General features: G+C 59.9%; 55 protein-coding genes (1 of these 55 cut by a window edge). 27 read left to right on the top strand and 28 right to left on the bottom strand.

Going from position 1 to position 56,299, the window contains the following annotated elements:
- Positions 1 to 801, bottom strand: the 5' portion of a protein-coding gene (locus R0J92_RS16425; protein ID WP_411052421.1) for a malonate--CoA ligase. Its footprint begins 714 nt before the window's first position; 801 of the gene's 1,515 nt are visible here — the first part of the coding sequence; its start codon is at positions 799 to 801; the stop codon falls past the left edge of the window.
- A 17-nt stretch (positions 802 to 818) separates the two neighbouring features.
- Positions 819 to 2,066 (bottom strand): malonyl-CoA decarboxylase, encoded by a 1,248-nt coding sequence (locus tag R0J92_RS16420; protein ID WP_411052420.1) that lies wholly within the window; start codon positions 2,064 to 2,066, stop codon positions 819 to 821.
- 177 nt (positions 2,067 to 2,243) lie between these two features.
- Between R0J92_RS16420 and R0J92_RS16415 the strand changes: the two genes are divergently transcribed.
- On the top strand, positions 2,244 to 2,897 hold the full coding sequence (locus R0J92_RS16415; protein WP_106164682.1) for a GntR family transcriptional regulator: 654 nt from the start codon (positions 2,244 to 2,246) through the stop codon (positions 2,895 to 2,897).
- Between the two features lie 115 nt (positions 2,898 to 3,012).
- Here R0J92_RS16415 and nqrF read toward each other — a convergent pair whose 3' ends face one another.
- The 6 genes from nqrF to R0J92_RS16385 are packed head-to-tail and all read right to left on the bottom strand — an operon-like array spanning position 3,013 to position 8,863.
- Positions 3,013 to 4,236, bottom strand: coding sequence for an NADH:ubiquinone reductase (Na(+)-transporting) subunit F (gene nqrF, locus R0J92_RS16410; RefSeq protein ID WP_411052419.1), 1,224 nt, complete (start codon positions 4,234 to 4,236; stop codon positions 3,013 to 3,015).
- Positions 4,237 to 4,249: 13 nt separating this feature from the next.
- The gene (nqrE, locus tag R0J92_RS16405) at positions 4,250 to 4,858 is read right to left on the bottom strand and encodes an NADH:ubiquinone reductase (Na(+)-transporting) subunit E (protein ID WP_106164684.1); all 609 of its coding nucleotides are present in this window, start codon (positions 4,856 to 4,858) and stop codon (positions 4,250 to 4,252) included.
- On the bottom strand, positions 4,858 to 5,511 hold the full coding sequence (locus tag R0J92_RS16400) for an NADH:ubiquinone reductase (Na(+)-transporting) subunit D (protein WP_106164685.1): 654 nt from the start codon (positions 5,509 to 5,511) through the stop codon (positions 4,858 to 4,860). The genes nqrE and R0J92_RS16400 overlap by 1 nt, the downstream gene beginning before the upstream one ends.
- Positions 5,511 to 6,323 carry a Na(+)-translocating NADH-quinone reductase subunit C gene (locus tag R0J92_RS16395; RefSeq protein WP_411052418.1) on the bottom strand — a complete coding sequence of 271 codons (813 nt, stop codon included), beginning with the start codon at positions 6,321 to 6,323 and terminating at the stop codon, positions 5,511 to 5,513. The genes R0J92_RS16400 and R0J92_RS16395 overlap by 1 nt, the downstream gene beginning before the upstream one ends.
- Positions 6,316 to 7,515, bottom strand: coding sequence for an NADH:ubiquinone reductase (Na(+)-transporting) subunit B (locus R0J92_RS16390; RefSeq protein WP_411052417.1), 1,200 nt, complete (start codon positions 7,513 to 7,515; stop codon positions 6,316 to 6,318). The genes R0J92_RS16395 and R0J92_RS16390 overlap by 8 nt, the downstream gene beginning before the upstream one ends.
- A gap of 4 nt (positions 7,516 to 7,519) precedes the next feature.
- Positions 7,520 to 8,863, bottom strand: coding sequence for a Na(+)-translocating NADH-quinone reductase subunit A (locus R0J92_RS16385; protein WP_106164688.1), 1,344 nt, complete (start codon positions 8,861 to 8,863; stop codon positions 7,520 to 7,522).
- 210 nt (positions 8,864 to 9,073) lie between these two features.
- Here R0J92_RS16385 and R0J92_RS16380 point away from each other — a divergent pair, with 210 nt between their 5' ends.
- From R0J92_RS16380 to R0J92_RS16350, 7 genes are all read left to right on the top strand, one after another.
- The gene (locus tag R0J92_RS16380) at positions 9,074 to 10,063 is read left to right on the top strand and encodes an FAD:protein FMN transferase (RefSeq protein ID WP_207796954.1); all 990 of its coding nucleotides are present in this window, start codon (positions 9,074 to 9,076) and stop codon (positions 10,061 to 10,063) included.
- A gap of 40 nt (positions 10,064 to 10,103) precedes the next feature.
- Positions 10,104 to 10,343 carry a (Na+)-NQR maturation NqrM gene (nqrM, locus tag R0J92_RS16375; protein WP_106164690.1) on the top strand — a complete coding sequence of 80 codons (240 nt, stop codon included), beginning with the start codon at positions 10,104 to 10,106 and terminating at the stop codon, positions 10,341 to 10,343.
- A gap of 364 nt (positions 10,344 to 10,707) precedes the next feature.
- Positions 10,708 to 10,866: a YqaE/Pmp3 family membrane protein gene (locus R0J92_RS16370; RefSeq protein WP_106164691.1), complete on the top strand. Its 159-nt coding sequence runs from the start codon at positions 10,708 to 10,710 to the stop codon at positions 10,864 to 10,866.
- A 4-nt stretch (positions 10,867 to 10,870) separates the two neighbouring features.
- Positions 10,871 to 11,317: a DUF4112 domain-containing protein gene (locus R0J92_RS16365; RefSeq protein ID WP_411052416.1), complete on the top strand. Its 447-nt coding sequence runs from the start codon at positions 10,871 to 10,873 to the stop codon at positions 11,315 to 11,317.
- 58 nt (positions 11,318 to 11,375) lie between these two features.
- On the top strand, positions 11,376 to 12,404 hold the full coding sequence (locus R0J92_RS16360) for a sodium:calcium antiporter (protein WP_106164692.1): 1,029 nt from the start codon (positions 11,376 to 11,378) through the stop codon (positions 12,402 to 12,404).
- 115 nt (positions 12,405 to 12,519) lie between these two features.
- A complete protein-coding gene (locus R0J92_RS16355) occupies positions 12,520 to 13,125 on the top strand; it encodes an exopolysaccharide biosynthesis protein (RefSeq protein ID WP_411052415.1) in 606 nt (201 codons plus the stop codon).
- Positions 13,126 to 13,236: 111 nt separating this feature from the next.
- The gene (locus tag R0J92_RS16350) at positions 13,237 to 13,437 is read left to right on the top strand and encodes a hypothetical protein (RefSeq protein ID WP_411052414.1); all 201 of its coding nucleotides are present in this window, start codon (positions 13,237 to 13,239) and stop codon (positions 13,435 to 13,437) included.
- Between the two features lie 159 nt (positions 13,438 to 13,596).
- Here R0J92_RS16350 and R0J92_RS16345 read toward each other — a convergent pair whose 3' ends face one another.
- Both R0J92_RS16345 and R0J92_RS16340 read right to left on the bottom strand, forming a co-directional pair.
- The gene (locus R0J92_RS16345; RefSeq protein WP_411052413.1) at positions 13,597 to 13,779 is read right to left on the bottom strand and encodes a DUF3008 family protein; all 183 of its coding nucleotides are present in this window, start codon (positions 13,777 to 13,779) and stop codon (positions 13,597 to 13,599) included.
- 189 nt (positions 13,780 to 13,968) lie between these two features.
- Positions 13,969 to 14,892: a PRC-barrel domain-containing protein gene (locus R0J92_RS16340; protein WP_411052412.1), complete on the bottom strand. Its 924-nt coding sequence runs from the start codon at positions 14,890 to 14,892 to the stop codon at positions 13,969 to 13,971.
- A gap of 524 nt (positions 14,893 to 15,416) precedes the next feature.
- On the opposite strand from R0J92_RS16340, the gene R0J92_RS16335 reads away from it, so the two are divergent.
- Complete coding sequence (locus R0J92_RS16335) at positions 15,417 to 16,982, top strand: phospholipase D-like domain-containing protein (RefSeq protein WP_411052411.1); 1,566 nt, start codon at positions 15,417 to 15,419, stop codon at positions 16,980 to 16,982.
- A 97-nt stretch (positions 16,983 to 17,079) separates the two neighbouring features.
- Here the strand turns inward: R0J92_RS16335 and R0J92_RS16330 are convergent, their stop codons facing one another.
- On the bottom strand, positions 17,080 to 17,985 hold the full coding sequence (locus R0J92_RS16330) for a formate/nitrite transporter family protein (RefSeq protein WP_411052410.1): 906 nt from the start codon (positions 17,983 to 17,985) through the stop codon (positions 17,080 to 17,082).
- A 421-nt stretch (positions 17,986 to 18,406) separates the two neighbouring features.
- Here R0J92_RS16330 and R0J92_RS16325 point away from each other — a divergent pair, with 421 nt between their 5' ends.
- Positions 18,407 to 20,116, top strand: a complete 1,710-nt coding sequence (locus R0J92_RS16325; protein ID WP_411052409.1) for a mechanosensitive ion channel family protein — start codon at positions 18,407 to 18,409, stop codon at positions 20,114 to 20,116.
- 109 nt (positions 20,117 to 20,225) lie between these two features.
- Here R0J92_RS16325 and R0J92_RS16320 read toward each other — a convergent pair whose 3' ends face one another.
- Positions 20,226 to 20,981, bottom strand: coding sequence for a sulfite exporter TauE/SafE family protein (locus R0J92_RS16320; RefSeq protein WP_411052408.1), 756 nt, complete (start codon positions 20,979 to 20,981; stop codon positions 20,226 to 20,228).
- A gap of 77 nt (positions 20,982 to 21,058) precedes the next feature.
- Between R0J92_RS16320 and R0J92_RS16315 the strand changes: the two genes are divergently transcribed.
- Positions 21,059 to 21,748 carry a FadR/GntR family transcriptional regulator gene (locus R0J92_RS16315; protein ID WP_411052407.1) on the top strand — a complete coding sequence of 230 codons (690 nt, stop codon included), beginning with the start codon at positions 21,059 to 21,061 and terminating at the stop codon, positions 21,746 to 21,748.
- 16 nt (positions 21,749 to 21,764) lie between these two features.
- Here the strand turns inward: R0J92_RS16315 and R0J92_RS16310 are convergent, their stop codons facing one another.
- The 4 genes from R0J92_RS16310 to R0J92_RS16295 all read right to left on the bottom strand — a co-directional run bounded on the left by R0J92_RS16310 (position 21,765) and on the right by R0J92_RS16295 (position 25,752).
- Positions 21,765 to 22,292, bottom strand: coding sequence for a membrane integrity-associated transporter subunit PqiC (locus R0J92_RS16310; RefSeq protein WP_411052406.1), 528 nt, complete (start codon positions 22,290 to 22,292; stop codon positions 21,765 to 21,767).
- A gap of 31 nt (positions 22,293 to 22,323) precedes the next feature.
- On the bottom strand, positions 22,324 to 24,408 hold the full coding sequence (locus tag R0J92_RS16305) for an MlaD family protein (protein ID WP_411052405.1): 2,085 nt from the start codon (positions 24,406 to 24,408) through the stop codon (positions 22,324 to 22,326).
- Positions 24,405 to 25,040, bottom strand: coding sequence for a paraquat-inducible protein A (locus R0J92_RS16300; RefSeq protein ID WP_411052404.1), 636 nt, complete (start codon positions 25,038 to 25,040; stop codon positions 24,405 to 24,407). Before R0J92_RS16300 ends, R0J92_RS16305 begins: the two co-directional genes overlap by 4 nt.
- A 79-nt stretch (positions 25,041 to 25,119) precedes the next feature.
- Positions 25,120 to 25,752, bottom strand: coding sequence for a paraquat-inducible protein A (locus R0J92_RS16295; protein WP_411052403.1), 633 nt, complete (start codon positions 25,750 to 25,752; stop codon positions 25,120 to 25,122).
- Between the two features lie 601 nt (positions 25,753 to 26,353).
- On the opposite strand from R0J92_RS16295, the gene R0J92_RS16290 reads away from it, so the two are divergent.
- Both R0J92_RS16290 and R0J92_RS16285 read left to right on the top strand, forming a co-directional pair.
- Positions 26,354 to 27,304: a diacylglycerol/lipid kinase family protein gene (locus R0J92_RS16290; RefSeq protein WP_411052402.1), complete on the top strand. Its 951-nt coding sequence runs from the start codon at positions 26,354 to 26,356 to the stop codon at positions 27,302 to 27,304.
- Complete coding sequence (locus R0J92_RS16285; RefSeq protein ID WP_411052401.1) at positions 27,301 to 28,104, top strand: metallophosphoesterase family protein; 804 nt, start codon at positions 27,301 to 27,303, stop codon at positions 28,102 to 28,104. The genes R0J92_RS16290 and R0J92_RS16285 overlap by 4 nt, the downstream gene beginning before the upstream one ends.
- 64 nt (positions 28,105 to 28,168) lie before the next feature.
- On the opposite strand, the gene R0J92_RS16280 is transcribed toward R0J92_RS16285, so the two are convergent.
- A complete protein-coding gene (locus R0J92_RS16280; protein WP_411052400.1) occupies positions 28,169 to 28,507 on the bottom strand; it encodes a type II toxin-antitoxin system RelE/ParE family toxin in 339 nt (112 codons plus the stop codon).
- On the bottom strand, positions 28,504 to 28,764 hold the full coding sequence (locus tag R0J92_RS16275; RefSeq protein ID WP_317384012.1) for a type II toxin-antitoxin system ParD family antitoxin: 261 nt from the start codon (positions 28,762 to 28,764) through the stop codon (positions 28,504 to 28,506). The genes R0J92_RS16280 and R0J92_RS16275 overlap by 4 nt, the downstream gene beginning before the upstream one ends.
- A 175-nt stretch (positions 28,765 to 28,939) precedes the next feature.
- On the opposite strand from R0J92_RS16275, the gene R0J92_RS16270 reads away from it, so the two are divergent.
- The 3 genes from R0J92_RS16270 (at position 28,940) to R0J92_RS16260 (ending at position 30,936) form a co-directional block, all read left to right on the top strand.
- A complete protein-coding gene (locus R0J92_RS16270) occupies positions 28,940 to 29,494 on the top strand; it encodes a fasciclin domain-containing protein (RefSeq protein WP_106164708.1) in 555 nt (184 codons plus the stop codon).
- Positions 29,495 to 29,698: 204 nt separating this feature from the next.
- Positions 29,699 to 30,244, top strand: coding sequence for a sigma-70 family RNA polymerase sigma factor (locus tag R0J92_RS16265; protein WP_411052399.1), 546 nt, complete (start codon positions 29,699 to 29,701; stop codon positions 30,242 to 30,244).
- The gene (locus R0J92_RS16260) at positions 30,241 to 30,936 is read left to right on the top strand and encodes an anti-sigma factor domain-containing protein (RefSeq protein WP_411052398.1); all 696 of its coding nucleotides are present in this window, start codon (positions 30,241 to 30,243) and stop codon (positions 30,934 to 30,936) included. The genes R0J92_RS16265 and R0J92_RS16260 overlap by 4 nt, the downstream gene beginning before the upstream one ends.
- 89 nt (positions 30,937 to 31,025) lie before the next feature.
- Here the strand turns inward: R0J92_RS16260 and R0J92_RS16255 are convergent, their stop codons facing one another.
- From R0J92_RS16255 to R0J92_RS16245, 3 genes are all read right to left on the bottom strand, one after another.
- Positions 31,026 to 34,142: an efflux RND transporter permease subunit gene (locus tag R0J92_RS16255; RefSeq protein ID WP_411052397.1), complete on the bottom strand. Its 3,117-nt coding sequence runs from the start codon at positions 34,140 to 34,142 to the stop codon at positions 31,026 to 31,028.
- Positions 34,142 to 35,134 (bottom strand): efflux RND transporter periplasmic adaptor subunit, encoded by a 993-nt coding sequence (locus tag R0J92_RS16250; RefSeq protein WP_411052396.1) that lies wholly within the window; start codon positions 35,132 to 35,134, stop codon positions 34,142 to 34,144. Before R0J92_RS16250 ends, R0J92_RS16255 begins: the two co-directional genes overlap by 1 nt.
- A gap of 246 nt (positions 35,135 to 35,380) precedes the next feature.
- Positions 35,381 to 36,358: an alpha/beta hydrolase family protein gene (locus tag R0J92_RS16245; RefSeq protein WP_411052395.1), complete on the bottom strand. Its 978-nt coding sequence runs from the start codon at positions 36,356 to 36,358 to the stop codon at positions 35,381 to 35,383.
- A gap of 296 nt (positions 36,359 to 36,654) precedes the next feature.
- Between R0J92_RS16245 and R0J92_RS16240 the strand changes: the two genes are divergently transcribed.
- Entirely contained in the window at positions 36,655 to 37,350 is a 696-nt protein-coding gene (locus R0J92_RS16240; protein ID WP_106164714.1) for a response regulator, read from the top strand.
- Entirely contained in the window at positions 37,350 to 38,531 is a 1,182-nt protein-coding gene (locus R0J92_RS16235) for a sensor histidine kinase (protein ID WP_411052394.1), read from the top strand. The genes R0J92_RS16240 and R0J92_RS16235 overlap by 1 nt, the downstream gene beginning before the upstream one ends.
- A gap of 48 nt (positions 38,532 to 38,579) precedes the next feature.
- On the opposite strand, the gene R0J92_RS16230 is transcribed toward R0J92_RS16235, so the two are convergent.
- From R0J92_RS16230 to R0J92_RS16210, 5 genes are all read right to left on the bottom strand, one after another.
- Positions 38,580 to 39,677 (bottom strand): ABC transporter ATP-binding protein, encoded by a 1,098-nt coding sequence (locus tag R0J92_RS16230; RefSeq protein WP_411052393.1) that lies wholly within the window; start codon positions 39,675 to 39,677, stop codon positions 38,580 to 38,582.
- Between the two features lie 22 nt (positions 39,678 to 39,699).
- Positions 39,700 to 41,358: an alpha-amylase family glycosyl hydrolase gene (locus tag R0J92_RS16225; protein WP_411052392.1), complete on the bottom strand. Its 1,659-nt coding sequence runs from the start codon at positions 41,356 to 41,358 to the stop codon at positions 39,700 to 39,702.
- A 45-nt stretch (positions 41,359 to 41,403) separates the two neighbouring features.
- On the bottom strand, positions 41,404 to 42,552 hold the full coding sequence (locus tag R0J92_RS16220) for a carbohydrate ABC transporter permease (protein WP_411052391.1): 1,149 nt from the start codon (positions 42,550 to 42,552) through the stop codon (positions 41,404 to 41,406).
- 14 nt (positions 42,553 to 42,566) lie between these two features.
- Entirely contained in the window at positions 42,567 to 43,574 is a 1,008-nt protein-coding gene (locus R0J92_RS16215) for a carbohydrate ABC transporter permease (RefSeq protein WP_106164719.1), read from the bottom strand.
- A gap of 115 nt (positions 43,575 to 43,689) precedes the next feature.
- Positions 43,690 to 45,039: an ABC transporter substrate-binding protein gene (locus R0J92_RS16210; RefSeq protein ID WP_411052390.1), complete on the bottom strand. Its 1,350-nt coding sequence runs from the start codon at positions 45,037 to 45,039 to the stop codon at positions 43,690 to 43,692.
- Positions 45,040 to 45,304: 265 nt separating this feature from the next.
- Between R0J92_RS16210 and R0J92_RS16205 the strand changes: the two genes are divergently transcribed.
- Together R0J92_RS16205 and R0J92_RS16200 are read left to right on the top strand one after the other, a co-directional pair.
- On the top strand, positions 45,305 to 46,336 hold the full coding sequence (locus R0J92_RS16205; protein ID WP_106164721.1) for a substrate-binding domain-containing protein: 1,032 nt from the start codon (positions 45,305 to 45,307) through the stop codon (positions 46,334 to 46,336).
- A gap of 4 nt (positions 46,337 to 46,340) precedes the next feature.
- The gene (locus tag R0J92_RS16200) at positions 46,341 to 47,672 is read left to right on the top strand and encodes a GH1 family beta-glucosidase (protein ID WP_411052389.1); all 1,332 of its coding nucleotides are present in this window, start codon (positions 46,341 to 46,343) and stop codon (positions 47,670 to 47,672) included.
- Between the two features lie 1,078 nt (positions 47,673 to 48,750).
- On the opposite strand, the gene R0J92_RS16195 is transcribed toward R0J92_RS16200, so the two are convergent.
- Positions 48,751 to 49,311, bottom strand: coding sequence for a chemotaxis protein CheD (locus R0J92_RS16195; RefSeq protein ID WP_106164724.1), 561 nt, complete (start codon positions 49,309 to 49,311; stop codon positions 48,751 to 48,753).
- 26 nt (positions 49,312 to 49,337) lie between these two features.
- Positions 49,338 to 50,273, bottom strand: a complete 936-nt coding sequence (locus tag R0J92_RS16190) for a CheB methylesterase domain-containing protein (protein ID WP_106164725.1) — start codon at positions 50,271 to 50,273, stop codon at positions 49,338 to 49,340.
- A gap of 919 nt (positions 50,274 to 51,192) precedes the next feature.
- On the opposite strand from R0J92_RS16190, the gene R0J92_RS16185 reads away from it, so the two are divergent.
- From R0J92_RS16185 to R0J92_RS16155, 7 genes are read left to right on the top strand one after another with little or no spacing between them, the layout of a single operon-like run.
- On the top strand, positions 51,193 to 51,480 hold the full coding sequence (locus R0J92_RS16185; protein WP_106164726.1) for an STAS domain-containing protein: 288 nt from the start codon (positions 51,193 to 51,195) through the stop codon (positions 51,478 to 51,480).
- Positions 51,477 to 51,851 carry a response regulator gene (locus tag R0J92_RS16180; RefSeq protein ID WP_106164727.1) on the top strand — a complete coding sequence of 125 codons (375 nt, stop codon included), beginning with the start codon at positions 51,477 to 51,479 and terminating at the stop codon, positions 51,849 to 51,851. Before R0J92_RS16185 ends, R0J92_RS16180 begins: the two co-directional genes overlap by 4 nt.
- Before the next feature lies 1 nt (position 51,852).
- Positions 51,853 to 53,985 carry a chemotaxis protein CheA gene (locus tag R0J92_RS16175; protein WP_106164728.1) on the top strand — a complete coding sequence of 711 codons (2,133 nt, stop codon included), beginning with the start codon at positions 51,853 to 51,855 and terminating at the stop codon, positions 53,983 to 53,985.
- Entirely contained in the window at positions 53,969 to 54,457 is a 489-nt protein-coding gene (locus tag R0J92_RS16170) for a chemotaxis protein CheW (RefSeq protein ID WP_106164729.1), read from the top strand. Before R0J92_RS16175 ends, R0J92_RS16170 begins: the two co-directional genes overlap by 17 nt.
- Positions 54,454 to 55,314: a CheR family methyltransferase gene (locus R0J92_RS16165; protein ID WP_411052388.1), complete on the top strand. Its 861-nt coding sequence runs from the start codon at positions 54,454 to 54,456 to the stop codon at positions 55,312 to 55,314. The genes R0J92_RS16170 and R0J92_RS16165 overlap by 4 nt, the downstream gene beginning before the upstream one ends.
- 46 nt (positions 55,315 to 55,360) lie before the next feature.
- Complete coding sequence (locus R0J92_RS16160) at positions 55,361 to 55,747, top strand: response regulator (protein WP_011536823.1); 387 nt, start codon at positions 55,361 to 55,363, stop codon at positions 55,745 to 55,747.
- 1 nt (position 55,748) lies between these two features.
- On the top strand, positions 55,749 to 56,078 hold the full coding sequence (locus R0J92_RS16155; protein ID WP_106164731.1) for a hypothetical protein: 330 nt from the start codon (positions 55,749 to 55,751) through the stop codon (positions 56,076 to 56,078).
- The last annotated feature ends 221 nt before the right edge of the window (positions 56,079 to 56,299 follow it).

The raw sequence follows: 56,299 nt of genomic DNA, 5'->3' as shown, positions 1-56,299 counted from the left end.
GGTCAGCGCGCCCGTAAAGCGATCATCACTCAGCAAGCGGGTGTAGAAGGTCGGAACCCCCATCAGCGTGGTAGCCTGCGGCAGTTTTTCAATCACGACGTCGAGATCGAACTTTGGCAGAAAGATCAGGCTGCCCCCCGCCAGAAGGGTCACGTTGCTGGCGACGAACAGACCATGGGTATGGAAGATCGGCAGCGCGTGCAGCAGCACGTCATCGGCCGTGAAGCGCCATTCCTTGACCAGCGTCTCGGCATTGGACAGCAGGTTGTTCTGCGTCAGCATCGCGCCTTTGGAACGGCCCGTCGTGCCGGAGGTGTACAGGAACGCGGCGAGATCCTCAGCGTCGCGCGCGACGGTGTCAAACGTTTCGGGCATCGCTGCTGCCTGGTCGGACAGCGTGCCACTGCCATCCGCATTCAGCGTTTCCAGCCTGGCCCCAAGCTGCGTGGTGATCGGCGTTAGCGTGTCTTCCATCCGTGCGTCGCAGACCACGACGGAGGCGCCGCTGTTTTCAATGAAATAGGACAGCTCATCCGCTGTGTAGGCGGTGTTCAGCGGCAGGAAGATCAGCCCGGCCTGCGTGCAGGCCGCATAGAGCGCCAGTGCTTCGGGGGATTTCTCAACCTGAGCGGCCACGCGATCACCGGGCGTGAGACCGAGGTGCGTCAGCACATGGGCGATTTGGGCGGTGATGCCGAGAAAGTCCTGATGGCTCAGAACCTTGCCATCCGGCAGATGCAGAAACGGGGTCGATTTGCCAGCATGGGTGCCAAACAGGCGATCATACAACGGGTTTGCCATGGGCGGGGCCTTTCTTCTTAAGCTGGAACACTGCGCGCCGTGGCGGCGAGGCTCTTGACCTCGGGGGCGCAGGCCACCTCTTGCGTGGTCGCGAAACGTTCGTGGTTCTGTGCAATATTTTCGAGATCGTAAAGGTAGTTCACCATAGTTCCGGCAGACTGCGCGCGCCCCTTGTCGGAGGTGTCAGCCTCTGCGTGTACGGCATGGACAATCGCGCCATTTCCGAGGTGGAAGCGCGCGACCGGGTCCAGAGGCAAGCCTCCGGGCCGTTTGGCGTTCAACAGGTAATCCGCCGCCAGGGCACGCAGCCTTTCGGGATCCGCGTCTGTGGTCGAGATGTCCTCGGCCTCAAGCCAGCGGGCGAAGCCGGGAATGGGGGAGAGTGTGACAAAGGTGGACAGGCCGGACAGGTCCGTCGCCAGATCCGAAGCCACCTGTTTGATCAGCGAGCTGCCGAACGAAATGCTGGCCAGACCTGCCTGACAGTTGGAAATCGAATAGAAGGTGGCCGTGTCCGCTTCGGTGGCGGGGATTTCCGCGTGATCCTCGCTGAGCAGGGTTTGCACCGAGTCGGGGATGCCCTTGGTCAGCGCCACTTCGACGAAGATCAGCGGCTCATCCGGCATCGAGGGGTGGAAGAACGCAAAACAGCGACGATCCGCAGGTGCCAGACGGCGGCGCAGATCGTCCCAGCTGTCAATCGCGTGCACCGCCTCATAGGCGATGATCTTTTCAAGAATATGCGCCGGGCTTTCCCAATTGATCGGACGCAGCACCAGAAAGCCCCGGTTGAACCAGCTGAGGAACAGGTGGCGAAAATCTATGTCCAGCGCTTCCAGCTCCGGCTCGCCGCGCCCCAGCCGCAACAGATCCGCACGCATCCGCACCAAGGCCCCGGTGGCGTTGGGCAGCCGGTTCAGACGGCGGATCAGCTCCTGACGTCGGGGTTCGGATGCCGCCATAAATGCGCGATAGGATGCCTTGGAGGGATCTCTCTCGTAGGTCGCCAGCGTGGCGCGCACCGCATCTGGTGCGATGTTCATCGCCGAGGCCAGATGGCGAAAGAAGGCAAGCTTGCCGTCATCATCGAGGGGCTCAAATCGGGACAGGATCTCTTCGGCCAGGGCCAGGCCGGAGGTCTCCCCGGCGGAGCCAACCAGGGCGTCGGCCAGCTCCTGCAGCGGTCGTCCGTCCGAAGGTGCGGGTTGTACCGACCGCTGGCGGCGTTCAAAAACGGTCGACAGCAGCTCTGCAAGGATGCTCATGGCGCAGCTCCATCATCAGGTTTGGCCCTCAGGTCCGCAGCCCCGGAAACAGACAGGGCAGCAAGATTACTTTGGTCATGCCACAAGGGTAGTCGCTTTATGTTTTTTCAGTCAACCGTATTGTATACAAGAATTAGATTCTTGAATTTAGTTGGAGCGTTGGTCATGATCTGACGTATGGAAAAACGCCGCGCAGATACCATTGCCGAACAGCTCGAAGCACTGATTTTCAACGGGACATATGCCGATGGGGATCGCCTGGACGAGGTGCGCCTTGCGGAGCAGTTCGGGGTGTCGCGCACGCCGCTGCGCGAAGCGTTTCAACGGCTTGCCTTGTCTGGCTTGCTCGAACTGATCCCGCGACGCGGTGCCTTCGTGCGCCAACCGGGCCCGGTGGAACTGTTGGAGATGTTCGAGGTGATGGCGGAGCTTGAAGCGGTGTGCGGTCGGCTTGCAGCGTTGCGGATCTCAGAGGCCGCGCTTGCCGAATTGCGCGAGGCGAACAGCAGCTGTCAGACAGCTGTCACCGCCGGTGACGTGGAGGCCTATTACTCTGAAAACGAGCGGTTCCACAGCATCATCTATCAGCAATCCGGCAACAGTTTTTTGGCGCAGGAGGCCGCGAAGCTGCACAAGCGGTTGCAACCCTTTCGCCGCCAACAGCTTCGGTTCCGGGGGCGGATGGGCCAGTCCATGTCCGAGCATGAGCAGATCGTGCGCGCGCTGGAGGCCAGCAAAGCCGAGGCCGCGGCGGATGCCCTGCGCAACCACGTTGCGGTGCAGGGCGAGAAATTCCACCAGTTGATGGCGACGTTGAAGAACACGGCTTAGCCCGCATCCGGTTTGTGGCGCGATGTGATGCGCAACCTGCGACAGGGCAGGGGGCAGATACGAAAAAGGAGGCCACCGGCCCCCTTCTTCTTTCTCTGATCTTGAGATCTGCGGGTCAGCCGCCGAAATCGTCGAGCATGATGTCCTCGCGATCCACGCCCAGCTCCAGCAGCATGTTGATCACCGACTGGTTCATGATCGGCGGACCACACATGTAGAACTCGCAGTCCTCGGGCGCCGGGTGGTTCTTGAGGTATTCCTCGAAGAGCACGTTGTGGATGAAGCCGGTGTAGCCGTTCCAATCGTCCTCGGGCAGCGCGTCCGAGAGGGCTACGTGCCATTCGAAGTTGTCGAACTCTTCGGCCAGCTGGTCAAAGTCCTCGACAAAGAACATCTCGCGCTTGGAGCGGGCACCATACCAGAAGGTGATCTTGCGGTCGCGGTTTTCCAGACGCTTGAGCTGGTCAAAGATGTGCGACCGCATCGGCGCCATGCCGGCACCCCCACCGATGAAGACCATTTCCTTTTGCGTGTCGCGGGCGAAGAATTCACCAAACGGCCCGGAAATGGTGACCTTGTCACCGGGTTTGAGGTTGAAGATATAGGACGACATCTGGCCCGGCGGAATACCGGCAGAGCCCGGCGGCGGCGAGGCAACGCGGACGTTGAGCATGATGAGGCCCTTTTCGTCCGGGTAGTTCGCCATCGAATAGGCCCGCTCGATCGGTTCCGAGACTTTGGATTCATACTGCCACAGATTGAACTTGTCCCAATCCGGGCGGTACTCTTCTTCGATCTCGAAGTCCTTGTAGGACAGCGCGTGGCTGGGCGCTTCGATCTGGATATAGCCACCGGCGCGGAAGTTGACATCCTCGCCCTCGGGGAGTTCCAGCACCAGGTTCTTGATGAAGGTCGCGACGTTCTCATTGGAGCGCACGGTGCACTCCCATTTTTTCACGCCGAAGACCTCTTCTGGCACTTCGATATCCATGTCCTGCTTGACCGCCACCTGACAGGACAGGCGGTCGCCACAGGAGGCTTCGCGCTTGGTGATATGGCTTTCTTCGGTGGGCAGGATGGAGCCGCCACCGGAATGCACGCGCACGCGGCATTGCGCACAGGTGCCACCGCCGCCACAGGCAGAGGGGACGAACATCTTTTCCGCCGCCAGCGTCTGCAAAAGCTTGCCGCCTGCGGGAACCGAGATGGTTTTCTCGCCGTTGATGGTGATGTTCACATCGCCCGAGCTGACGAGTTTCGAGCGGGCTGCCAGAATGATCGTCACCAAGGCGACAACGATCAGGGTGAACAGGAGAACGCCTAGTCCGAATGTAGTCACGTCTGGCCTCCGATCAAAGTTTCACGCCGCTGAAGGACATGAAGGCCATCGCCATCAGACCCGCGGTGATGAAGGTAATGCCAAGTCCCTGAAGACCATCCGGAATGTCGGAATACTTCAGCTTCTCACGCACGCCGGCCATGGCGGTGATCGCCAGCGCCCAGCCGAAGCCGGAGGAGAGACCATAGGTGGTTGCCTCGGCAAAATTGTAGCTGCGTTCCACCATGAAGAGGGAGCCACCAAGGATGGCGCAGTTCACGGTGATGAGCGGCAGAAAGACCCCAAGCGCGTTGTAAAGCGGCGGGAAATACTTATCGAGCAGCATCTCGAGGATCTGCACCATGGCCGCGATCACGCCGATATAGGAGATCAGGCCGAGGAAGGTCAGATCCACGTCCGGGAAACCGGCCCAGGCCAGCGCGCCGGGGGCCAGCAGGTAGGTCAGCAGCAGGTTGTTGGCGGGCACGGTGATGGCCTGCACCACCATGACCGAGATACCAAGACCGATCGCTGTCGAGATCTTTTTCGACACCGCGAGGAAGGTACACATGCCGAGGAAGAACGACAGGGCGAGGTTCTCAACGAATACGGCCTTGACCGCGAGGGAAAGCAATCCTTCCATCAGTGCGCCTCCACCGTCTGGATTTTATATTCACGCTCTTCGACCTGCGCCGGCTTCCAGGTGCGAATGCCCCAGATCAGAAGACCAATGACGAAGAAGGCCGAGGGCGGCAGGAGCAGCATGCCGTTTGGCACATACCAGCCGCCATTGTTCACGGTCTCAAGCACGGTGACGCCAAACAGCGAGCCTGCACCAAAGAGTTCGCGGAAGAAGGCAACGATCATAAGCAAGAGCCCGTAGCCGAGGCCGTTACCAGCGCCGTCGATGAAGCTCGCGACGGGCGGGTTCTTCATCGCAAAGGCTTCGGCTCGCCCCATTACGATACAGTTGGTGATGATCAGACCGACAAAGACCGAGAGCGTTTTTGAGATCTCATAGGCGAAGGCCTTGAGCACCTGATCCACGAGGATCACCAGAGAGGCGATGATCACCATCTGCACGATGATCCGGATCGAGGAGGGGATCTGGTTGCGCAGCATGGAAATGAACATCGACGAAAACGCTGTTACCAGTGTCACGGCGATGGACATCACGAAGGCCACCTGCATCGAGGAGGTCACCGCAAGCGCAGAGCAGATGCCCAGAACCTGCAGGGTGATCGGGTTGTTGTCGACCAGCGGATCGACGAGTTGCGAACGATAGGTTTGTGCCATCAGTCGATCTCTCCTGCTTGGAGCCGTTCAAGGAAGGTGCCGTAACCGGCCTGTCCCATCCAGAACTTCACCAGATTGTCCACGCCGACAGAGGTCAGCGTTGCACCGGCCAGCGCATCTACGTGGTAGTCCTGACCGGCGGGCGGAGCAGCTTTTGCCACGGTGATGGCCAGCTGACCCTCTTCGGTAAAGAGTTTCTTGCCGTTCCACAGCGATTTCCAGCGTGGGTTGTCCACCTCAGCGCCGAGGCCGGGGGTCTCCCCATGCTGATAGAACTGCAGGCCAAAGATGTCGTTGCCGTTCTCTTCCAGCGCGATGAAGCCATAGAGCGTCGACCACAGGCCATAGCCTTCGATCGGCAGCACCACCTTGTCGACGTCGCCCGCATCATCACGCAGCAGGTAGATCATCCGGTAGGCCTGCATCTGGCCACCCAGACCTGCGGGATCCTCGTCCAGCGCCCGCACGATGGCCGGGTCATCAGAGGCCGCCAGCGCATCGAAGGTCTCGATCTCGAACTGGTCGCTGTACGCGCCGCTGGAGAGGTCCAGCACATGCGGTTCAAAGTCGGCAAAAGCCTCGGCTACGGGCACGTTTTCGTCATAGACGCCAGCGACCTGCAGCACGTTGATGCGCTTGTCGCGCAGCTTGTTCTCTTCCTGGATCGGGCGCAGCGCCACGGCGGCGGCGGACACGACCATCGAGGCCACAAGGCAGAGCGCCACGGCGACGAATACTGTCTTGCCGACGGAATCGGGCGGCGCGTCGAGGAAGCGACGGATCATGCCCTTTTGCTGGTTTGTGTCAGACATTGCGCTTCGCCCTCCGTTTGATGTTGGCTTGCACGACGAAGTGGTCGATCAGCGGGGCAAAGACGTTGCCGAACAGGATCGCCAGCATCATGCCTTCGGGGAAGGCGGGGTTGATGACACGGATCATGACGACCATGAAACCGATCAAGGCGCCGTAGATGTAGCGGCCCATGTTGGTGTGCGAGGCCGAGACCGGCTCGGTCACCATGAAGGCCAGACCAAAGGCATAGCCGCCCACGACCAGATGCCAGTACCAGGGCATCGCAAACATTGGGTTGGTGTCGGAGCCGACCCAGTTCAGCAGCGTCGAGAAGGCGATCATGCCACCAAGGCAGCCGACGATCAGTCGCCAGTTGGCGATCTTGACGATCAGCAGGAAGGCCAGGCCGATCAGGATTGCCAGCGTCGAGGTTTCGCCAAACGATCCCTGAATGGTGCCGACAAAGGCGTCCATCCACTCGATGCCGCGCTCTGGGAAGGCGGCAACGCCATCAGACGCGCCGATCGCCAGTGCGGTGGCACCGGAGAACCCGTCCACCGGGGTCCAGATCGAGTCGCCGGACATATAGGCGGGATAGGCGAAATAGAGGAAGGCACGACCCACCAGCGCCGGGTTCAGGAAGTTTTTGCCGGTGCCGCCAAAGACTTCCTTGCCGATCACCACGCCAAAGATGATGCCAAGCGCCACCTGCCACAGGGGCGTCGTGGCGGGCAGGATCAGCGTGTAGAGCATGGAGGTCACGAGGAAGCCTTCGTTGACCTCATGGCCGCGCACCACGGCAAAGATCACCTCGAAGATGCCGCCCGCAACCAGCGTCACGACGTAGATTGGCAGGAAATACAGCAACCCGTGCATGATGTTGGCAAAGGGGTTGTTGGGATCAAAGCCGATACCCAGCGTCTCGATAATGGCGGCGCGCCAGCCGGAGGCGCCATATTCGGCAATCGCCATATTGGTCTGCAGGCCGGTGTTGTACATGCCAAACAGGATGCAGGGGATGGTCGCCAGCACCACATAGGTCATGATCCGTTTCATATCGATATAGGAACGGGCATGGGGCGCGGCGGTGGTCACCGTCTTGGGCGTGTAGATGAAGCTCTCCACCATCTCGTAGACAGGGAAGAATTTTTCGTATCGGCCACCCTTCAGGAATTGCGGCTCGATCCGATCAAAGAAACTGCGAAGACCCAAAGTCTTATCCCTCTCTTTCGATCTTGCTGAGGCTGTCGCGCAGGGCGAGGCCATATTCATATTTGGCCGGGCAGGCAAAACCGCAGAGGCCCAGATCTTCTTCGTCCAGCTCCAGCGCGCCCAAGGCCTGTGCCTGGTCGGTGTCCATCACCAGCAGCGCCCGCAACAGCTGCGTTGGCAGGAAATCCTGCGGCATCAGCTGTTCGAATGTGCCGATCGGCACCATGGCGCGGCGGCCGCCGTTAAGGTTGGACGTCAGCGCGTGCAGCTTTTTCGAGAAGGCAGAGCCCAACACCGGCTGCACCGCGTATTTCGACGCCATCGGGCGAATCCAGCCCAGCGGGATCTGCTCGCGGTCTTCCTTGATCAGCGTGATCTGGCGCGCATAGCGACCAAGATATGCGGTTGGACCCTCTCCGGCGCGCCCGGACAGGATGGAGCCGGAGATAACGCGGATTGGCGTGTCGCGGCCAAGATCCTCGGCGCAGAGATCGGTCATCGACGCGCCCACGCGGGTGCGGACCAGACGCGGACGGCTGCATTCGGGGCCCGAAAGGGCAATGGTGCGGAACGGATCCAGCCGCCCGGTCAGCAGCAACTGACCAATGGCGATGATGTCATGATAGCCGATGGTCCAGACGGTTTTCTCGCCGCTGGGGGGCTCCAGGAAATGCATATGGGTGCCCGCCAGACCCGCCGGATGCGGGCCGGAAAACCCGACAGCAGTCACGCTGGCCAGATCGGCGCCGGGAATACTGGCTCCGCTGTCCTGACACAGGTAGGTCTTGCCATCGGTGAGCACTGTCACGGCGGACAGGCCGCGCGCAAAGGCTTCGGCGTGTTCGTTGATGATGGTGGCCGCATCGCCCGACAGGGGTTCGCTGTCCATCGCCGTCACGTAGATGGCCGCAGGGGCGGCATCCGATGCTGGCACCTTTGAATAGGGGCGCGTGCGGAAAGACGTCCATAGCCCCGAAGCGCAGAGCCGCTCTCGCAGGCCTTCGGCGGTGCTCTCATCGCCAATGGCGGAGAAATCCACCGGCTCGGCGGCAGAATCATCCACTTCGATCTCAACGCTGACCAGCACACGGCGCGCGCCGCGGTTGATCGCTTTTACGCGTCCTGAAACCGGTGCGGTGACCCGAACCTCTGGCGTGTCCTTATGCGCAAACACCGGAGCGCCTGCTGCAATCACGTCGCCTTCCTGAACTGAAAGCCGAGGCTTCAGGCCAATATAGTCCTGCCCGAGAATGGCGACGGTCCGGACTTCTGCTGCGTCTTCGATTCTGGTGTCAGGTGCCCCCAGCACCGGAACATCGAGACCTTTTTTCAACGTATGTTGCTGCACGTCTTCATGTCCTGTCCATTTTCCGGCGCTCTTATGCGTTACTGCGACGCGGTTTGAAAGTTCTTTAGAGCGAAAAAATCCGATTTACTGTTGAACCCGCGTTCTTTCTGTCCCAGAAGCTCTTGGAACCTCGCGTCCCTTAACAGAAGCACTAGCGGAGTAGGCCCTTTGACGAACCCTCTTCTCCTTTCTCGCCGTAGTTTCATGGTCATGCCACTTGCACTGATGGCTTGCAAGAAAGGATGGTCCCTGCTGGAACTTAGTGGGCTGACGATGGGCACCAACTACTCGATCGTCGCCATTGACCACAGCAAGTCCATCGACCAGGCTGAACTTCAGTCCGCAGTCGACCAGGCACTGGGTCAGGTCAACGTGCAGATGTCCAACTGGGATGCGTCTTCCGAGATTTCGCGCTTCAACGCGGCCGCGGCAGGCGAGAGCCTGTCCGTGTCCGGCGAACTGCATCACGTGATGCAGACCGCGCAGGACGTGCATGTGGCGAGTGATGGCGCATTTGACGTCACCGTTGGTGCGTTGATCGACCTCTGGGGCTTTGGCGCCGGGCAAACCCGCAGCGACATGCCGTCCGACGCTGAGATTGCACAGGCCATGGCCTGCTGTGGTCAGGCTCAGTCGGTTGAGCTGGAGGCCGGCGGTCTCAAGAAGCTGAATAGCGGTGCCGAAGTCTACCTGTCGTCGATCGGCAAGGGCTTTGGTGTTGATCAGGTGGCTGCTGTGCTCAAGGGCTATGGTATCACCGACTATATGGTCGAAATCGGTGGTGATCTTTATACTGCAGGTCGCAACCCCGAGGGTCAGCCCTGGCAGATCGGCATCGAGACGCCGCAGGCATTTGATCGTGGCGTGACGCAGGTTGTTGGCCTGTCCGACATGGGGATGGCGACCTCCGGCGACTATCGCAACTTCTTTGACTACGACGGCACCCGGTACTCGCACATCATCGACGCCACCACTGGCCGTCCGGTGACGCATGACACCGCCTCTGTCACTGTTCTGACAGACAATGCGATGCTGGCGGATGCTTGGGCGACCGCAATGCTGGTCATGGGCCGCGAGCGCGGGCTTGAGATCGCAAATGATCGTGATATGGCGGTTCTGTTTATTGACCGTGCGGCGGCAAACGGCGAAACCGGGTTCAAATCCACGGCGTCTGATCGCTTTGCTGCGCTGACCGCCTGAACCGACTGTCCGGCGTTTCGCCGGAAAAGGGGAGCATGACATGTCGACGTTCATCCTGACCTTCGGACTGTTCCTGATCGTGATGCTGGGCATGGCCTTCGGCGTTCTGTTCAGTGGCCGCACCATCAAAGGCAGCTGCGGCGGATTGAACGCGATTTCAGATGCGGATCAATGCGTGGTCTGCAAAAAGGACATCGACCCCGACAGCCCCTTGCGCGAACGTCTGGCGTGCCCGCGTGCGCGTAAGATGCTCGAAGACATGGAGCGCGAGGAGGGCTGACGCCTCTATCACATGACGTTGTTTTGACATGAACCTGCTGCCTCCGTGGTGGCAGGTTTTTTTGTATTTTCCCATAGGGTTGTCGTCTCAGTCGGCCAAATTAGATCAAAGATATCTGGTGCCACGAGGCCGGTCTGGGTGGTGCTGAATCTGACGTGAGCCATGCCTCCACGCGGGATCATTTGTATCCGCTGATGCGAGGGTGCCGGGACGACGGCGCGGCACCTGGCCGCCCGCCTCCAAGAGGCCGTGCGCGTATGCGCATTACACACCGATCCCTGCAAAAATCGGAACAACGCGCGGTCGTGATGGTTACCCAAGTGTCCCGCGTCGAAACGGCGCACTCTCAACCGGAGGCCCAATCATGGATCTTGTCCGCATCATTCTGTCTATTCTTCTGCCCCCTCTGGGTGTCTTTTTGCAAGTTGGCCTGAAGGGGCACTTCTGGCTCAACATCCTGCTGACCTTGCTGGGCTACATCCCGGGCGTCGTGCATGCCGTCTGGATCATCGCGCGGAGATAATTCGATGGCGAGCCTGGATCATTCCCATCCGACCAAACCCATGCGCCGCCGTCGCACCGATGCTGAAATCACCGCCGAAGTGGCGCGGCTCGAAAACTTGGCCAAGACGCTGGATGCGCGGTTTCGTATTCCCCTGACGGGGTTTCGGGTCGGGCTCGACGGCCTGATCGGGTTGATCCCGGGCGTTGGTGACACGCTGGCGGCTCTGCCGTCGGCCTACCTGATTGCGCGCGGATGGCAGCTGGGGGCGAAGAAGCGCACACTTGCCCGGATGAGCGTAAACACCGGGCTGGACTGGATGCTTGGCAGCATTCCGATCGTGGGCGACCTTTTTGATATCGGTTTCAAGGGCAATCTGCGCAATGTGCGTCTCTTGCAGAGCGACTTGCGGAAGGGACAAACAGCCTACGCCGCCCAGGGCGACATCGAAGCCGAAACGCACCGAGACTAGTTTTCGGTCCCAAATCGAAAAGAAATGAACCAACCTGAGTTTCGAGCTTTGCCGCACCATGTTTGTTGATCTTTCCACTCCGCTCCTTCTTGTGCTCTTTGCTGCGGCTGCACTCTGCATCCTTGCGGGCGGTGTGAAAATGACAGGCCAGGCCGATGTCATTGCCGACCGCACCGGGCTGGGCGAAGCGCTTATAGGCGGCGTGCTGCTAGGCGCGGCGACGTCTTTATCCGGCACGATCGTGTCGCTGACCTCGGCGCTTGACGGGCGCGCGTCACTGGCGTTTTCCAATGGCATCGGGGGCATCGCCGCGCAAACCGCCTTTCTTGCGCTGGCCGACATTCTGCATCGCAAGGTCAACCTCGAACACGCCGCTGCCGACCTCGTCAATGTGTTTCAGGGCGCGCTTTTGATGTTCATGCTGGCGATACCGCTTGCTGCATGGCTGGGCCCCGATGTTGCGATTCTTGGCATTCACCCGGCCTCCTTCCTGCTTCTGGCGATCTACATCATGGGTATCTACGCCTCTGGTCAGGTGCGAAATGATCCAATGTGGACGGCGGTCGACACCGAAGAAACAGCGCCGGACGAGCCGGATGAGGAGGCGGATGAATTCCCGTCAACACCGAGACTCGCCGCAGCTTTCGGCGGGCTGATGCTGGTCATGGGGGGCGCTGGCTGGGTGATCGCGGGCACCGCGGGTGTGCTGACCGACAGGTTGGAGATGTCGGCCTCAGTCGTCGGTGCGCTGGTGACCGCTGTGGTGACCTCCTTGCCCGAACTCGTCACGACGCTCGCGGCTGTCCGGCGCGGTGCGCTGCAACTTGCGGTGGGCGGGATAATCGGCGGCAATATCTTCGACACGCTCTTTCTGGTGCTGGGCGACGCGGGCTATCGCGCCGGGTCGATCTACCACGCGATCGGCAAGGACGATGTCTTCTGGCTTGCTGTCGGGTTGATGATGACCGCCATTCTCACTCTGGGGCAGCTCTATCGCCAACGGCAGGGGCCGGCGAATATCGGTCTGGAAAGCATGGGTATTCTGGCGACATACGGCGCAGCGATTGCGATCCAGACCCTGCTCTGAGTGAGAGCCGCGCATTCGGAGTGCCGTCGAAGGCTGGCTTCACCAGGCACGCGCAATGGAACGTGATGCAGAGCAGGGCGTTGGATAGGTAGCCAACAGCACAAGGAACCGTTCAATGTCCGACCCCGCGCAGACCACCAGTGTCAATCAGATCGTTGATCGTCTTGCCCGCCTTGCGGATCAGGATCGGGTTGCGGTGGCCAAGATCATCGAGGTGTTTGGCACGCAGTCCTTTCTGCCTGTCTTGATGGTGCCCGCGCTGTTGGTCGTGTCACCCCTAAGTGGTATTCCGCTTTTCTCGTCCCTCTGCGGGATCACCATCGCGGCGATCTCGTTGCAGATGGTGGCGGGTCGAGAACATCTCTGGCTGCCGCAGTTTGTGGTCAAACGGTCACTGGAAGGCAAACGTGCCCGCGAAGCGATCAACAAGCTCCACGGAGTTGCCAGTTGGCTCGACAATCACTCTCGTGACCGGTTCCAGCCCTTGCTGCGCTGGCCGGGGCGTAAGCTCATTCAGACGCTGTGTCTGTTTTGCGGTGCCGCGATGCCATTTCTGGAAATTGTGCCCTTCTCATCGTCGATCCTTGGCGCTGCGGTCTTGCTGTTTGCGACGTCTTTGCTGCTGAAAGACGGTCTTTTTGCGGTGTTTGGATTGGTCGCGATGTCGTCCGCGGCAGCTGTCCTTCTGACGGTCGCTGGATCCATCCAGGGCGCCATATAGCGCGCTCTTCAGACTTCGCACCCTGCCTCCAGAGTATCAGCTGGAACCTATGCGCGCGCCACGCGTTCTCCTTCTGAACGATCTTTTGCAAACACAAAGGAGGGTGTCTGAATGAAATACGGTTGGAGATTTGTTTTTATACCGCTTTGGGTTCTTTGTATTTCAGGTGCCGCTTTGACGGCATTTCTGGTTGCAGATTGGCTTGCATGGCAAGCGTTTGCGGTCGCCATTGCAATCGGCCTGATCGTTGGCGTCCCTGCGGGGCTATGGACCACTTTCAAGGTCCGGCGTGATGATCCGGCTTGGTCGTGAGTGAGCGAAGCACCTAAGACAATAGCGCCCGTCGTTGAACAGCGACGGGCGCTTGTTGCATCGTAGGCTGCTTTGGCAGAGCGGCCATGTTTGGCCAAAACTACACAGGCCCTGTCATCGAAGTGGTGGCCGTTTTTCAGGGCTGCGCACGATCAGAACTTATTTCACATGGTCAGGTTTCTGCTCGCGATCACCGCTGGCAAACTCCTCCAGCTGTTCTTCCGACATCGATTCATACATGTCACGGGCGGCGCCCTCTAGGTCGTTCTTAGCCGTTTCTCCACGTTTGGCAGAGAGCGCAGCGCCGGCTGCCTTTTGTTGTGCTTTGGATTTTGCAGGCATGTCTGATCCTCCGATTTTGCTATTGGGTTGAGATCCTAAGTTGGGTTTCAAGGTGCGATGGACACTCTGCCTGTCTTGCCTATGGCGTGGCCTGCGTGTGCGCGAGACCTGCATGTAGAGAGAGGGGGTGCGCCGTAGCGCACCCCCATTCAGCATATTCTGAAATGATTCACCGGTCATGCCGGCGACTCAGCTCTCATCCCAGGCCGGCATTGCCTCCAGCTGTTCTTCTGTGGCCTGTACATGCGCGCGCAGGTCGTCGCCTCCGACGCGGGTGATCTCAACTTTATCGACCTCCAACGCGACTGCCTTTTCGCCGATGCCAAGGAAACCGCCCACGTCGAGAATGATCGCGTCCAATTTCCCCTCATCCGTCAGGGTGAGCTCGCTGACCTCGCCGACCCATTCGTCATTGGAGCCGTAGGCTGCGGCGCCCAGAAGCTCATCCGTGGTCATCTGCGCCAACTCGACATCGCGGGTCTGGCTTTCACGCTCTTGCTCCCACATGCGGGCGTCTTCGGTTTCGCTCGCTCGGTACCAACCTTGGTCTTCTGCGCGGGTTTCGTCAAAGTCCTCAGTTTGGTCGAACGTGGATTTCCCACCGGAATAGACCATGAAGAACGCGCCCTCATCGTCAGCATCCTCGACAAACTGGATTTGGTTCAGCGAGATGTGCTTTTCTGTCTCGCCCACGCCCAGAAAGCCGCCTGCATCGACGATCAGACCCTGAACCTCGCCATCGCGGCGCATCAGAACGTCTTCTACTTCGCCGACCATCTGCCAGTTGTTTTGAACATCGGACACGGCCCTCATATGGCCCGCAAACGACGTGTCATGGCTGTTGGTCTGCATGGGTTGCTCACCGGTTGCGGTGTTTGTGGCAGTGTCACTGGGCATCTTGGCGCCCGTCTCGGCGTCGCCCGAGCCCGACAGTGCGTCCCCTGTTTCATCAGTGGGCATATAGATTTGGTGATCCAGCAGGTTGCTTACCTTGATCTCCATGCTTTGCATCTGATCATAGCCGGTGGTCTCTGCCTTGGACATCGTGTCCTCGGCCGCCACGGGCAGTGCGATCATGGTGGCGAGAGCGGTGGTTGTGAAAAGATGTTTCATAATTGGCTCCTCGTATCGTGTTACTCGGATACAGGGTGTTAGCCTGTCGATCAGTCAACGCATCGCGGCGGCCAGTGTTTCATTGTCACAGAATTTTTTTGCAGTACCTTCAAATAGTATGTTCTAACAAAAGGATAGCGCGGTTCATCCGACCTGCTCTTCACCTCTGGCCTGAACCGTGCGGGTTGATCGTCATCGCCTGCGGTTCATCACTGCGTCAGCCAGGCAGTGACCGACAAGCGCTGCGACGAAAACTCTCTCAAGATCGCGAGTTTGTTATGGAACGTTCAAAAGGGCACAGCGTTGGAACCCGTAAACAATTGCGCGGGTTTGAATGAACTAACCCCGTGTCAAAGGGCCCATCACCAAGAGGAGTAGACCCAAATGATGGCGCAAGACCAGCCGGGATTGTTCGCATGGCAGTCCCGCCATTGCTCTGTCGCAGAGTGTTTTGACTGCGCCATTCACCCGATTTTTCTCACCCCTAAGTCAGTCTGCGAGCTGCGCAAGAAAAAGGACCTGTCATGACGTGTTCCGAGGATGCAGCGCGAGTTCCGAGCGAAGGGGTGGAAATGCTGATGACCGCCGCCGAGGCCTTTCCGGAAATGGAACGCGCCTTTCTCAACTCCCGGACCGAAGTATGGGCCAGTTTACGGGTGTTTGACCTGCAGACCCGCTTGCGCAGTGAGGTCGGTCAACGGATCGGCTCGACGTGGGAGGATCTGATCATCTATGTCCTGCGCCGGGGTGTCACCCTCAATATTATTGTGTCCGATTTCGATGCGGTGATGGCAAATCCGCTTCATGTTGGCACATGGCAGACGATGCGCCACCTGCGCGCCGCAGCTCTACGTGCAGGTCCAGACGCGAAATTGAACCTCACCGCGGCGGCGCATCCTGCGCGGGTTGGGGGGATGTGGTGCGCGTTGTTCTGGCCTGCGGTACGCAGCCGTCTGAACGGCGTGCTGGAGGACCTCAACCAGCTTGAACCTGCCGAGCAGGACCAGCGTTTGGCCGAAATGCCGGGTCTGGATGGCTATGTGCGACGCGACCGCAACGGGCGGCTTTGTGCGCGGCTCTTGCCGGTGCGTCCGCTCTTGCCTGCAACACACCACCAGAAAATCGCCGTTTTTGATCGCCAACGCCTATATATTGGCGGGTTGGATCTGGACGAGCGCCGGTTTGACGACACGGGACATCACCGGCGCCGTGATGAGACCTGGCAGGATGTGCAGCTGATGCTGGATGATCCTGAAATTGTGGCAGAGGGACAGGCGCATCTGGAGAGCTTCCTCGACATCTGCGCTGGCACCAAAGAGCCGCCAAAGCGCAAACACCTGCTGACCACCCTGTCGCGACCGCGCGACTGGCCGAACCATGTGCCGGGGCCGCGCCAGGTCGATGCGACCCTGAAGGAGACGCATCTGCGTCGGATCAGGGAGGCCAAGCATCTGATCTATCTTGAATCGCAGTTCTTTCGGGACACGGAGCTTGCTGACGCTCTGGCAGAGGCCGCACGGGAGAAGCCCGACCTTGGCTTGGTCATGGTGCTCCCTGCCGCACCGGAGGATGTGGCTTTTGACGGCAACACCGGATCAGACGCGCGATACGGCGAATATCTTCAGGCGCAATGCATCGCCAAGGTGCAGGATGCCTTCGGCGCACGGGCGGTGATCATGTCGCCGGTGCAGCCTGTGGCAATGGCCAGTGATGGACGTGACACGCTTGCGGGATCGCCGATCATCTATGTTCATACCAAGTTTTCCGTCTTTGATGATTGCCGCGCAATCCTGTCTTCTGCCAACCTGAACGGTCGTTCGATGACCTGGGATACCGAGGTGGGGGTGGAGCTGCGCCAAGCGGATACGGTGGCCGCCATGCGCGAGCAGGTCTGCGGACACTGGTTGCAGATGGCCCCTCCGTCGCGGTTCCTAGACCCTGAACGCGCAGTCGAGGCTTGGCGCGCGCAGGCCGATGCGAACCAGGCCGCCTCCCCGGAAGAGCGCACAGGGTTTCTGGTGCCCTACGATCCTGCTCCGGCTGCAGAATTCGGACGCCGGCTGCCCTTCGTGTCGCAAGCCATGGTGTGACGCTTCGGCAGGTGCCGGGGGGCGGCGTGTGGAACGGTGGCGCTGAGCGTCAGCTTGCAGATCCCACGCTGCAGCAGGTCAGGCCACGCCAGTGGTCTCAGCCGTCCTGTCCTCCATCGCCAGACCCGGCCCCGTGGCGGACCTCATCATAGACCTGTCCCCAGGCAAGGATCGCAAAGATCGCGGTGCCGCCGATGATATTGCCCAGCAGGACAGGGAATAAGTAGCCAAAGGCGGCAGCAGCGGGTGTCATCGTGCCAGCAAGAAGCATGATCCACATCTCTACGGAGCCGGCGATGACATGCGTGAAATCCCCCGCAGCAATCAGCCAGGTAAAGGTCAAGATGACGAAGAATGCATTGCCTTCAGCCGAAGGCATCATCCAGACGATCGCCGCGACCAAAACACCGGCGGGAATGGCGCGAATGAAACTATCGCCCGCGCCCATGGTGACGGCGTGATCGGACAAGGCAATGACGGCCTCGGTCAGCTCTGTACTCAGCATATTGGTTTTCGACATCATCAAGGCCGCCAGAAGGGCTCCGACAACGTTCGCGGTCAACACAACCGCCCAGAGCCGCAGCATCGCAGACAGCGCCTTGCGGGACTGACGTGCGAGAACCGGAAGCACCGTGGTGATGGTGTTCTCTGTAAACAACTGCATCCGGCCAAAGATTACGACGAGAAAGCCGAATGAGTAGCCGAAATTCTCGATCAGGTAGCGGCCCGCCATATCCTGCGGCAGGTGCTGACGCAAAATCCCTTCGCCAAGCACGGAGAGGCTGATCAATATTCCGGCTGCCAGCCCGGACCAGATCAGGGATGGCATCGGGCGTTCCAGCTCCTCCTCGCCGTCGCGGCGGATGACCTCGTAGATCAAGCGGGATGACAGGCGTGTCGCCTTTGTAACCGATTCCTCTTCCGCCTCATGCTGGATGGCGTCTTTTTCCAGGTTGTCGGTTTCGCGGTGGGCGCTCTTGTGACCGGCTTTTTGGTCTTTCATGATATCCGTCCGTTGCGGCCACAGAGGGCCAAGGCGCGCGCTTTTGGCCTGAGAAGAGATGCATGGTTGCTTGCGGATCGGGCCACCATATGCGTCGCGCACGGCGCAAGAGCCGTGTCGGGTTGGCGGGTGTCCATCGGTTGCCCCATCTCACACGCATCCTTTCTCATCACTCGGCGCTACCGAAAGAACACGCAATGACGTTGGTTTGTTCCGCGCGTCTGGCGTGGCTGTCGTGCAGCCGCACATTGGCTTCGGTCAGGAAAAGGCAATTTTTTCGGAACAGCCACGCGGTGCCGGGGGTTCTGTCATCAAAGTACAGCGCGCTTTCCGACTGATCCGCATCGAAACAGGGCGAACTGTCGGTTTGGGGCGGCGCTGTTGCTATCGCCACTTGAGGGACGGAACACAGTGAGCCACGATGATGCAACATCGCTTTGATATATATCGCAGTCTTGCATTTGGTGCCTGTGCCTTTGTGATGCTGTGCCTCGCCGCGGTTGCAGGGCGGGCGCAGGACACGCGCGGATTCTGGTACGAAACAGGCTCCATCAATCAAGGGCTGGCGGCGGTAGAAAACGACCTGCTGGAGCGGTCGACCCCGAGACAGACGATCCGTGCATTTCTGGCTCAGACGGAAGCGGGCGAATTCGAACTCGCCGCCCACTACCTCAATCTGGCGCGAACAGATCCGGCACAACAAACCACCTTGGGTGCGGAAAAAGCGCAAAAACTCAAGGCGATCATCGACCGTCAGGTGTGGATCGACTGGTCAGACCTCTCGGCCCGCCCGGACGCATTGAGGGACGTCGCCGCCAAGTCAGGGTCCAGCCCCCGTACCCCGCGCCGCGACCTCCACATTGCAACTCTGGAAACAAGGGATACGGCCTATGATATCCGGATTGCACGGTACAAGCCCGAAGGTGCCCCGGCGGTCTGGTTGTTTTCGCCGCAGACGGTCAGCAATATCGACCCGCTCTATCGGGCGTTCGGGCCCGGACGCTATGAAACCCTGATCCCCGCCGTACTCAAGGACAGCTTTCTCGGGTTGTGGATCTGGGAATGGCTGGCGTTGCCCACTCTGGGCCTGGCGGTGTTGTTGCTGGGCTGGGGCGTTCATGCGGTCGTCTCATCCATGGCGGGCAGGGTGGAGCGGCCCTGGCTGAAACGCGGCCTCGAACGCAGTCGCCTTCCGCTGTGCATCCTGTTCATGGCGGGTGCCGGACAAACCGTGCTGTTGCAGGTTTTTTCGTTTTCCGGTCCGGTTCAGACCCTGCTGAAGCCCACATTGATCATTCTGATGGTCTGGGGTGTGGGGATGACGATCCTGCGCCTGTTCGATGCGCTCTTGCAACGCCTCACGCTGCGTTTTGTGGGCGAGATCGATGACAAACGCGGACGGGACGAGCGAGAATTCTATACGTCGATTTATGCTTTGCGACGGCTGATTGTGCTTGTGATGGTGGCGGTTGCGCTGATTGTCATCCTGTCTCAGCTCAACCTGTTTGAAAGTGTTGGGATGACGCTTCTGGCGTCTGCCGGGGTGTTGACCGTTGTCTTCGGCATCGCGGGGCAGGCGGTGTTGGGCAATATTCTCGCCTCGCTTCAGATCGCCTTTGCAAAGCCGGTGCGGATTGGCGATGCGATCCTGTTCGAAGGCGACTGGGCCTATGTTGAATCGATCTTCTACACTTTTCTGCGTCTGCGCACCTGGGATCAGCGCCGGATCGTCGTTCCGGTCACCTATTTCGTTGCCCGCCCGTTCGAGAACTGGTCGGTCGCCGACGCCCGCATCATGCGGGTTGTCCATCTGTGCCTGGACCCGCGCGCCGATGTGGAATGCCTGCGCCAGACCTTCGCGGAGCTTTTGCGTGCCGACCCCGATATCGACGAGGTGGAGGGGGCCTGTACCTTTGCCACAGAACAGACCGCAGAGGGGCTTACGGTCAGTTTCTATGCCATGATGCCCGACCCATCGACTGGGTGGATCATACAAAGCCGGTTGCGGGAACAGTTGCTGGCTCATGTGCGCGACACTCATCCCGATTGGCTGCCCCGTGAGCGGGTGATGGACGTGAGCCAAGATGCCGACGGCGGTCGCACGCGGACTGCTGTCCGCACCGCCGGGTAAGAGGAGAGGAGTTCGGAGACCCGACGGCTCAGGCGTGTCTATAACCTCTGGCCTCCTTTGAGGCGGCAAACCTCCCCTGATGGGGGATACGCGGCTTCATTTTCGGGTCTCACCCCGAATTTTGTAGAAAAAACAGAACGGTCATTGCGACGCCGACCGTCACGATGAAGGCGCGCAGCAGCCCGACCCTGCGTATCCGCTTGGCACAGAGGGCGCCGACATATCCGCCGAGCGCGCAGGACAGGCCAACAATGAACAGCGATGGCCAGTCGATCAGTCCTGCGGCGGCATAGGTCAGAACCGAAACAACGGAGAGCACGGCCGAGACTAAATTCTTGAGCCCGTTCATCTGATGCAGGTCTGTTATGCCGATCAGGCCAAAGGCGGCAAGCAGCATGATGCCGAGGCCGCCGTTGAAATATCCGCCGTATATGCAGACCGCCAGTAGCAACCCCAGTGCGACGGGGCCGGTCACGCTCTTTCCGCTGCGCGACAGCTGGCGCACTACGATAGGGCCAAGGGCAAAGGTCAGCGTCGCCAGCAGCAGCAGCCATGGCACCACGCCTGAAAACAGATCCTGCGGGGTGATCAGCAGCAATACGGCGCCAAGAAACCCGCCGACCACAGTTACCGCAAGGATCCGTTTCAGGTCCGCGCGCGCGTTGCCGGATATGTGATCCCTATAGGCCCATGCGCTGCCGATGTAGCCGGGCATGGCCGCGAAGGTGGCGGTGGCATTTGCCATGATGGGCGGCACACCCGCCCAGACCAGCGCGGGGAAGGACAGGAAAGTGCCGCCTCCGGCGACCGCGTTTAGAACGCCAGCGCCAAAGCCTGACAAGGCAAGCACGAATAGTGTGAGCATGGTCAACCTCCCGAAACGACAGGTCTATTGCATGTCGGTCGAATGGTCTGCAAATTGGTCTGAAATGGGAGATGCGCGTGGCACGTGTGCAGCAGGTGTTGTTGGATCTGAGGGGGCTGCTTGGTCGCGGCGGCATCGGCGCGGGGGAGCGCCTTCCCTCGGAACGGGAGCTATCGCGACAGCTGGGATGCAGCCGTCAAACACTGCGCGCGGCGCTTGATGTTATGGAACATGCCGGTGTGATCTGGCGACATGTGGGGCAGGGCACGTTTTACGGTCCCCGCCCTTTGGGTCATCCGATCCGGGAGAACATTCTGGTTCACGGGGCCTCGCCCGACCAGCTGATGCAAGCGCGACTGACGCTAGAGCCGTCGGTCGCAGCCGAGGCGGCGCGGATCGCCTCCCCGCAGGCGGTGGCCTATCTGTTGCAGTTGGTGCGCAAAGGACGCGCTGCCACCACCCGAGGGGCCTGTGAGCAGCTTGACGCGGCCTTCCATCGCGGCCTCGCAGAGGTGACAGGGAATCCGATCTTGTTGGGATTGCTGGATTACCTTGCGGGGGTGCGGCGGCACACGGCCTGGCAACGGGAGTGGGAGGCAACCTACCGCAGGCTCGGCGTTGCGGAGTTCACTGACCATCACAGTGCGCAACATCAGGCGGTTGTGACCTGTATCGGCGCGGGTGACGCCGCCGGGGCGGCACATGCAATGCGACGCCACCTCGACACCGTGGCGGATGCCATGCGCGCGACCGGGGCGCAGTCCTGACAGATCGTGCAGAGCGTTACATTGACAGGGCGACCTGACGCGACAACTCCGCAAGGGCGGTGGACAATGCGCGTGCGGCAGAGGCCGCACCGGGGTCTTCGACAGGCGTCTCAATCTCAAAGCGTTTGACGAATTCCCGAACGCGTCCCTCGGGAGAGGAGATCGCAAACTGGCCGGAGAGTTCGAACATGCCGTCGGCGCGGGCGTAGCTCTGGTCGACACGCACATCCAGGCGCACGTCGGCGGGGGTATTCAGCGGCCAGGGTTCCACCGCGACGGATGCACCTGTCCGATCACTCAGGCCGCGCGCCAGCGCGACCGACATGCCACGCGCCGGATCATCGGCCCATTGGGCTGCGTCCTCGGCAAACAGCGCGCCGCCTTCGCGTTCGGACACGATTTCGGAGGCCGAGGCATATGTGGGGAGCGAAACGAGACGCACCTCGATCGAGCGGGACTGCAGATTGGCGACGCGCTCGCCCGGCGTCGCTGAAATCAGATATCGCGCATCATTCGACCCCGCACAGGCCGTGAGCGCAGACAATAGACATACGGCTGACAGAAACTTTTTCATCTTACCTACCAAATACCAGAGAGTTCGGGTCCCGTTCGATCTTGCGGGCCAGTTGTGACACGGCGCGCGCGGCTGATTTGACCTCACGCAGGGCGTCGAGGGTCTCGGAATTGAACGTGGAGCGCCCCCCATAGGACGCAATGAGATCTTCGGACTGGGCCACGAGCCGCTCCAGGCGTGATGCCAGTTGCGGCAGCCCTTCGGTGGCGCTGGCCACGGCGTCAGCCGCATCGCGCGCCGAGGCCATGGTGGCGTTGGCATTCTCTACCAGGCCGCCCTCGCGCAGCTCGGCCAATGTCCTGCGCATTTCCCCCAGGGCATCGGAAAGCGCGGCGGGCAGGGCGCGTGCCTCTTGCGTGCCAATCACCGCGTCCGCGCTATCCATCAGCTGACTGACTGAGCGGATCAGTTCCTCGGCTTCGAGCGAGTTCGCCTTGGCAGCAAGGGTGCGCAAATCGTCGACCAGTGCCGGGAGTTCGTTCGAGGCGGTGGCAAAATCGGTCGCGGCGGCGCTGCCCTGCTCCAGTGCTGTGGTCAGGTTTGCGACGGCTCTGCCCTGTTGCAGTTCGGTCAGAATGGCGCGCAGATCCACCACGGTGGCATGAAGTTCGCCGGGCAGGGCGCGGGTGCCGGGATCGCTGACCAAGGCGCGCGTGTCTTCCAGCAGCGCTACAGCTGCGGCGGGGGCCTGACGCGTGCTGTCCGCCGAGGCCAGCGCCTCGATACTGGACAGGGTGCTGATCGCCTGCGCCATCAGCTCCTCGACGGGAAGCTGGCTGATGCGCTCCATTGCGCCTTCTGCTGTGGCGGTGAAGTCGGGCAGATCCGACGCGGTGCTGGGCAGTTCCGGGTAGGGCTCTGCGGTGCGGTCAAATTGCGCGGCTTCCGGATTGTCGAGCCGGACAAGCTCTACCATCAGCTCCGGGCTGAGCAGACCCGCAGACGCAAGCCGCGCCCGCAGACCTCCGTCCACGGCTTGTTCTAGAAAGTTCAGGACATCTTCTTCGCCGGCACCGCGTGGCAGGCCGAGCAGCGAGGGTTGCAGAAGCAGTTTCGCCACCAGCCGCACATCCGCATCGGCGGTGTCGCTTTGGATACTTGCGGTCAGGCTGTCGACTTCGCCGACCTTGATGCCGCCCAGTTTGACGGCGGCACCGCTGCTCAGCCCGGCGACGGACTCGCCAAAGGCCACGGACACGGCCACGCCACCCGCCAAGGATCTGGAGAAAGCAGTCCGTCGCGCCGTGGATTCGTCGGGATAGATGTCGAAGACGGCGCTTGAATTGACCGGGCGGCCACCTTCGAACACGGAGTCGAACTGGATGCCCCCCGACACCAGAGAGGCGAGGCTTTCGACATCAAGCGACAGGCCTTCCGCTCCGAATGAGACGGTGAAACCGGATGAATCCCAGAACCGGGTGGCAGAGGTGATCCGTCGGTCATGCGGCGCGTCGATAAAGGCATCCACGACGATGCTGTTGCCACTGACGGTCAGGCGTGGATGCTCCAGCCGTCCGACTTCGATGCCGCGAAACAAAACCGGCGCGCCTTCGGTGATCATTCGACCATCTTCCGTGCGCAGGGTGATCCGCCGCCCTTCCCGGCCGGGTTGCACCAACGGCGGGCGGTCAGTCCCGACAAAGAGTGTTTGTGCCACGCCGGGCGTCTGATCCCATGCGCCGGCGATATAGACGCCGGAGAGGACGGTGCTGAGGCCGGAAATCCCCTGTGCGCTGACCTCGGGGCGCACCACCCAGAAGGCGGCGTCTTCGTCCAGGAAGGGGGCAATATCCTTGTCGACCCGGACCGCAACGGAGACTTTGCTCAGATCCGGGGCAAAGCCGACCTCTTCGACGCGTCCGATCACCACATCGCGGTAGCGCAGCGTGGTTTCATTGGCGACAATCCCGGAGGCGTTCTCAAAGGTGATGTAGACCAGCTCGCCACGGTCAGAATAGCTCTTCCATGCGATCCCCAGTGACACGACCAGCGCCAGCAGCGGGACCAGCCAGACCAGCGACAGGTTGCGCCACATGGACGGGCGGTGATCGGAAACCTTCAGGCGGGCGGGTTCAGGGGTGCTCATGACTCATCTCGCTTTTCCGCGAGCCACATCAGCCGCGGATCGAAACTCTGGGCTGCCAGCATGGTGAAGGCAACCGACAATGCAAAACTCACCGCGGCAATACCGGGACTGATTGCGGCGGCAAAGTCCAGTTGCACCAATGCGGTCAAAATAGCGACAACAAAGACATCAATCATCGACCAGCGCCCGATGAATTCGACCACTTCATAAAGGAGCAGCCTGCCATGTGTGTCGAGCGTTGGGGGTTTGCGCACAGACAGCGCGAGAAACGCAATGGCCAGGAATTTCGCGATGGGGATCACGATGCTTGCAAAAAACACGATAAAGGCAACACCATAGGAGCCATGGTGCAACAGTTCCAGAATGCCTCCCATCAAGGTGTTCTCCGATGCACGGCCAAAGGTCACGGTGCGCAGCATCGGGTAGATGTTGGCTGGGATATAGGCAATCAGCCCGGCAATGAGCCAGGCCCAGACACGTTGCAATGAGGCGGTCTCGGAGAACTCCAGGCGGCTTTGGCAACATGGACACACCCGCGTGCCGCGCGGTGCCACGGTCCCGCAGGCGCGGCAGCCGACCAGACCTGCCTCTGCGGCCGTCAAGTATTGCTGAGAGTTTTCAGGGGGTTCCAAGCGAAAATATGACCTTTGACGGCTGTCGGCAGCGGAATAGCAGTCGAACTCCTGTCCGCATATAGCGCATCCGCGCGAATTATTGAAATTCGCTCTGGGCAGAGCTGCGTATTTTGAGTGTTTTCCATACTGTAAGTCTGCAGATCGCACTGTCGGTAAGGATTGTCACCACCAGCAGCGCGGCGAACGCCCAGAACGCCGGGCCAAGTTCAACGCGGGCGAGGCCGGAGACTTTGACCAGAGCCACGGCCACGCCGATGATGAAGATCTCGGCCATTGCCCATGGTTTGAGCCGCTCCGCCCAAGTGTAGACCCTTGCCGCCTGCGGTGCTGGACGCCAGCCGATGGCCATCGGGGCAAGCGTGTATATCAGGGCGCAATACCGGGCAGCGGGGAGGAGGACGATCAGAAAGCCGGTTGCCAACGACAAGGGCGCCATCGGGCCGCTGGAAAATGCCATTACCGTATCAAGGACGGAGGCCCGGTGGGAAAAGCCCTGAGCCTCCAGCGCCAGAAAAGGAAAGCAAGCGGCGGCGATCAGCAGGATCAATGCTGTGAGCGATAGCATCGCGATCCGGGTCATTGCGCCCGATTTCGGAGCCGCGAGGACCGTGCCGCAGCGGGCACATTTGGCGGTTGAATGCTTTTTCACATCCTGATCGTGGTGCAGGGCGTCACAAACGGGGCACGCGATGATCTGGTCTAGGTTCATGGGGTGAGATCCGGGACAAGGCCCTTGTGTGAGGTTGCATGCGCGCACGGCCTGTTATGGCGGCTCCGGCATCAGGGGCAGCCGATCCTGAGCGAATAGTCACCTTAGGGAAGCACATAGAGACTGGCAAATCCAATTCGGGTGTGAGGACCGTATCAGCGTCACTGTGATCCGTCACCTTTAAGGGTTTCGTGTCAGTCGCGAGTGCATTTTCATCGCTTCGCTGTGTTGGGAATGGCATGTTGTTTTGAGATTCCGTTGCCGAGGCTTGGTCCTATCTTGGCAAGAAAGTGCGCCATAGCGCTTGGGCGGGGGGATGTGTTGCATCGAAATGCGGGAACTTTTCGCGATCTTGGTCGTTCTAAGCCTGAGAAACACAAATCAAGCCTGCTTAGAGATGATGGCAATGCGTCGGGGCGGACTTAGATTGATCGCATGATGCGCGGCGGCGGCCTCTTGAGCGGTATCAAGCGCGATAAGGAGCCATTTTGTCGCCAGCCGCCAACCGCCAACCGCTTGCCGCGGCCCCAACCGCCAAAGACTGCCCGTCCCTTTGTGACACATGACGATATGTCGGGGCGCCCAAACCAAGGAACGGCTTATGTTCGACGCCAAATCCTCCGTTACTTCTACGGAGCGCCAGTCCTCCCTGTGTATCCTGCACAACTCTCGTTCAGGTAAAAAGGAAGCTGGCGACACGTCCCGAGACCTCACGAACGCGTTTCAAGCATATGGGCTGTCGCCGCACATCGTGGAACTTGACCCCGCGAAAGACCTGTCTGAGACCGTGCGACAGGTCGTGGCGGAGGGTTATGACATGATCGTTGCGGCGGGCGGTGACGGCACCATCTGCGGTGTGGCGCAGGCGCTCAAGGGCACCGGATGTAACATGGGCATTCTGCCGCGCGGCACATTCAATTATTTCGCCCGCTCACTCGGGGTCCCGGAGGACCTCGATGGTGCTGTGGAGGTGATCGCCAAGGGTCACATTCGTGCCCTGCGCGTGGCCATGTTGAACGATCAGGTGTTTCTCAACAACGCGAATTTCGGCCTTTATCCGCAGATCCTGCGCTCGCGCGAGGAGATCTACGATTTCTGGGGCCGCAGTCGCGCTGCCGCCTATTGGTCGGCGCTGAAAGTTTTGTTCCAATGGCCCCGGCCGCTGGAGCTGGATATTCTGGCTGACGGGGAGCGCACCACCGTTCGCACGCCGCTGGTCTTTGTGTTCAACAACGCGTTTCAGCTGCATCAGATGGGAATGGATGGCGCGGAATGCATCCGTGAGGGCCAGCTGGCGTTGATGATCGCACCGGATTGCGGGCGTTGGGGCATGATGCGCAGCGCGCTGGCGGTGCTGTTTGGCCGTGCAACGCGCGGGCGCGATTTTCAGCTGCTGTGCAGTGACAGTTTCGAATTGCACGGGCGGCGCAAGAAACTTCTGGTGGCCCGTGATGGCGAACGGGCGCGCATGAAGGGCCCTTTCCACCTGCACCTGAGTGACGATGCGCTGCAGGTGGTGGTGCCGCAGCATTTCGGGGATGCGACCCGATGAAACGCCTGCTGCATCTCTCCGATCTGCATTTTGGCCGCGACCGGCCCGAGCTCTTGGACCCTCTGATCGCGCAGATCAACGATTTGGCTCCTGATCTGGTGGCAATCTCCGGCGATCTTACCCAGCGGGCCCGTGATCGGCAGTTCATGCGCGCCCATGAGATGATCGACCGCATTGAAGCCCCTTGCCTGATCGTGCCGGGTAATCATGACACGCCGCTCGATAATCTGATCGAACGGGTGCTGATGCCCTGGCGTCGCTATCGCAAGTGGATCGCCTCGGATCTGGAACCGCAAACCCACGACCCCCACTGGTCCGTGGTCGGCATCAACTCGGTGAATCCGCTGGGGTGGCAGCGCGGCCGCTTTAGTGCGCGCGATATCCGACGCGTCGAGGAAGGCTTCGCCGGCACCGCCCGTGACGCGTTTCGCATCGTTGTTGCCCATCACCCGCTGGAGCATCAGCCGGGCGAACCCAAGCGGCTGACGCGGGGTGCGCGTCGGGCGCGGGCAGCGTTGGCGCGATTGCATACCGATATCATCTTGTCCGGCCATCTGCACAGCTGGCACGCGGATGTCTTTGCCGCGCCACGCCCCGATGCGCCAGCGATGCTGCAGGTTCATGCCGGCACCGGCCTGTCCGACCGACTGCGCGGAGAAGAAAACGACTTCAACCTGCTCACGCTGGATGGACCGACGGTACATGTGCAACGCTACGCTTGCCGCGCTGACCGCTGCGGTTACGATCCCGCGCGCGAGGTCCGCTTTCGCCGCTCAGAAAACGGCTGGCGTCCGGCCTGAGTGCCCCTGCCAGATTTCGAAATAACCTGCGGGACAAGGCGGTGCCGGAGCAGGCAGGCTGAACTCAGCCCGTGGTGTCCTCTCCAAGCGCGGCCAGGCGGCGTGGAAGATCGCATCGCACATGCAGAAAGTCGATGACGATCAATTGGTCAGGCCCGTCGATGAAGACAACATAATGCTGCCCCGCACGGACATAGCGCAGATCGTCCGGAAGATCCGGAGCGACCAGTGCCCGGCAGGGGCGTGACGGAACATGTCCTTGTGCAAGGCCAGTGCAACGGTCAATCAGCTCTTCGCCGTAGACCTGTGCCTGTCGCGGACCAAACGTCGCAAAGGTCCAATCCGCAATGTCCTGTAAGCTGTCTTCGGCCTGGCGGGTCAGGACCCAGGGTTTGGGCGTCACGACGCGGTATCACGCGGCCCGGCGAAGGCGCGACGGATCACATCAGCGCCTGACCCTTCGGCGAGATGTCCGCTTCGGGCCTGCTCGACGCCACGGGACACCCGCGATTTGAGATCACGCATTTCGTCTTCTTCACGTTCGAGCAGACGCAGTCCGGCGCGCAGAGCTTCGGAGGCGTTCTGATACCGGCCCGAGGCGACGAGCTCATCTATGAATTGCGATTGCGGGTCTGTGAGAACGACGTTGCGCGTTGCCATGGGTGCCTCCGGCTTGACTATTGGCAATATATGCCACTCGGTTGCCGCTGTCCACCAACCTGCACACAGCAGCGCGGGGCAAATTTATTTTCTGTCGCCTGAAACTTTCTTCGCCGGGGGTTCGTGTCTTCTACAGATCATGCCCACACCGGGTGTGACAACAGGAGGAATTCGAATGAAAACCTACATGTCTCTGATCGCCGCACTCGCCATCTGTACTGCCGGTACTGTTTCGGCGGAAACTGACAACCCGATGGTGGGTGGCGCGCCGATGTATGCCGAGAAGAACATTGTGGAGAACGCGGTCAATTCCAAGGATCACACGACGCTGGTTGCTGCCGTGCAGGCCGCAGGTCTCGTGGATACGCTGAAATCCGATGGCCCTTTCACTGTCTTCGCTCCGGTGAACAGCGCCTTTGAAAAACTGCCAGATGGCACCGTTGACACGCTGCTGAAGCCTGAGAACAAGGACATGCTGACCAAGGTTCTGACCGCCCATGTGGTGGCCGGTGACTGGTCTGCTGCCGAAATCGCCCGCCAGGCAAAGGCCTCCAGTGATGGGTTCTATCACTTCAAGGCGGTTTCGGGCGACGCGCTGTCGGCGCAGGTGAAAGGCGATAACGTCTATATCTACGACGAGAACGGCACCGCAAGCCTGGTGACCATTCCCGATGTGAACCAGTCCAACGGCGTCATCCACGTGGTGAACACCGTGCTGGTGCCGAAGTAAGTTTCGCCACATTGCGTGGCCGCGCCTGACTGTTGCACTGGATGGAACAGAGGCGCGGCAGCGATCAGACCTCCGGGTGTTGTGACGCATCCGGAGGTCTCTCGGACCGTGCGCGGGCAGGGAAACGTCGCAGTGCGAGAACTTTTCGCCGTGGAGGCGCATGGAAGAATTGACAGCCCGCCCTCGCATGCATCTGTTGGGCGCATGACATCAAGAGACGACATCGAGCATTTGATCGCCCGCATTGCGCTGCGGGATCAGTCTGCCTTCTCAGCGCTCTATGATGCCACTAGCAAAAAGCTGTTCGGGATCTGCCTTCATGTGCTCGACCATCGCGGCGAGGCGGAGGAAGTCCTGCAGGAGGTTTATATCCGCATCTGGCACAAGGCGGACAGCTATGCGGTGACCGGGCACAGTCCGATGACCTGGCTCATCACCATCTCGCGCAATCTGGCGATCGACAAGCTGCGCAGCCGCAGGGCCGCAATGACCACCCTTGATGCCGAAGCTGTCACGATTGCGGATGCACGTCCGGGGCCGGAGGCCAGCGCCATTTCCCGCTCTGAGCACAGCGCCATGTCCGCCTGCCTCGAAGAATTGGATACGGACCGGGCTGACGCCGTGCGGCGGGCCTATCTTGATGGCGATACATACAAGGATCTGGCGCATCGCTATGATGTGCCCTTGAACACCATCCGAACCTGGCTGCGGCGCAGCCTGATGACATTGAGGGACTGCCTGACCCGATGACCGGCCCGGACGACACATATGGTGACAAGGCCCTGGCGGCCGAATACGTCCTGCGTCTGCTGGATCAGCATGCACATCGTGCATTTGAGGCCCGCCTGCTGGACGAGCCGGAGCTACGTGCCCTGGTCCTTGACTGGGAACAGCAGCTGGCAACATTGGCAGAGGATATTGCCGAAGAAACCCCACCAGCGCATCTGCGCGGCGCCGTGTTGAAAACGGTTGCGACTGACCCGGCGGCTGCCTCCCGGCGGGGGTGGTTCACGGGGCTGTGGCCGCGCGTCCTTGGTGGAGGTCTGCTGGCAGCGGTCGCCATCACGCTGGCGGTTGTTGTGGTTGACAGGCTGGAGGAGCAGGGCCCGTCCTACCGTGCGGATCTGATCAGCGCCGATCAATCCATCTCTCTGATGGTGCGCAGTGGTGAAACCGCCGACGCATTGCAGGTGGAGGTCGCAGCGGGATCGCCGCCCGATGGTCGGGTGTTCGAACTGTGGCTGATTGCAGAAGATGCTGCGGGGCCGGTGTCTCTTGGGGTGCTGAACGCCTCGGCGCTCACCTCTATCCAGGTGCCGGAGGCGCTGCTGGCGGGGCTGGCAACCGGCACACTGGCGATCTCGGACGAACCGCCCGGAGGCTCTCCCACCGGAAGCCCGACGGGAACGGTTCTGGCAGCGGGGCAGGTCCAGAAAATCTGACCTCACGAGCTCATCCGTTGAGTGTTCACCACTGTTCGCGGCTTCACCTGCATTGGCCCCGTCAGATGGCGCCGCACATGATGTAGGCGCTATGACGGCTCAGGCTGTTCTGGCACAGGTCGAAACAGGGCCACGATGTCCGCAATAATCGCCAGCAAAACGGGAACCAGTATCAGCATCAGCGCCGTGCCGAACATCTCTCCAAAGGCGAGCGAGACTGCAGCCGGGATCAGATATTGCGCCTGTTCCGAGGTTTCGGTCATCAGGGGCAGGAGGCCGATGACAGTGGTCGCCGTCGTCAGGAAAATCGCCTTGAAGCGGCCGAGCCCAGCATGGAGAAGCGCCTGTTCGACGCCGATGTCTTCTTCTCTCAGCTGATTGTAGCGCGTGATCAAAACAAGGCTGTCATTCACCACAACCCCCGTCAGGGCCAGCATCCCAAAGAACGAAAACAACGACAGTGTCGTGCCGGTCATCATGTGCCCGACGGCGGCTGCGATAAAACCGAAGGGAACGATTGCGAGAACGACAAGCGGCTGCCAATAGCTCTTGAGCGGGACGGCCATCAGCACGTAGATCAGGACCGCGGCCAGCAGAAGTGCGCGTTGCAGGTCGCCACTGATGTCGGCCATATCCTCTAACTCTCCGGCTGGCAGGACGCTTACACCGGGGTATTTTGCGGTGAGCTGTGGCACCAGTTGCTCAAAGACGGCTTGTGCCACCTCTTCTGGGGCAACCACCGTACGATCAATTGACGCCGCGACGGCATTCATCCGTTTGCCATCCCGCCGGTTGATCGCCCCTGATACATAACCACCTTCGATATCGGCCACCGCGTCCAGCGGCACCCACGCCCCAGTGGCGCTCCGCAAGGTTGTTTGCGTCAGGTCCGTGATCGTATCGCGGTGGGCCAGGGCATTCTGCACGACAACCCGCACCTCTGATCCATCGCGACGCACCTTGGCAACCTCTGCGCCGCCAAACCCATAGCCGATCTGAGTGGCAAGCGTTTCGGCATTGAAGCCGAGGTGCCGCGCATCGGGGCGCAGTCGCAGCCGCAGCTCCGGCTGGCCGCCCGCCATCTCATCGCGAATATTGGTCACCCCTTCGATGCTGCCGAGGAAGTGCTTCATCTCGGTGCTGGCGCGGCGCAGCAGCTCTTCGTCCCCGGAGATCAGACGGATGCGGAACCCACCGGCCAGGGTTTCCGAACCGGTGAATTCCAGCTCCGTCGCGCCTTCGACCTGACCGACTTGAGCGCGCCATGCCTGTACCACCTTCAGGATCGGCACCTCGGGGCGTTCGGCCACGGGGAGCAGCTCTGCGAAGATCTGAGCGCTGCCTGCGTTATTGATGATCGTAAAGACTGATCGTATCGGCAGAGTGTCCATACCGGCGCGATCCGCAAACTCTGCGTTGAGTTCATGCGCAATGCTCTCAATCCGGTCGATATTGGCGCGTGTCAGGGTGAAGGGCGCGCGCGCATCCATTTCCAGGTTCACCGTGATCACCTGTCCCGGAACATCGGGGAAGAAGACCGTCTTGACCTTGCCGTTCGCCATCAGGCCCAACCCGAGCATGGCGGCCGCGATGAAGAGGATGAGCACCGCGTAGCGATGCCGCAATGACGCGATGAGAACCGGCTGGTAAATGTGGTCGCGAAACCCATCCAGCCCGGCCTGTGCAATGTCCTGAACCCGCCCCCAGATACGTGTCAGAAGATACCGACGGGTCTGCGTCATGGATGTCTGTGCCAGGTGAGCGGGCAGGATGAACTTGCTTTCGATCAGCGAAAAGATCAGTGCCAGAATAACGATGCCGGAAAAGCCCGCCAGCGCCTTGCCCAGCGGGTTGTCGATCATCAACATGGGAAAAAAGGCGGCGATCGTCGTCAGCACGCCAAACACGGTCGCCACTGCCACCCGCTCGACACCGCGTTCGGTGCCGAGGACCGGATCCGGGGTGCTGCGGCGTTCTTCGAACACGCTTTCGCCGACCACGACAGCATCATCCACCAGAATGCCCAATGCGATGATCAGGCCAAAGGTCGTTACGTCATTGAGCGAGTAGTCGAGCCATTTCGACCCCGAGACCGCAATCGCCCCCATGACCGATATCGGAATGCCCATCGCAACCCAGAATGCCAACCGGACATTCAGAAACACCGACAACATCAACGCGACCAAGAGCAGGCCCTGAACCCCGTTGGAGCGCAGTAGGGCAAGGCGATCGGCGATGTAGTTGGCGCTGTCCCCCCAGGCCACCGCATGTATGTGCGGCGGCAGCTGGCGGCTGAAGTCATCGAGCGTGCTGCGGACCACGCGGCTGACGTCAAGCAGGTTTTCCTTTTGCCCAATCAGCACTTCCATCCCGACCGTCGGATCTCCGTTCAGCCGAAACAGGAAGTCACCCTCGGCAAACCCATCGTGAATCGTGGCAAGCTCTCGCAGTAGAACGACAGAGCCATCCTCGCGTTCGATGATGGGCAAGGCGGCATATTCTGCGGCGTATTTGGCAGTGGTGTCAGCACGCAGGAAGATGGTCCCGGCGTCGGTGCGCAGCTCGCCCGCCTGAAAACTGAGCGAGTTTTCCTGAATCGTTCGGGTGATATCGGCCACGGTCAGCCCGTATTGGCGCAGCTGTTCGGGGTCGACCTCGATCCGCAACTCACGCGGGATCAGTCCCCAGATCGTCAGGCGAGAGAGCTCCGGCTGGGCCAGCAGTTCTTCCTTCAGCCGTTGCGCCAGCACCTGCAAGCTCGCGGGGTCGGCATCGCCATGCAGGTTCACATAGAGCGCCGGAAAATCAAAACCCGATGCCTCGATCACCGGGCGGCGCGCCTTGTCCGGGAGGTCAGTCATCCCATCAATGCGGATGCGGACCCGGTCCAGAACCGCCTGCAAGTCCTGCCCTCCCGCCCGGCGTATGGTGAGCGAACTGAAGCCGTTCTCTGATCGCGATGTGATGCTTCGCACGCCATCAACGCCTTCCAGTGCCTGCTCGACCTTTTGCGTGATCAGTTGATCTACTTGCTCTGCGGTTGTGTCAGGATACTCGATGGTGATGGTGACGCTTTCCGGCGGAATGCGGGGGAACCCTTCGATGCGGATGTTCAGTACTGTCTGAACGCCAAGGAAAAGGATCAACGCCATCAATAGGTTGGCGGCGACTGGGTTGCGAATGAACCAGGACGTCAAGGCGTGCATTATCTGTCCGTCCCCTCAATCGGGGTGACACGCTGGCCCGGCAGAAAGGAGGACAGCGGTGTTTTCGCCACGCGCCATTTCGTGCCCCCCTCCGGTGCCCTGAGCGTGATCGTTCCGCCAGATCGAAACAGAATATCGGGCCGCGTGCGGTGGAGCAGATTGTCCGCATCGACCCACCACAGGAACCCTGCACGCGACACGGCGCTTTCCGGCACTGTCAACGTGTGCGCGATGCTTCGACCCGGAACGGTGACCCGTAGAAAGTCACCTGCGAGGAGCTTCTGCGATGCGTTCGGTCGCTCCAGAAAAAGGCGCATCTGGCGCGTAGTTGGGTCCAGAAAGCCGCCCCCGCTGCGAATGCGCGCCACGCCCAAGGGACGCCCATCGCGCTGGGACAATGTCGCCCGCTGGCCTGACACCGGATGCTTCAGCAGCGCCCACTCAGTCGGAGTCACGTCCACACTCAGCTCAAACGCGCTGTTGTCGGACAATCTGACAAGCGGATCGCCCGGGGTCACCGTTTGCCCAAGGCTGGCAATGCGCTGCGTGACCACGCCTGCAAAGGGGGCGGTCACGTTGGTATCCGCCAATGCACGCCGCGCCGTCTCCAGCTGTGCCTGTGCCGAGGCGGCTGCCTTCTCTGCGATCTTCAACTGCGGCAGACGCAGGGCCAGCGCCGCAGGTGGGGTGGTCCCATCGCGCGCGAACTGCTTGCGGGCCACGATGACATCGTTTTGCGCGCGGAGCAGCACCAGCTTCGCCTCTTCCAGCTCCATCTCGGCCACGGCGACAGCGCTTTTATATTGGGTCTTCTCGATGGACATCAGCGCGGCACCGGCGTTGACCTGCGCCCCGGCGAGCGCCCCGTCATAGACTTCGGTAATGCGCCCGGACACGGCGGACCGAATGTCGGTCTCCCAGCGTGGGCGTACTTCGGCAAAGCCCGAGACCTGCGCTACGACCGTTTCCGGAGCGACGGTAATGATGGACACGACGGGCGGCTCCGGCGGTGTATTTTTTGCCTGTATGTCAACTGTGTCTTCGGCTTCAGACACCACTAGCAACACACCGATCAAGGTCGCCGTGGCCAGCGCGAGCCAGAGCCATCTTGCCCGTTTTCGGCTTTGGGCATGCGTCGATTTGGGGGGCATTCTGCGTCCTTGGATTGGGATCAAGGTTCAAGGGAGAGGTCTTCAGGCCGCGACACTGGAGCGGACGGCAACACATGCCCGCATGCGTTACTCTTGCGCTGAGATCCAACGGACGACCCGCCCCACAGCGTCATCGGCGAAGGCATCGGCCCCAAAGATATCTATCTTTATCAATCTCTTCATGAGGCCAAAGCCGGAGGTGACCAGCCGATCTCTGGATGCAGGCAAAAGCGAGTGGTCGGCGTTTTTCAGGGTCACGACGCGCACCTCTCCCGGCGTTTGCCCGAGAATGTCGCGATAGGTTGCGGCGCTTTGCATGGCGTCGACGTTCAGATCTCTGTCACCAAAAAGTGCCAGGACAGGGATATCAACATGGCGCAGTGCTGCGGTGGCGTCGCTTCGGAAATTGGTTTTGGCAAAGATCCAGCGCGCCTGGCTCATCGCGCTTCGGCAGCAGCTGGGGGCACCCTCCACGAGAGATGTGTAGGTGTGGTAGGGCGCATCCTTCGACATCAGATCGACCAGCAGCCGGTCGAACTCCAGGGCTTCGCGAATTTGGGCATCGGTCGCGCCCTCCAGCCGCAGCCTGTTGCGGGTCATGAACTCCGATTGTTCTATCCAGTTTATGGCGCCTGAAATTGACACCATATAGGCGAAGTCAGGTTGCGCGGCGATGGCCTTCGGCATCACCCACCCGGCTTGGCTGAACCCCAAGAGCCCGATGCTGTCTGGCTGTATGCGTCCATCGCTGCGCAGCGTGTCGGCTGCTGCGATGACCTCGTCTGCGCGGGCTTGCATGGATTGGTTCAGCCAGTTTCCGGTCGATGCGCCCACACCAGGTTTGTCCCAGGCGTAGACCGCAAAGCCAGCGTTTGTGAGCGCTTGCATGAAGGGCGTGTAGTATCCGTGGGCATCCCAGGGCATGGCGCCATCGCCATGCACGAAAATGACGGCGGGATGCGGGCCGGGATCTTCCGGCAAGAGCAGGCGCCCGGCGAGTTTGTGGTCTGCCCGGTGGACGTCCAGACGCAGGGGGTCCGGCATTACCGAAGTGGCCCAGAGCATGATGCATAGGCTCCCCAACACTGTCAGGCCGAATATGCGAAGGCGGCGATTTATCGTCACTGGGATCCTCGTTTGATGTCTCTGCGATGATGCGGATGCACCTGCGTGGTGCCCGAAGGGTCGCTGTATGGTCGCTGGTTCGAGATGCAAAACTGGAGGACCATCATCAAAGCCTATTGAAGATCATGTCCAGATTTGATGAAGGTTTTCGGCCTCTCCATCAAATCTCCACGGTCTTTGGTTCAACAACTCATGGAACTGGGCTAATTTCGCCGAAAAGAGGTGCTGCGCCGCGCATGAGTAACGACCTGATCCTTATCGTCGAAGATGAACGCGAAATCGCTGAGATCATCAGATCCTACCTGGAGCGAGGCGGCTTTCGCACTGTCACCGCGTCGGACGGGGCGTTGGCGCTGTCGCATTTTCATCATCTCAAGCCGGCGCTTGTTCTTCTGGATGTGAAAATTCCAAAGCTCGATGGCATCGATGTTTTGCGCCGGATTCGACAAACGTCCGACGTGCCGGTGATCATGATCACCGCAATGGCGGAAGATATCGAAAAGATTTCCGCCCTGCGACTGGGGGCGGACGACTACGTGGCCAAACCGTTCAATGCGCTCGAAGTTGTCGAGCGTGTCAAGGCTGTGCTGCGTCGCGCCAATTCCGGGGGGCAGGCCAGCGAACGGCCGGTTACAATCGGGTCACTGATCATCGACCACAGCGTTCATTCCGCCTTTGTGACACGCGGGACAGAACGTCTCCCAATTCAACTGACCCACACCGAATACACGCTGGTTGCCCATATGGCGCGTCTGCCGCAGCGGGCCTTCACGCGGGCGGAGTTGGTCGATGCCTGTCTCTCCGAAACCGAGGTGCTGGAGCGTACGATCGACAGTCATATCTCGAATGCGCGGCGCAAGCTGGAACTTGCGGGTGTTTCCGGTTTTCTTGAGACGGTGCGGGGTGTTGGATACCGGTTGGAGCCACTGTGATGAGGTCTGGCCCATGGAGGTTGAGGACGCAGCTCTCGCTGTCGATGATCTGCGTCGCGCTGACCGCGCTGGGTGTTTTCATCATCGGGATGATTGCGTTCTACGTCGCCCTTCAGACGTCTTGGCTGGCCAGCCTGAGCCACGAAAACCGCGCCACGCTTCATGCTTTGATCGAGGATAAAACCGTCTCTTCGGAGGCGCTGACAACGCTGGTGAGCGCCTTCTCGCTCTCCTGGAGCGGCACTTATGAACAAGCCGAACTCGCGGCCCTCAGCGCGCTGGTCATCCTGGCAACCTTGACGGCGATCTTTGGCGGGATCGTGGTCGCGCGAAAACTGAGCGCACCGATCGAGGGGGTCACACGCGCCGTGCTCAAGGTGGCAGATGGCAATATCCGGCAGGAGGTATCGCCAGTTGCGGGCGGAAGTTCCGAAACCGAAGACCTTGTCGCTGCGTTTCGATCCATGGTGCGAAGCCTGGACCAAGCCGAACGGGACGCCACCGACTCCTCCGCCGCGATCGCGCACGAGCTGCGTACTCCGCTGACCATTCTGCGAGGTCGACTTCAGGGTCTGGGCGACGGAACATTTGCGCCGTCGGAGGAGATGACCGATGGGCTGATTGGACAGGTCGACACACTCTCCCGCATCGTTGACGAACTGAGCTTCCTGTCCCGGCTCAGTTCCGGCCATTTTACGTTGCAGTGCATCGAAATCAATCTGGCCGACGAGGCGCACCGTGTCATCACGACCGTGCGTCCGGACATAGATAGCGTCGGTATGATATTGGATGTTTCACTGGATCCGGTCGTTCTGCAAGCAGATCCCGTGCGCGTGCGACAAGCGTTATCCGCGCTGCTCGACAATGCCAGGCGATATGCTGAAAGCGGTCGATACGTGAAGATCTCCACCTTCGCTGCGGGATCATTCGGATATCTGCAGGTGCGCGACCATGGTCCCGGACTTGAGCAGGGCGATCATGACAGGGTGTTCGAACGCTGGTGGCGGGGCGACAAATCCCGCAATCGCACCGAAGGGGGCACTGGGCTTGGACTGGCTGTCGTGCGCGCGATCACCCGCGCTCATGGTGGCGAGGCCAGTGTCCGTGACCTCGACGACAGATCAGGCGCGGAATTTGTCCTTAAATTTCCGTTGCAGGCGACCGGAGAGGCCATGGATTAACCCCATGGCCTGCTGCTTTTCTGACTGTGGCTTTGGTGCCCGGACGCCTCAGCGATACAGCAGAGAGCGACCGTTGTGAAAGATATGGACCTTGTCTGGCTGCGCATACAGCCGGATTTGTTTGCCGCGTAGTCCGGCGTGGATGCCCGGCAGCTTTGCGATCAGCGGGTCGCGACCCGTCTCCGGTGTGAAATACAGCACGGTGACCTCGCCCAAAGCCTCGACGATATTGACGGTTGTGTCGATCACCGCACCGTCATCACCCTCCGTGTGTTCGGTCAGATCCTCCGGTCGCACACCGATATTGACAGACAGCCCCATGTCGCTGTCGCGGGTGGGCACGGTCGAGGTGACTTCCTCGCCGTTGTAGAGCCGAAGCCGGGTGAGCGTACCGGTGCCGATCACCTCGCCCGGCAGCAGGTTCATCGCCGGAGAGCCGATAAACTGCGCCACAAATTCGTTCTCGGGGCGTTCATAGAGGTCCAGCGGCGTGCCGACCTGAGCGATGCCCTTGTTGGCCAGCACCACAATGCGGGTGGCCAGGGTCATCGCCTCGACCTGATCGTGGGTCACGTAGATCATGGTGCTGTCGGGCATCGACTCCTTCAGCTGCGCGATCTCGATCCGTGTTGCCACCCGCAAGGCCGCATCGAGGTTGGAGAGCGGTTCGTCAAAGAGATAGACCTTCGGGTCACGCACGATGGAACGGCCGATCGCAACCCGCTGCCGCTGCCCGCCCGACAGGGCCTTAGGCAGCCGGTCGAGATAGTCCTCCAGCTGCAGGATCTTCGCCGCCCGGCTGATGGCGGCGTCGATCTCCTCTTTGCTTTTGCCGGCAATCTTGAGCGCAAAGGCCATGTTGTCGCGCACCGTCATATGCGGATAGAGCGCGTAGGACTGGAACACCATGGCGATGCCGCGCTGCGCGGGCGGGATATCGTTCATCACCGCGCCGTCGATCTCCAGCGTGCCGCCGGTGATCCGCTCCAGCCCCGCGATCATCCGCAACAGCGTGGACTTGCCGCAGCCCGAGGGCCCCACAAAGACGATCAACTCGCCCTGTTTGATGTCGAGGTCGATGTCGTTCAGCACATTGACCGCGCCGGCATAGGTCTTTTCCACTCCGGTCAGTTTCAGGTTCGCCATGGTGTCCTCCTCCCAGAGTGTTTTATGCGCGCCGTGCGAGGCAGGGTTGCCAGGGGGCCAGTGTCAGCGTGCCGACCGTGGCCGCCACATCCGCGCTGCCGAGGTCATCGCCCAGCTGTTCCCACGCGCCCGCGGGCAGGGTGATCTCTGCCGGTGTGTCGCTGAGGTTGAAGGCGCAGAAGATCTCCTCGCCCTCCGCCGCACGGGTGAACTGCACCACATTGCCAGTGGCCTGCACCCTGTCATGACTGCCCCGCGACAGGGCGGCATGGGCGCGGCGCAGAGCAATGGCGTGGCGATAGTAGTGGACCAGCGCGTCTGGATTTTCTTCCTGGGCGCTCACCGCCAGTTCGGCATGTTCCAGACTGACAGGCAGCCAGGGGCGTGCCTCCGTGAAGCCGCCATAGGTGTTGCCCTTGTCCCAGACCATCGGCGTGCGGCAGCCGTCGCGGCCCTTGAACTCGGGCCAGAACTCGATGCCATAGGGGTCCTGCAGATCCTCAAAGGCGATATCGGCCTCGGGCAGGCCCAGTTCCTCGCCCTGATATATGCAGACCGACCCGCGCAGGCACATCATCATCGTCGTGTACAACCGCAGCGCCGCGTCCGACAGGTTCCAGCGGCTGACATGACGCACGACATCATGGTTGGAAAACGCCCAGCAGGCCCAACCATCGGCGGCCACGTCGTCGACCTTGTCAAACACCTCTGCCACCCGAGCTGCGTTCAGTGGATCCTTGGCAAGGAATTCAAACGCGTAGCACATGTGCACGCCGGTGTTACCGGCGGTGTACTCGCCCAGGATCTCCAACCCGCGCTGCGCGTCGCCCACCTCGCCCACGGCGGTCTTTGCCGGGTATTCATCCAGCAGCGCCCGGAACCGGGCCAGGAATTCGAGGTTCTCCGGCTGGTTCTTGGAATAGAGGTGCTCCTGGTGGTTATAGGGGTTCACCGAGGGGGCGATGTTGGAATTGCGCTGATCCTTGGGCAGGGCCGGGTTCGAGCGCAGCTCTTTATCGTGGATGTAGAAGTTGATGGTATCCAGACGGAAGCCATCCACGCCGCGTTCCAGCCAAAATCGCGTGGCGTCCAGCAGCGCGTCCTGCACCGCGTCGCAGTGGAAGTTCAGGTCCGGCTGCGAGACGAGGAAGTTGTGCAGGTAATATTGTTCACGCCGCGCATCCCAGTGCCAGGCAGGGCCGCCAAAGATCGACAGCCAGTTGTTCGGCGGCGTGCCATCGGGCTGCGGGTCGGCCCAGACGTACCAATCCGCCTTGGGGTTGTCGCGGCTGGCGCGGCTTTCGACAAACCAGGGGTGCTGGTCGGAGCTGTGCGACAGCACCATGTCGATCATCACCCTGAGGCCGAGGTCATGCGCCCGTGCCACCAGTGCGTCGAAATCCCCCAGCGTGCCGAACATCGGATCGACGTCGCAGTAGTCGCTGACGTCATAGCCGTAGTCCTTCATCGGCGAGGTGAAGAAGGGCGAAATCCAGATCGCATCCACCCCAAGCGAGGCGATGTGATCCAGACGCGAGGTGATGCCCGGCAGATCGCCGATGCCGTCACCGTTGCTGTCCTGATAGCTGCGCGGATAGATCTGGTAGATCACCGCGCCGCGCCACCAGTCGGGATCGGCAGCCAGCACGGAAGCAGGATTGATGGAGGTCTGAGCGTTCATGTCGTGAGGTCCGTCATCGAAAGTTGTAGGAAGGGGCACCAGGGGTCACTTGACCGACCCGGCCAGAAGCCCGCGTACGAGATACTTCTGCATGGCAAAGAACACGGCGAGCGGCACTGCGATGGAGACAAAGGCGGAGGTCGCGAGGATCTCCCAATTGCCGCCGCGGGTGCCCAGAAGCTCGACGATCTGCTTGGTCATCACCGTGGTCTCGCCCGTCGCGTCGATTAGGAACACCATGGCCACCAGGAGATCGTTCCAGGTCCACAGGAACTGGAAGATCGCGAAAGAGGCCAGTGCCGGGAACGACAGCGGCAGGATGATACGGGTGAAGATCTGGAAATCGGTGGCGCCATCGACGCGGGCGTTCTCGATGATGTCGCGTGGGATGCCCACCATGTAGTTCCGGAGCAGGTAGATCGCCAACGGCAGGCCGAACCCGGTATGCGCCATCCATACGCCGAGGTAGCCCTTGCCGATGCCGATCTCGTTGTGGAACTTCAACAATGGGATCAGTGCGAGCTGCAGCGGCACCACCAGCAGGCCGACGATGGCGGCGATCAGCAAGGCGCGGCCCGGGAACTCCATCCATGCCAGCGCATAGGCGGCAAAGGCCGCCACCAGAATGGGGATGATGGTCGCCGGGATCGTCACCGTCAGCGTGTTGAAAAAGGCGCGTGCCATATTGTCGGTGGCGCCGCCCGAGATCAGGATGGTCTCGTAGTTCTGCAGCGTGAACTCCGGTGGTACCACGGCGGTGACAAAAACACGCGGGCCACGGCGTCCGCCCATCTCCTCTGTCGCTTCCATCCGGTAGCTGCCGTCGGCCTCGACCGTCAGTCGCTCGCCGCCGCGCAGCTCGGCCATGTCACCGGGCCCATAGGCAGAGATGTCACGGGCGTTGGTGCCCCAGGCGGAAATTTTAGCGTCGCTCTCACCTTCAAACAGGTTGCCCTCGATCACCCAGAGATCCCCCTCCGGCACCTGCGTCTCCGGGGCGGCGGTGCGCAGGGTGAGGTTTTGTTCGGTCGGGAACAGCGCCTTCCACCAGCCCGAGGTGGCGATCTGGTCGCCGGTGCGGAAGGAGGAGATAAACAGGCCAACCGTCGGGAAGAGCCACAGCCCCACCAGCACGATGACCGAGATACGAAGCGCCCAGATCAGCCCAGGCTTCTGTCCAGCTATGGCATTCATGGCTCAGCCCTCCCTCAGCGCATTTCGCGGCGTGCGTTGTAGACGTTCCAGACCAGGATCGGCATGACCAGCAGCATGATGATCATTGCCGAGGCGGAGCCGACGCCCCAATCATTGGCGCGGAACAGCTTGTCGTACATATAATTGGCCAGAACCTGCGTCTCCCACTGGCCGTTGGTCAGGGCGAACACGATGTCGAAGATCTTCAGCACCACGATGGTGATGGTAGTCCAGACCACCACGATGGTGCCCATGATCTGCGGCACCTTGATCTTGAAGAAGATCTGGAACGGCCCGGCACCGTCCACGATGGCGGCCTCGATGGTTTCTTCCGGAATGCCACGCAGGGCGGCGGACAGAATTACCATGGCAAAGCCGGTTTGGATCCACACCAGCACCATCATCAGAAAGAAGTTGTTCCAGAACGGGATGGTCAGCCATTGCTGCGGCTCCACGCCGCCCAGCCAGACATAGATCGCGTTCAGGATGCCGATCTGCTCGGTGCCCGGTGGGCGGGCGTCATAGACCAGTTTCCAGATCACCGCGGCGCCGACAAAAGAAATCGCCATCGGCATGAAGATCAGCGATTTGGCGATATTGCCCCAGGCCAGCCGGTCCGTCAGCTGGGCCGCCAGCAGGCCAAAGGCGGTCGAGACCGCAGGCACCACCAGAAGCCAGAGGAAGTTGTTCTGCAAGGCTTCCCAGAATTTGGCCTCGCCCAGCATCTGGCTGTAATTGTCCAGTCCGACGAATTCTGAGCCACCACCGGGCAGCCGCTCGGTCAGCGACAGGCGCATGGTCTCCACCACCGGATAGGCAAGATACAGCCCCAGCGCCAACAGCGCCGGCAGCAGAAAGAGCCAGGGACGCACCATATTGGCACGGCGGATGTTGCGGGCGATGTGCGGGCCGCGGGCGGGAAAGATCAGCTTGTCGAGGATCACGTTGGAGAGATAGAAATAGCCGACACAGCCCCCGACGCCAAAGGCGATGGTCAGCAGCCCCTGAATGGCTGGATGCATGACTGGCTCCTGAAAAAGAGTTGAATGCCGGAAGGTGACCTGCAGCCCGTGCGGCACCGCTTAGCGGCAAAGGGGGCAGGGCCGCGCGGGGCGGCCCTGCGGTGGAGGCGACAGGTTACTTCAGCGCGTCCCAGGAGGATTGGATCTCTGCAGCCACGTCCGACGCGGCAGCGCCACCGGCATAGTCGACCATGCCGGTCCAGAAGGCTCCTGCGCCCACGCCACCCGGCATCAGGTCGGAGGCGTCAAAGCGGAAAGTGTCGGCGTTCAGAAGGATCTCGCCCATCTTCTTCAGCGTGTCGGTGGCGTAGAGTTCGGTGTTCACGCCCTTGTGGGGTGTCAGGAAACCCTGCTGGGCCATCCAGACCTCATGCGCGATGGGGGATTTCAGGAACTCCATCAGTGCCCGCGCGCCATCGCTGTCGTTGGTAATCGACCAGATGGTGCCCGCACCCAGAACCGGGTTGCCCAGCTCTTTGCCCTCATAGGCAGGGAAGTAGAAAAAATCCGCGTCCAGACCCATTTCGGTGCCTTCGGGGAAGAACGCCGGAATGAAAGAGGCCTGACGGTGCATCATGCACTGCGGCGGGCTGGCGAACAGACCCTTGGGGCTGTCGCGGAAATCGGTGGAGGCCACCGCTCCGGCGCCGCCGGAGACATAGTCCTCGTTGCGGGCGAAGTAGCCAAATTCCTCGATTGCCTCGACCACACGCGGATCGTCGAACGCGATCTCGTTGGCGACCCACTGGTCATAGACCGACGGCTCCTGCGTGCGCAGCATCATGTCCTCGACCCAATCGGTCGCCGGCCAGCCGGTTGCGCCACCTGAGCCCAGGCCGATGCACCATGGCGTGTTGCCATCATCGACCATCTGATCGGTGAGCGTCTTCAGCTCCTCCATCGAGGAGGGGATCTCATAGCCGAAATCCTCGAAGTTCTCCGGGTTGAACCAGACCAGCGATTTCACGTCGACCTTGTAGAACAAACCATACAGATCATCGTTGCCATCGGGGCCGGAGTAGGTGCCCAGATCGACCCAGGACTGACCTGCGGCGTAGTTGTCCGTGACCCAGGTTGCCGTGTCTTCGCCCAATGGCGCGATGAAGCCGCGCCCGGCCATGTCAGAGACCAGACCCGGCTGCGGGAAAACTGCGACATTGGGGGCGGAGCCGGCCTCGGCATCGACCACGATCTGCTGCTCGAAACTGTCAGAGCCAGCATAGCGCACATCAGCACCGGTTGCGGCGCCGAAATAGGCCAAGACGTTTTCAACCAGCGCCTGATCCGGACCCAGCCAGGGGCCAAACACGGTCACCTGTTCGCCGTCGAGGTCGATTTTTTCCAGTTCGGCGTAGCTCGCCCAATTGAAGTCACCTTCGCCGACCGGAAAAATCAGCTCCTGCGCGCTGGACGTTCCCGCCATCAGCGCCATGACGCCCGCGGCCGTCATCAATGTCCGTTTCATGTCATCTCCTCCCAAGATTTCGACACTCATCGCCGTGGTTCTGGTCTGGGCCATCAATCCCGATTTGCAGGATGCCTTCGACCAAATAACCAAAGCGCTTTGACTTTCTCCAAACTTCTAGATTCGAAGCGATCTGTCAATGAGTCTATGCTAGCGCCAAATATATAGGGTTGAATTTTCTTCTTCTCCTCGGCGATAAAGAGGGGCACTCTGGCCGTTCTGAAACCAGCCGCACGATAATTTAAAGCGCTTTGGAGATTTGCAGATGAACCTCAAGCAGCTGTCCACGCTTCTGGGCCTGTCCCAGACCACCGTGAGCCGGGCGCTGAACGGCTACCCCGAGGTCAGCGAGGCGACGCGCCAGCGTGTGATGCAGGTCGCCGATCAGCACAACTATCGCCCCAATACGCGGGCCAAGGCGCTGGCCACCGGGCGCGCCATGGCGATTGGCCATGTGATCCCGCTATCGACCCAGCACGAGATGATGAATCCGATCTTTGGTGATTTCATCGCCGGCGCCGGGGAAAGCTACAGCACGGCCGGCTATGACATGGTGCTGTCGTTGGTGGCGGATGAGGACCAGTCCCGCGCGTATCATGACATGGCGGCAAAGCGGAATGTAGACGGTATCGTGCTGCACGCGCCCAAGATGCAGGATGCCCGCATCACCCTGCTGCAACAGATCGGTCTGCCTTTTGCGGTACACGGGCGTGCCACCGATATCGCGGGCCCCTACAGCTGGCTCGACGTCAACAACACCAGCGCCTTTCAGCGAGCAACCGATTTCCTGCTCGACCTTGGCCATCGCCGCATCTGCCTGGTGAACGGTCAGGAGAGCATGGATTTCGCCTTCCGCCGCCGACGTGGGTACGAGGCCGCCCTGCAGGCCCGCGACATCGCCCCCGACCCGGCGCTGCTGTTCGCGGGCGAGATGACGGAGGTCTACGGCTACGATACCGTGCGGCGCACGCAACTGCTGGAGCAGCCGCCCACCGCCTATCTGGTGTCCTCGATCATCGCTGCCTTCGGGGTGCGCCGCGCGATCGAGGAGGCCGGCCTGACAATGGGGCGCGACATCTCCGTCATCACTCATGACGATGATCTGTCCTACCTGCGCAACGGCGCCGATGTGCCGGTCTTCACCGCCACGCGCTCTTCCGTGCGCCACGCAGGCAGCCGTCTGGCCAAGCTGCTGATCTCTCAGATCGAAAACCCGGGCGCGCCGCCGCTCACCGAACTGCTCGAAGCAGAGCTGACTGTCGGCCGTTCCACCGGCCCCGCTCCCAACAGGATCTAGCGATATGGACCATTTCACCTTCACCCGCAAAGACTTCCCGGCGAACTTCCTGTTCGGCAGCGCCACCTCCTCTTATCAGATCGAAGGTCATGGTTTTGGGGATGCCGGGCCGACCCATTGGGACAGTTTTGCCGCTACGCCGGGCAATGTGGTGCGCGCCGAGAACGGTGAGATCGCCTGCGATCACTATCATCACTTCGAGGCGGATCTGGATCTGGCCGCCGCAGCGGGGCTGGATTGCTACCGCTTTTCGACCAGCTGGGCACGTGTCCTGCCCGAGGGCACTGGAACGCCCAACCCCGAGGGGCTCGATTTCTACGACCGCCTGACAGATGCGATGCTGGAGCGCGGGCTGAAACCTTGCGCGACGCTCTATCACTGGGAGCTGCCGCAGCCGCTCGCGGACCTCGGCGGTTGGCGCAACCGCGACATCGGCAATTGGTTTGCCGAGTTCACCGAGGTCATCATGGGGCGGATCGGCGACCGGATGTATTCGGTGGCGCCAATCAATGAGCCTTGGTGCGTCGGCTGGCTGTCGCATTTCCTCGGCCACCACGCGCCCGGCCTGCGCGACATCCGCGCCACCGCCCGCGCCATGCACCATGTTCTGTTGGCCCATGGCCGCGCCATCGAGGTGATGCGCGGCCTCGGCATGGATAACCTTGGCGCGGTATTCAACTTTGAATGGGCCACTCCGGTGGACGACAGCGCCGCCGCGCAGGCCGCTGCCGAGACCTACGACGCCATTTACAACCGTTTCTTCCTTGGTGGCGTGTTCAAGGGCGCATACCCCGAACCGGCCCTGAAGGGTCTGGAGCCTCATTTGCCCAAGGGCTGGCAGGAAGATTTCAAAACGATAACACAGCCAGTCGACTGGTGCGGTCTGAATTACTACACCCGCAAGGTGATTGGCGCCGATGACGGTCCCTGGCCGCACTACGCGGAGCTAGATGGTCCGCTGCCCAAAACACAGATGGGTTGGGAGATCTATCCGGACGGGCTCTACCAGTTCCTGACCCGGACAGCCGCGGACTACACGGGCGATCTGCCCTTGATCGTGACCGAGAACGGCATGGCCAACCCGGATGTGATCACAGGGGGCCGTGTGTCTGACCCCGAGCGCATTGCCTATGTCGATGCCCATCTGGCTCGCGTCCGCCGCGCGATCGCCGACGGCGTTCCGGTGCAGGGCTATTTCCTGTGGTCGCTCATGGACAATTACGAATGGGCGCTGGGGTACGAGAAGCGCTTTGGCATGGTGCATGTGGACTTCGACACCCTGGTCCGTACCCCCAAGGCCTCATACTACGCCTTGAAGGAGGCATTGACCGGGTGATGTTGCACAGACCGCCTATTGATTTTATGGCTAACAGTCATCGATATTCATCGGCGAGGAAAGTATGAACCTATCCAAGTGGTTACATATTGCGCTAGCAGGTTGTGCGAAGCGCCTTATCCCGCGAGATGGCGACTGTCTGCAGCTTGTTGAAGGTTTTCTGTGTTCCAGAAAATATGATGACTGCGAGTAGGATTAGGGCGGGCATGTGGCCCGACCGGTTTGCGCAGTCCCACCGCAAGCTAGTGTTGTCTTGGAGAGGTCGGTGATGCTGACTTCCGGCAGGCGTTTGTCAAGATTACGGATAATGGCATCAGTCGCTTCGGGGGCAACGGCAGGCAACCGGTCTGTTTTGAGGGTCCTGTTCTCGAAAGGTCACCCAGAAAGGCGGCCCCGGAAATTCGGGCCAATTGTTGATGCGACTGATCGCAATTCTACTAGAAGCCCAAACCCAGCAAGGCCACGAAAAACCACGAGATTTACCCTTTACTTTTGCGTCGCCTGCGCGTGGATCTGCCCAAGCATGTCTGGTGTGCGGATATCGGTCACGCTGGAAGCCGAGTTCTGGGTCGATGCGCTGACCAAACGACCCACAAGCTTGGCCCGCCTGAGATAATGAACGCGGATCAGGGCAGCCAGTTCACTTCTCTTGTCTTGACTGACCGGTTGCGACGACCCGGCGTTCGTATATCGATGGATGGAAAGGGGTGGTTTCTCGACAACATCTTAGTCGAACGATTGTGGGGAGCTCGAAAACCGAACGCGCCTATCTGCGCGCCGGGGAAACGGGATCGGAGGTCAAGGCTGGCGCCATATACTGGATCGAGTTCTACAATCTCAGGCGTCTGCATTCTGCCCTTGGCGGCAAAACACACGCCGTGGTCTATTGGCAGCGAAATGAAACAACAAACCCCGGTCAGCAGCTGCAAAGAGTAGCTTAAGTTGCGCCGGATCCTGTCCAACAATTCGGGAATAGCTCAGGACGCAGGCTGACTCTCGAGAAAGGACTGAATGTAAGCGAGGGTCCGATGCATCTAACATGCTTCGGACCCTCCGTGATCGTTGCGCGTAGGCAAGCTCAGAACAAAGTAACGTTGTCCGCCGCTGCAGGCTTGCGGACGGGAGCGGCTTGCGTCCGGGCCACTGCCGCGCGCTCCTCCTCGCCGAGGCGACGATCATCTGCCACATGTGTCTGTTGCGCAGCACCCGAACAAGCGTGAAACCGGACTCGTCGAGCAGATGTACCGCCAACCGAAGATGAGATCACTGGAATACCTTCATCACGAAGGAAGCGCTGCACAAAATCAGCGTTGTTCGCACCGATATCAGACAGGTTGGCGGACATCTTTGCACCACCAAAAACCTTGGCTTTCAGGTTAGAGCGCTGCGCGCCTTTTTTCATGATGCCGTTGATCAACAGCTCCATCGCGTGAACGCCGTAGCGGGCGCTGACACCACCACCCGAGGACGACGCGAGCAAGAAGTGATTCATCCCGCCGACCCCGACTTTTTCATCATAAATGCAGGCTGCGATGCAGGACCCTAGCACAGTTGAAAAAGCGACTTTGGGATCCGTTGTCACCTTGTAGTCACCTTGTAGCACGGTGACCGTACTCGTATTTTGAAAAACAGTCGACAAAGCGGCTTCCTTCCAGATCTCTAGGCTCAGGTCTTGCAGGCTTGCAAGAGTGCACCGGCCATTTGGGCCAGAGGTACTTGTTTTTGGGCGGCTCCGGTTTCCCAAGCCACCCTGGGCATGCCGTAGACGACGGCGGTTTTTTCATCTTGGGCAAAGGTTGTCGCGCCAGATTTGCGCAATTCCAACATGCCCTTGGCCCCATCTTGCCCCATACCGGTTAAGATTGCGGCAACAACATCCTGTGCAAACGGAATTGCAGACGAAAATAATGCGTCAACGGATGGCGTATGGCCTGAAATGTTTGGCCCTTCCTTCATCCGCAGGCGATACGGCTTGCGCGGTGTCACCCCCATGTGGCGAGGTTGGCCGGCCGCGATGTAGACATGCCCCGTTTGCAAAGTGATATTGTCGTCCGCTGCAACGACCTTCGCCGGGCAGATTCGGTCCAGCAACGAAACCAGTCCCGACCCAAAGCTCTTGCCCGTGTGTTGCACAATCAAGGTTGGCGGGCACTGTATCGGAAATCCGACGAGAACATTGCGCAACGCTTCAACACCCCCGGTTGACGATCCGATGAGGATGATTTTCTTAAAGTTCTCCCGAGACGCTACAGTTTTTCCGGTCGCGGCAGGGGGGGCGTTGCGACGCGGTGCTTTGATCATCATGTCAAAGTACTGGATGAACTGGCGCGGAGTGTCGGATTTCGTCAGCTCGAAAATGCCCGCTCCGACGTTCAACAATGGCGAGGAGCGCCGCGCGGGTGTCGAATTCGTGCTATCCATCACGGACACCCAGCGCACATCGAGTGCGGAGAACAGGGCGAGCATCATTTCGAACTCGGGTAATTTCGTGAACCCGTCTTCTACAAATGCAAAACTGGGCTGACCCGCTTCTGCTTGGTTGTAGGCCATCATCAAATTGTTGGCCAACAAGACCTGCATGCCTGGGTAAGCCGCCTCCATCTGCTTCTGCAGAGTCCGAGCAAAGTTTCTATCAGTCGTTACAATCAAGACGCTTAAGGAAGACAATGGCTTACCCACTTGTTTACCCCGACGATCCGGGAGTTCCTATTCAACAAGACAACATCGGCCTCGTCAGTTCATTTTGTATTCGTGCCAAAGCTCATCCAAGGCGCCGCCATATCACATACGCGCGTCCCCGGGCCTCAGCGTTCAATCACTCACCACCCGAAGACCGAACCTACCGCGGCGCCCATCATGAGGCGTCAGAGCGGGACGTCCTTTGCCACCTTCGCACTGGGGGTAGGTGGCATCTGTGCGCGATAGGGTGGGACATGTCTCAGCAGCGGGTGTGAAACTACGCCGTTTCATTGCGAGCGGAGCGTCATAAGCCGCTGAAAACCGACTCAAATTACTGTCTGTCAGAGTGTGCTTTCCCGACTTGGCGCAGTCCTGCTTATAATGAGCGTCCTGCGCGACAATTGCGCGGCTGCTCTGCTCGCCCAAAGAATGCGAATTCCGACAGCGTGGTTCACCCGAGGGAACCGTGAGTCGTGTCCGAATCCTCAATCGCTGAGACGCGTTCATGTAATGCTCCGGAGATTCGCGCACGAGAGGGTGCGCATGGTACTTCCAGTTATAACTCCATCAGTAGGGGTTAATTTGCGCCTTACGCGGGCAAATTCTATCTGACTATATCTTATCAACTGGCTCTGATGCCCCTCGCAGCCTGAATGGATGACACCTGTATACGCATCGCACGGGTGGGTCGTTGCGGCAGTTACCTTGGGGTGCTGACAAATTGTCTGAGCAGTTCCGAGTTTCTGCAGTTTGGCGGAAATCAAATGTTAAGGCCCTGCGGCTAACACTACTCTCATCGAACTGAAATTTGTCGCCGCAAACGGGGGTGCGAATCGCGAAAATGTCCACCGAAACGCAAAAGCATACATTGGACTTGCCCAATGCCTTCGCGGATCTAGACCCATTGATCGCATTTTTCAACGCGTCTCGTGATAAGGCCGTTGAAGTGGATTGCAGCAATGTCGGCGTGATCCCATCGCGCTGCCTGCAGCTGCTTCTGGGGGCAGAACAACAATGGCGCTCCGAGGGCCTGGGTTTCTCGGTCACTAATATCAACGAAGGGTGCAGAAAGTCCCTTACCCTTCTGGGCCTGGAACCCAATCGATTTGAAGACGAGGAAACAGTATGAAAACCAAAGTTTTGGCAATCGACGACTCCCGAACCATTCGCAACCTTCTGGCAGCGACGCTTGAAGAAGCAGGTTTCGAGTACCATTGCGCCGTTGACGGACGTGAAGGTGTCGACATGTATGACAATGTCGCACCAGATGTCGTCATCACCGACATCAACATGCCCAATCTTGATGGATTTGGTGTCATCGAGGAGCTACGCGGTGATGGGATCAACTCCAAGGTTCCGATCCTGGTTTTGACCACCGAAAGCGCGCCGGAAATGAAGGCACGTGCTCGTGACGCCGGTGCAACTGGGTGGATCACCAAGCCCTTTGACGATCAGTCGCTGATTTTTGCGCTGAAGCGTGTAACCGGGGCGGCCGCGTAAAATGTCGGGGTCGATTCAAGACACATTCTTCGAGGAGTGCGAAGAGCTTCTCGAAGCGATGGATGAGGGTCTGACCGCCATCGAAGGAGGCGATCACGATCCCGAGGTGGTCAATGCAGTATTCCGCGCAGTTCACTCTATCAAGGGTGGTGGCGGAGCATTTGGCCTGGACGAATTGGTGGCGTTTGCACACAAGTTCGAAACAGTCTTTGATGAGGTGCGGTCAAACAAAGTCCAACTGGACGTCAAACTTATCCAGCTTCTCCTGCGATGCAGCGACCATCTCGCTGACTTGGTCAGTGTCGCCCGCGATGGCGGCAGTGTCGATGAAGAGCATAACGACGTTCTGGTTGCCGGTCTTGAAGAGTACCTCGGCGAAGAAGAAGAAGAGTTGACCTTTGAGCCTATGGGCCTTGGTGGACCAGCGGTTCCTCTGCCTTTGGATCTCGAAGAAGAGAAAACCTATCAAATCCGCTTCCAGCCTCTCAAAGAGATGTTCGGGACCGGGAACGAGCCGTTCTTCCTTTTCCAGACGCTTTCCGAGCTGGGCACGCTGAAGGTCACGCTTGACGAAACCGAACTTCCCGGTTTCGACGCCATGGCGATGGATGACAGCTATCTTGCATGGGACCTGACACTGACGACGAAAGAGCCGAAGTCAGCGGTAGAATCCGTCTTCGAATTTGTCGAAGGCCTATGCGAGCTTTCGATCGTGTCTGACAAAGATTCTGAAGATGAAGCCGCTGCCCTGGCTGCACTCAACGCCGCATTTGGCGTGCCCGGGGAAAGTGCCGAACCCGAGCCGTCCGACCCTTTTGAAGAGCCGGCACCTGCAGAGGCAACTCCCATGGCGACACCAGAAGCGACAAAAGTCGAAGCCGTTAAGCCAGAGAGCAACAAGTCAGAACAACGCGGACCAAAGCCGACCTTGCGTGTTGAACTGGAGCGGGTGGACCGGCTGATCAACGCGGTTGGCGAACTTATCATCAACCACTCCATGCTGGCACAACAGATTGCCAATCTGGATGTGGCTGACCTTCGGGATGTGGAAACCGAACTCGAGGGCTTCAAAAATCTGGCTCGAGATATTCAAGAAGGCGTAATGTCCATTCGTGCGCAACCGGTCAAGCCGCTGTTTCAGCGCATGGCACGGATCGTTCGCGAAGCTTCGGCTGCGACAGAGAAAACAGCGAAGCTGGTCACCGAGGGTGAGAATACCGAGGTCGACAAAACTGTCATCGAACGCTTGTCAGACCCGTTGACCCATATCTTGCGCAACGCGGTGGATCATGGCGTCGAGAAACCGGCAGATCGCGAAGCCGCGGGAAAGAGCCGTGCGGGCGAAATACGCCTTTCCGCGTCACATCGCTCTGGCAGCGTCTGCATCGAGATTAAGGATGACGGCGCTGGTGTGAACCGGCCGCGTGTCAAGCAGATCGCCATCGACAAAGGGCTCATCCCTGAGAATGCCGATCTTACAGATGCCGAAATTGACAACCTTCTATTCTTGCCAGGCTTTTCCACAGCCAAAGAGATCTCAAATCTCTCCGGACGTGGTGTTGGCATGGACGTTGTCAAAAACGCGGTCACCGCTCTGGGCGGTAGAATTAACATCTCCTCGTCCCCCGGAAAGGGGTCGACATTCACCATTATCCTGCCTCTGACGCTGGCGGTGATGGACGGCATGGTCGTCTCCGTTGCCGATCAAACAATGGTGGTACCGATCACTTCGATTATCGAGACCATGCGTGGCAGCGATGATATGATCAACAGCTTGGGCGCTGATGGGACGCTGCTATCCATTCGCGGTAACTTTGTTCCCATCTGCGATGTCGCAGGTGCCTTGGGCCTGCGAAAGCCCGAGGGTGACAAGCCGCCCGGAGTGTATCTTCTGGTTGAGACGGAAACAGGCCAACGCAGTGCCCTGGCCGTCGACGATATTCACGACCAAAGGCAGGTCGTGATCAAGAGCCTCGACGGCGTCTGCGGCAATGTCCCCGGCGTTGCGGCTGCCACAATCCTTGGAGATGGCAAAATCGCCATGATTCTGGATTCGGAAAGCATCATCGCGGCCTCCCCTTCCTCGGCCACCTTTGATTCAGAGCGGAGAATGAGCAATGCAATCGCAAGCTGAAGTACAAATTGGCGATCAGGAGATCAAGCACGCTCAACAGAGTGAGTTTGTCAGCTTCACGGTCGCAGGGCAGGCCTTCTGCCTGCAAATCACCCAGATCCGAGAGATCCGTCGGTGGGCTCCGGTCACAATACTGCCGCACGCACCGATGGACGTCCTTGGCGTTATGAACCTACGCGGCGCAGTGATCCCCATCTATGATCTTGCGGCCCGTTTCGGCCTACAGCAGACTGAAGCAAGCGAACGCAATGTCGTGATCGTTGTCGCGGTTCACGGTAAGCCAGTCGGGCTACTAGCGGAGTCGGTTTCAGAAATTATTTCGATTAATCCTGAAGAAATCCAGGAAACCCCTCAGGTCGAGAGCCGCTATACCATGGAGTATATTCAAGGGATCATTTCCCATGATGAAACCATGGTGCGTATCATCAATCTTGACGCCGTTATCTCTGCACCGGAGCAAGGTTTGTCGTGAGTATCGCTGGTCCAGTAGAGTCCTTTGACGGTGGTGGTATCGTCCTGTCAGATCAGGACTTCGAGGCCGTCGCTCAGTTCGCGTATAAACACTTTGGCTTGGCGATGTCGCCAAGCAAAAAGCCACTGGTGTCGTCACGCTTATCACGCAAGCTTCGGAAGCAGAACATAACTGACTTCAAGGAGTATCTAAAGCGCTTAGACGGTCAAAATGCAGACCACGAACGAAGCGAACTGTTGTCTCTTCTGACCACCAATGTGACTCAGTTTTTCCGTGAGCCGCATCATTTCGAGACGTTACGCCAAGATGTACTTCCGCCTCTGATTGAGCGCGCGAAGAAAGGCGGACGAGTTCGAATTTGGTCGGCGGGATGCTCGATCGGACAGGAGCCCTACACGATTGCTGCAATCCTGCACGACCTCTGCCCGGATGCGGATCGATACGATATCAAGATCCTCGGAACCGATATCGACCCTGTTGTGGTGCGCACTGCAGAAGAAGCGCAATATCCGCTCGAGGATTTCGAAGGCATCCCGCAACAGTATAAGATGCAACTGGAACCGGGCAACAAACCAGAAACCGGTCGGGTTCCGCAGCATTTGCGAAAGCTAGTGACTTATGGCGTTCTAAACCTAATTCAGCCGTTTCCCTTTAAGGGTAAGTTCGACGCAATATTCTGCCGGAATGTCGCAATCTACTTCGACAACCAAACGCAACAGAAAGTCTGGCAAGCTTTCCAGCGCACACTCACCCCAGGAGGCTACCTTTTTATAGGTCACTCTGAACGCATGTCCGGCCCGGCAGCTCAATACATGAAGACGGTCGGCATCACCACATACGTCAATACCCCCGGCTAAACACGCACTCACGGTTAGCCAAGACGAGAACACGAGGAAAAAAACCATGAGCTTGAAAGACTCCCTGCGCGTGATGGTTGTCGACGACATGTCGACCAGCCGAGGCATTCTTACCCAGTGTCTTGATGAACTCGGCGTGAAGAACTATCTCGTTGAAAATAATGGACAGTCTGCGTTCCAGAAACTTGCGACCAACCCGGTTCATCTTGTCCTGTCGGATTATAACATGCCGGGAATGGATGGACTGGGACTATTGCAGGCCGTCCGCGGCAATGCAGCGACCCAACGTGTCGGCTTCATTTTGGTGACGGGGAAGCCGACTCCAGAAGTTATCGAGGTCGGTAAAAAACTTGGCCTGAATAATATCATCCGCAAACCGTTCACGGTTGCGTCGATGCGCCAGGCTATAGAACAGGTTGTGGGGCGTTTGTAAGATGAGCACGAAATCTTCTAAACCGCTAGATACGGTATATGCGAATTCGGCGCGCGAAATGCGTCAGCTGCAAAGCCAGATTCAGCAGCTGGAAGATACCGTTTTGACCATTGTTGAACGCCGCACGCCCCCGACGAGCGCTGAAATACGAGAGTTGCAGGATTTTGATTTAATCTCTCAAACACTTGGTGGCTTGTCGACGTTCTTTGACTCGTTGAGGGAACAAGTGGGAACTCAAGATTGCACCGACATCAATCTCGCTACGCAAGACGTGACCCTTCAGCTGCTGCGGGATCGGTTGAGAGAAAGAAATGCACTCTTTGAGCTTTAAGATTTCCGCTTTCGACGCAATCTGCTTCGGCGGATAAATTAGAGAACCCGGTTGCTTTCACCGTAAGCAGCCGGGTTCATTTTATTTATGAAAAGGGCGTTGTTGCGCAAATCCCTGGGGATTCATCTCGTGAATCCAGCATGCTAGGTCGTGTTGACAAAAGGGATTCACATCCGCTCGCGGGCGTGATTCAAGCTGGTATCTGTAATGGAGACCAACTT

It is taken from the genome of Tritonibacter sp. SIMBA_163, assembly GCF_046535935.1.
Lineage (GTDB): Bacteria > Pseudomonadota > Alphaproteobacteria > Rhodobacterales > Rhodobacteraceae > Epibacterium > Epibacterium scottomollicae.
The sequence above is the reverse complement of the archived record's forward strand: the minus strand, read 5'-3'. Positions and strand labels throughout refer to the sequence as shown.

Excerpts from the sequence above, each read along its gene's own strand:
- R0J92_RS16420 (WP_411052420.1), bottom strand. The coding sequence starts at position 2,066 with ATGAGCATCCTTGCAGAGCTGCTGTCGACCGTTTTTGAACGCCGCCAG.
- R0J92_RS16415 (WP_106164682.1), top strand. The coding sequence starts at position 2,244 with ATGGAAAAACGCCGCGCAGATACCATTGCCGAACAGCTCGAAGCACTG.
- nqrE (WP_106164684.1), bottom strand. The coding sequence starts at position 4,858 with ATGGAAGGATTGCTTTCCCTCGCGGTCAAGGCCGTATTCGTTGAGAAC.
- R0J92_RS16400 (WP_106164685.1), bottom strand. The coding sequence starts at position 5,511 with ATGGCACAAACCTATCGTTCGCAACTCGTCGATCCGCTGGTCGACAAC.
- R0J92_RS16395 (WP_411052418.1), bottom strand. The coding sequence starts at position 6,323 with ATGTCTGACACAAACCAGCAAAAGGGCATGATCCGTCGCTTCCTCGAC.
- R0J92_RS16380 (WP_207796954.1), top strand. The coding sequence starts at position 9,074 with ATGCCACTTGCACTGATGGCTTGCAAGAAAGGATGGTCCCTGCTGGAA.
- nqrM (WP_106164690.1), top strand. The coding sequence starts at position 10,104 with ATGTCGACGTTCATCCTGACCTTCGGACTGTTCCTGATCGTGATGCTG.
- R0J92_RS16370 (WP_106164691.1), top strand. The coding sequence starts at position 10,708 with ATGGATCTTGTCCGCATCATTCTGTCTATTCTTCTGCCCCCTCTGGGT.
- R0J92_RS16365 (WP_411052416.1), top strand. The coding sequence starts at position 10,871 with ATGGCGAGCCTGGATCATTCCCATCCGACCAAACCCATGCGCCGCCGT.
- R0J92_RS16360 (WP_106164692.1), top strand. The coding sequence starts at position 11,376 with ATGTTTGTTGATCTTTCCACTCCGCTCCTTCTTGTGCTCTTTGCTGCG.
- R0J92_RS16355 (WP_411052415.1), top strand. The coding sequence starts at position 12,520 with ATGTCCGACCCCGCGCAGACCACCAGTGTCAATCAGATCGTTGATCGT.
- R0J92_RS16350 (WP_411052414.1), top strand. The coding sequence starts at position 13,237 with ATGAAATACGGTTGGAGATTTGTTTTTATACCGCTTTGGGTTCTTTGT.
- R0J92_RS16345 (WP_411052413.1), bottom strand. The coding sequence starts at position 13,779 with ATGCCTGCAAAATCCAAAGCACAACAAAAGGCAGCCGGCGCTGCGCTC.
- R0J92_RS16340 (WP_411052412.1), bottom strand. The coding sequence starts at position 14,892 with ATGAAACATCTTTTCACAACCACCGCTCTCGCCACCATGATCGCACTG.
- R0J92_RS16335 (WP_411052411.1), top strand. The coding sequence starts at position 15,417 with ATGACGTGTTCCGAGGATGCAGCGCGAGTTCCGAGCGAAGGGGTGGAA.
- R0J92_RS16330 (WP_411052410.1), bottom strand. The coding sequence starts at position 17,985 with ATGAAAGACCAAAAAGCCGGTCACAAGAGCGCCCACCGCGAAACCGAC.
- R0J92_RS16325 (WP_411052409.1), top strand. The coding sequence starts at position 18,407 with ATGATGCAACATCGCTTTGATATATATCGCAGTCTTGCATTTGGTGCC.
- R0J92_RS16320 (WP_411052408.1), bottom strand. The coding sequence starts at position 20,981 with ATGCTCACACTATTCGTGCTTGCCTTGTCAGGCTTTGGCGCTGGCGTT.
- R0J92_RS16305 (WP_411052405.1), bottom strand. The coding sequence starts at position 24,408 with ATGAGCACCCCTGAACCCGCCCGCCTGAAGGTTTCCGATCACCGCCCG.
- R0J92_RS16295 (WP_411052403.1), bottom strand. The coding sequence starts at position 25,752 with ATGAACCTAGACCAGATCATCGCGTGCCCCGTTTGTGACGCCCTGCAC.
- R0J92_RS16290 (WP_411052402.1), top strand. The coding sequence starts at position 26,354 with ATGTTCGACGCCAAATCCTCCGTTACTTCTACGGAGCGCCAGTCCTCC.
- R0J92_RS16285 (WP_411052401.1), top strand. The coding sequence starts at position 27,301 with ATGAAACGCCTGCTGCATCTCTCCGATCTGCATTTTGGCCGCGACCGG.
- R0J92_RS16275 (WP_317384012.1), bottom strand. The coding sequence starts at position 28,764 with ATGGCAACGCGCAACGTCGTTCTCACAGACCCGCAATCGCAATTCATA.
- R0J92_RS16270 (WP_106164708.1), top strand. The coding sequence starts at position 28,940 with ATGAAAACCTACATGTCTCTGATCGCCGCACTCGCCATCTGTACTGCC.
- R0J92_RS16265 (WP_411052399.1), top strand. The coding sequence starts at position 29,699 with ATGACATCAAGAGACGACATCGAGCATTTGATCGCCCGCATTGCGCTG.
- R0J92_RS16260 (WP_411052398.1), top strand. The coding sequence starts at position 30,241 with ATGACCGGCCCGGACGACACATATGGTGACAAGGCCCTGGCGGCCGAA.
- R0J92_RS16255 (WP_411052397.1), bottom strand. The coding sequence starts at position 34,142 with ATGCACGCCTTGACGTCCTGGTTCATTCGCAACCCAGTCGCCGCCAAC.
- R0J92_RS16245 (WP_411052395.1), bottom strand. The coding sequence starts at position 36,358 with ATGCTCTGGGCCACTTCGGTAATGCCGGACCCCCTGCGTCTGGACGTC.
- R0J92_RS16240 (WP_106164714.1), top strand. The coding sequence starts at position 36,655 with ATGAGTAACGACCTGATCCTTATCGTCGAAGATGAACGCGAAATCGCT.
- R0J92_RS16235 (WP_411052394.1), top strand. The coding sequence starts at position 37,350 with ATGAGGTCTGGCCCATGGAGGTTGAGGACGCAGCTCTCGCTGTCGATG.
- R0J92_RS16230 (WP_411052393.1), bottom strand. The coding sequence starts at position 39,677 with ATGGCGAACCTGAAACTGACCGGAGTGGAAAAGACCTATGCCGGCGCG.
- R0J92_RS16225 (WP_411052392.1), bottom strand. The coding sequence starts at position 41,358 with ATGAACGCTCAGACCTCCATCAATCCTGCTTCCGTGCTGGCTGCCGAT.
- R0J92_RS16220 (WP_411052391.1), bottom strand. The coding sequence starts at position 42,552 with ATGAATGCCATAGCTGGACAGAAGCCTGGGCTGATCTGGGCGCTTCGT.
- R0J92_RS16215 (WP_106164719.1), bottom strand. The coding sequence starts at position 43,574 with ATGCATCCAGCCATTCAGGGGCTGCTGACCATCGCCTTTGGCGTCGGG.
- R0J92_RS16210 (WP_411052390.1), bottom strand. The coding sequence starts at position 45,039 with ATGAAACGGACATTGATGACGGCCGCGGGCGTCATGGCGCTGATGGCG.
- R0J92_RS16205 (WP_106164721.1), top strand. The coding sequence starts at position 45,305 with ATGAACCTCAAGCAGCTGTCCACGCTTCTGGGCCTGTCCCAGACCACC.
- R0J92_RS16200 (WP_411052389.1), top strand. The coding sequence starts at position 46,341 with ATGGACCATTTCACCTTCACCCGCAAAGACTTCCCGGCGAACTTCCTG.
- R0J92_RS16190 (WP_106164725.1), bottom strand. The coding sequence starts at position 50,273 with ATGGAGGCGGCTTACCCAGGCATGCAGGTCTTGTTGGCCAACAATTTG.
- R0J92_RS16185 (WP_106164726.1), top strand. The coding sequence starts at position 51,193 with ATGTCCACCGAAACGCAAAAGCATACATTGGACTTGCCCAATGCCTTC.
- R0J92_RS16180 (WP_106164727.1), top strand. The coding sequence starts at position 51,477 with ATGAAAACCAAAGTTTTGGCAATCGACGACTCCCGAACCATTCGCAAC.
- R0J92_RS16175 (WP_106164728.1), top strand. The coding sequence starts at position 51,853 with ATGTCGGGGTCGATTCAAGACACATTCTTCGAGGAGTGCGAAGAGCTT.
- R0J92_RS16170 (WP_106164729.1), top strand. The coding sequence starts at position 53,969 with ATGCAATCGCAAGCTGAAGTACAAATTGGCGATCAGGAGATCAAGCAC.
- R0J92_RS16160 (WP_011536823.1), top strand. The coding sequence starts at position 55,361 with ATGAGCTTGAAAGACTCCCTGCGCGTGATGGTTGTCGACGACATGTCG.
- R0J92_RS16155 (WP_106164731.1), top strand. The coding sequence starts at position 55,749 with ATGAGCACGAAATCTTCTAAACCGCTAGATACGGTATATGCGAATTCG.